Source organism: Nocardiopsis kunsanensis DSM 44524 (assembly GCF_000340965.1).
Classification (GTDB): domain Bacteria; phylum Actinomycetota; class Actinomycetes; order Streptosporangiales; family Streptosporangiaceae; genus Nocardiopsis; species Nocardiopsis kunsanensis.
In genome coordinates this window covers 1-57671 of sequence record NZ_ANAY01000018.1, presented here as the reverse complement: position 1 = coordinate 57671, position 57671 = coordinate 1, and the positions used below count along the sequence as shown (strand labels likewise).

Here is a 57671-nt window from a genome sequence, read left to right as displayed (position 1 = left end):
ATTGCGGGTGAGCGCCCGCCTCGATGGCGTCGGCCAGGTCCCGGCGGTGGAAGTCCGGGTCCACGCCACCGGTGATCTGGGCCTCTTCCCACACCTGGGAGTGCACACCGGCCTTGGGTTTCCAGTGGAACTTGGCCAGGGTGGTCTCGCCCTGCTCGTTGACGAGCCGCCAGGTGTGTACGCCGAAGCCCTCCATGGTCCGGAAGGAACGCGGGATGCCCCGGTCGGCCATGAACCAGATCGTGTGGTGGAACGCCTCGGTGTGCGTGGACACGAAGTCCCAGAAGGTGTCGTGCGCGCTCTGGGCCTGGGGGATCTCCCGGTCCGGGTGCGGCTTGGCCGCGTGGACGACGTCGGGGAACTTGATGGCGTCCTGGATGAAGAACACCGGGATGTTGTTGGCGACCAGGTCGTAGACGCCCTCGGACGTGTAGAACTTGGTGGCGAAACCGCGGGTGTCGCGGGCGGTGTCCATCGAGCCCCGTGAGCCGACCACCGTGGAGAAGCGCGTGAACACCGGGGTCTCCACGTCCTTGCCCAGGAAGGCCGCCTTCGTCACGCTCGCGGCCGTTCCGTAGCCCCGGAAGACGCCGTGGGCCGCGGCCCCCCGCGCATGCACCACGCGTTCGGGGATCCGCTCGTGGTCGAAGTGCATGATCTTCTCGCGCAGGTGGTGGTCCTGCATCAGGACCGGACCGCGGGGGCCCGCCTTGAGCGAGTGGTCGGAGTCGGGGAGCCGGATGCCCTGGGCGTTGGTCAGGTAGGCGCCGCCCTGCGAGAACTCCTCCGAGGACCCGCCGGTCGGTCGGCCCGTCGCCGTGTGCGGGGCCGGCTTCTCCTGGTCGGACTTGGGCGGGAGCGGCTCGTGCGGCTCGGTCGGTTCCTCCAGGGACGGTGTCCGGCTGGCCGGCTTGCCCGGGACAACTGCCTCCGGCTCGTCCCCGTCCTTGACGGTTTCGGCGAGTTTGTCGGCTGCGGCCTTGAGCGGATTGTTCTCTCTCACGAAGGTCCCTCCTGAAGGATGCGCATCCTGACACGGCGCACATGGCATGCCGCTGTGACCCTCCGTGCCCGGAGGGTCACATACGCGCGCTACCCGACAGAAGGAGAACGAACCGGAGGGATTTCGCTCGCCCGGGAACTTGTACCCAGTCTTTGCCGAGAGGATCCCTGAGCCGGGCCGTCCGCCCGGACACGACGCGGGGCCGCGCCCTTGACGGACACGGCCCCGCACGTTCGGGTGGAGGGGCCCCGGCGACCGGGGCCCCCGAGTCACTCTCCGCCGCTGGGCGACCACCGCAGCTCACCGGAGAGCTGGTTGCCCTCCTCGTTCGGGGTCACCGAGAGCCCGACGGCGCCCCACTGGGAGGGGTCGGCCACGTCCGAGCCCTGCTCCAGGACCTGGCGCAGGTCGAAGAACCCGGACACGACCGCCCCGTCCATCTCCTGCATGGTCTGCTCGAACACCGGGTCGTCGGCGAGGGCGCCCGTGGAACTGGAACCCTCCTGGACCACCACGGTGCCGTCCTCCTCGTCGATCGCGGGCGGCTGCCCGTAGGGGCCCACGACCAGGTCGTTGACGAAGTCTTCCAGCACCTGCTGGTCGGCGCCCTCGGCCCGGTACATGAAGGACTCCTGACCGCCGGTCCCCTCGAAGAAGCCGTCGGAGCCCTGGCCGGTGATGCCGAAGACCGTGGAGGTTCCCAGGAGCGCACCGAAGCCCTCCGGCAGGTGTGCTCCCACCGAGTTCAGCTGGCGCTCCATCTGCTGGAAGTCGCGGTTGTCGGTGAGGAAGTCGAGCTCACCGTCGTCGTAGGCATCGCTGAGGGCACTGTCCAGACCGGTGGCCCCGAAGGCCATCACGGTGTTCTCCGGGAGCCGGCCGACGGCTTCGACGCTGCCGGTCTCGGCCTCGGACAGCCACGTCATGTCGGCGCCGTCCACCGACCAGTCCGTGACCGAGGACTGCACCTCGAGGTAGGAACCGTCCACGTGCAGCGCCCCGGAGGCGCGGCCGGAGATCTCGGCCGGGCCGGTGGCCGTACCGGCCTGGAACTCCCCGGAGAGCCCCTCGACCTCGCTCAGTGCGCCCAGGTCGCCCCACGCGGTGGCGAGGCTGCCGGAGGGCAGGTCGGAGACGTCGGAGGAGAACTCGTCGGCGGAGTCGAGCGTGCCGTGCTCCTCCACCTGGCGCTCCATGTCGGCCAGGGAGGCGCCGTCAGGGGTCAGGAGCGCGAAACCGTCGGTGATCTCGTAGTAGAGGTCGTCGTACTCGCCGGAGAGGGAGGAGAGGTCCTCCTCGGCCAGGGACTCGTCCTCCACCGACAGCGCGATGACACTGCCCATGCCGGCGGTACCGGCCTCGGAACCGACCTCCTCGTCGTCGGAGGGCCACAGGCCCGCGCCGGCGCCGTCACCGATCCACTCGCTCACCGAGGCCTTGTCCGCCTCGGGGAAGGCATCGGTGAACACGTCGGCGAAGAGCTCGTTCATGTCGCCGTCCCCGGTGTCGATCTCCTCGGCCACCTCGTCCGGGAGCTGGTCGATGAACTCCATGAGTTCCACCGCCTGGCTGCCGTCGATGGACAGGTCGACCTCACCGAACGCGACGGTGTTGCCGGGGAGCACGGCCTCGGGTTGGTTGCCGCCGAAGTTCAGCAGGGACACCGAGGCCCACACTGCACCCGCCATCACGAGCACGGCCGTGGTGGCCGCGACGGGGATGAGCCACCGTTTACGGCCGCCGCCGCCACCGCCGGGTGGCACGGCACCGCCGGAAGGGTGGCCGTGGGGGCCGCCGGGAGGGAAGGGACCGCCCGGGCCGCCGGGAGGCATGGGTGCACCGTGACCGCCGGGGCCTGCGGGGCCGCCGGGGGGCATGGGCGCACCCGGACCACCGGGACCGCCGGGAGGGACGGGACCGCCCGGGCCGGTAGGGGCACCGGGGCCGCCGGGCTGACCCGGGGCGCCGGCCTGCGGGGATTGCCCCGGCCCAGGCTGCCCGGGCTGCTGCTGCCACTGGGGCTGCTGTGGGGGATCGGGGAAGGACATCGGACCTCCGGCGGGGAACTGAACGGGTGCGCGGATCGCGCGGTGAACCGGTGGGTCTGATGCCCACCACCCCCGGGATGGTTCGCGATCGTTGCCCGTCGTTTGTTGTCAGGGAGAAGGGTGGGGAATGTGTTGGCAGGAGAGAAGGCCCGGAGAAAGGCTCGGACTTCCTTGCGGGCCCATGGGGTGGTGGACGGACCCGGGCAGGGCGGGGCGAGCGCCCGCTCGCGGACACGCACCATCCACGAACGTGTCCTCATGTCCGGGTTCCGGCGGCACGCTCACCGTCCGCGCCCCGGGTGCGTGCCTCTGCGGGAACGAGGCCGGCCCCGGGGCCCGTACCGGCCCGAGCACGGCCGGTGAGCTGCTCTCATGTGCTCGGAACGAGGTTACTCCCCGCGCCGGGCGGCCTCGCAGCCGAGCCCCCCTTCAGGGGTCCGTGCCCTCGGCGTCCCGGCCGCGCGGGTGGTCCCGTTGCCCGTGGGTCCTGTGCACGTCCCGTCCTGTCCTCCCTGAGCGGACGGCCCCGCACGGCAGGGCACACGTGCCCCTTCGGGCGGCACGCGGGCGCCCCGGGGGACGCCCGCGTGCCCGGAACTCACGAAGCGGTGCTCAGGTCCACGCCGCTGTAGGAGGAGAGCTTGCTCAGACGGTGCTCGCTGTGCACCTGGCGCACGGTCCCGCTGCGCCCGCGCATGACCAGCGAGTCCGTGTGCACGCGGGTGGACTCGTAGCGCACCCCGTCCACGAGCTCTCCCTCGGTGATCCCCGTCGCGGCGAAGAACACGTCGTCGGAGGAGACCAGGTCGTCGGTGGTCAGGACCCGGTCCACGTCGTGCCCGGCGGCGATCACCTGCTGCCGTTCGGCGTCGTCCTTGGGCCACAGGCGTCCCTGGATGGCCCCGCCGAGGCACTTCATGGCGCAGGCGGTGATGATGCCCTCCGGGGTACCGCCGATCCCCAGCAGCAGGTCCACCCCGGTACCGGCGCGGGCGGACATGATCGCGCCCGCCACGTCGCCGTCGCTGATGAACTTGATGCGGGCCCCGGCCTCGCGCACCTCCTCCACGATCTGCTGGTGGCGCGGGCGGTCGAGGATGACGACCGTGACGTCCTGCGGCGTCTTGCCCTTCGCACGGGCCACCGCGCGCACGTTGTCGCCGACGGGCGCAGTGATGTCGACGACCTCGGCGGCCTCGGGGCCGGTCGCCAGCTTCTCCATGTAGAAGACCGCGGAGGGGTCGAACATGGTCCCGCGCGGGCTCAACGCGATCACCGCCACCGCGTTGGGCATACCGTTCGCGGTCAGGGTGGTGCCGTCGACCGGGTCGACGGCGACGTCCCAGTCGTGCCCGCCGCCGTCGCCGACGTTCTCCCCGTTGTAGAGCATGGGGGCGTTGTCCTTCTCGCCCTCGCCGATGACGACGGTGCCGTTCATCGACACGGTGCTGATCATGTGCCGCATGCCGCGGACCGCAGCGCCGTCCGCGCCGTTCTTGTCGCCTTTGCCCACCCAGCGGGCGGCCGCGAGCGCGGCCGTCTCGGTGACACGGACCAGTTCCAACGCGAGGTTGCGGTCGGGAACGGTGGAGTTACCGGGTTGCGACATGGACATGGCACCTTCCGTCGAGGAGCAGGGTGGGACCTACGTCTTAGGGTAGTCACCCGAGGTGTTCCGACAGGCCCGTGGGTGGGCCCGTGTTCCACGCGGGCCCACCGGCGACGGAGTTGAAGAGGGCGTGACTGTGGACAGGACGGACAAACCCACGAGGACCTCCCCGCGGGGGGCCGCCACGCGCAGCGCCCTGCTTCGGGCGGCGGCCCAGGTCTTCCGGACGGTGGGCTTCGCGAAGGCGGGTGTCAGCGAGGTCGTGTCCGTGGCCGGAGCCAGTGTCGGCAGCCTCTACCACCACTTCGGCGGCAAGGCGGATCTGTATCTGGCGTTGTACGAGGAGTTCCAGGCCCGTCAGCAGGAACGCACCCACGAGGCCGTGGTCGAGGCGCGCAGCGCGGGTGAGAAGGATCCCACACGCCTGATGAACATCGCCGCCCGCGCCTACCTGCTCGGCTGCGTGGAGGAGCGCGAGACCACCCGCCTGTTCTTCAGCGGCGACGGTCCGCCCGGGTTCGATTACCAGCTCCGCGAGCGCCTGACGAGGTGGACCGACCGGAACGTCGCACTGTTCCGCAAGGCCGAGGAGCCGGTCGACGAGGCCCTGTTGATCGTGGTCTCCGGCGCGATGCTCATCGCGGTCGCCGAGGTCGTGCGCCTCGACGACGCCGATGCCCGACGCCTCGCCGACGACATCACCGACCTGTTGGGGACGCTCCAGCCCCGGGCCCACGAGCGGGAGACCGCAGCGAACTGACCGGAGGCTCCGGGTACCCCGGGTCGGAGTCCTCTCCAGCCTGCGGCAAGCTGGAATGTGCCATGAGTGAGTACAGCCGGTCCAGCGCGACCTTCAAGAACTACGCCATCTCCCTCGGGATCATCGTCGGCATCCTGCTGTTGATGTACGTCGTCGTCGCGACCCGCTCGGAGGAGCGCATCCCGACGGTGGAGTACGGGCCGGACGCGGAGACCCTGCGGGCCGAGGCCGACTACCCGGTGACCCTGCCGGCCGAGGACCTCCCGGAAGGGTGGATCCCGACCAGCTCCCACCTGGACATCAACGAGCCGATGGAGTGGAGCCTGGGATTTGCCACCCCGCAGGACAGCCACGTCATGCTCACCCAGAGCGACGACGACCCCGAACACGTGATCGCAGAACGTGTGAAGGACGCGGAACAGGTCGGCGCGGTCAACGCCGGTGACCGCGAGTGGGAGCACTTCGACAACGAGGACGACTGGCGCGCCCTGGTCTCGCAGGAGGACGGCGTCACGCTGATCGTGTCCGGCCCCGCCGACCTCGACGAACTCGCGTACATGGCCGGAGGGCTGCGGACCATGCCCGAGGAGGACACCGGGGAGGGCGAAGGTACCGAGGACGCGGGGAGCACCGAGAGCCCCGACACCGAGGAGACCGCCGACGGGGAGACCGAGCCCTCCGAGCCCTGAACCGTCCCGGACCCGCTGGAGCCGGCCCCGAACACGAGCCGGGGGCCGCCGTGCACCACGGCGGCCCCCGGTCGTGCCGTGGCACCCACCGGTTCCGGGTCCTCGTCCCGGCCCCGGGGGTGCTCTGTCGGTCTCTACTTCTGGGCCTCGGCCTGCTCGGCACGCAGGTCGCGCCGCAGTTCCTTGGGCAGGGAGAAGGTCAGGTTCTCCTCGGCCGTGGTCACCGGGGTGACCGAGCCGTAGCCGAGCCCGGACAGCTTGTCGAGGAGCTCGCGCACGAGGATCTCCGGCACGGAGGCGCCACTGGTCACACCGACCGTGGTGACACCCTCCAGCCAGGACTCGTCCAGGAGCGTGGCGTTGTCGATGAGGTAAGAGGCGTCGGCGCCGGCCTCGAGGGCGACCTCGACCAGGCGCACCGAGTTCGAGGAGTTGTCCGACCCCACGACGATGACCAGCTCGCACTCGGGAGCCATGGCCTTCACGGAGTCCTGGCGGTTCGAGGTGGCGTAGCAGATGTCGTCGCTCGGCGGGTCGAGCAGGTTGGGGAACCGTTCGCGCAGAGCGTCCACGGTCTGGTTGGTCTCGTCCACCGACAGGGTGGTCTGGGAGAGCCAGGAGACGTTGTCCGGGTCGCGCACCTGGACCTTGTCGACCTCCTCGGGGCTCTCCACGATCTGGATGTGCTCGGGCGCCTGGCCGCTGGTGCCCTCGACCTCCTCATGGCCGATGTGGCCGATGAGGACGATGTCGCGGTCCCCCTTGGCGAACCGCTGCGCTTCCTTGTGGACCTTGGTGACGAGCGGGCAGGTCGCGTCGATGGTCTTCAACTGACGCTGGTCGGCCTGTTCGTGTACGGCGGGGGAGACACCGTGGGCGGAGAACACCACGATGGCGCCTTCGGGGACCTCGTCGGTCTCCTCGACGAAGACGGCACCCCGCTCCTCCAGCGTGCGCACCACATGGGTGTTGTGCACGATCTGCTTGCGGACGTAGACGGGAGCGCCGTACTGCTCAAGGGCCTTCTCGACGGTGATGACCGCCCGGTCGACACCGGCGCAGTAACCCCGCGGGTTGGCGAGCAGCACACGGCGTTGGTTCGTGGCAGTCGTCGCACTCATACTTCACATCCTAGGTGGGGTGCGGTGAGGTGGGGGGCTTTCGGGCCTTGTGTGGTATACGGCACCGCGACAGTGGTCGGCCCTTCCCCCACCGTAGGCGCCTTGTGAATGTGACGGGATCGCAACGGGACGTATCCGCTTCCGCAGTGAAGTGTGGGGATCATGCAGCTGTCCCCCCGCTCATGGTGTTCCACCCTCCTCTATCCTGGTTCACCACCACATCCGTCAGAAGGCGGTTCGCACTCAACTCGGCCTTGCCTGGTTTTCTGGAAGCGCGCCGCTGGCCCATCCGCCGAGACCCTCAGGAGCCCCCGCCCTATGTCGAACACGTCGATCGTCACGAAGTTGCTGTCCCTGGTCAAGGGCGCCTTCGGCCGCAAGGACACCGCATCCGACGCGGTCCGGGAGTCGCAGGCCGAGAACAAGGGACCGGCCGCGGAGAACGGCGGCGGGGAGCACAGGACCTCCACCGCGACCATGGAGCAGGCCGCCCCGGCCGAGCAGGCCGAGGAGGCCGCCACCTCCGCCCCTGAGGAGACCGCGGAGGCTGCGGAGGCCCCGAAGGCTGAGAAGCCGGCCCCGGCCGGGACGGCGGGGGAGAAGGCCCCGGCCGAGAAGTCCGCCCCGGCCGAGAAGTCCGCCCCGGCCGAGAAGACCGGGCAGGCCGAGGAGCCGGCTCCGGAGACCGGGACGCCGGCCCCGGCCACCGACGACGTCCCCGAGAAGGCCGCCGCCATCGCCGAGGAACTCGGCGCCAACGACAACCACACCGAGGTCGCCAGCGACGAGGTCCTCGAACGCGTACGCAAGGGGGCCGCCCCCTCCGCCGAGGAACTCGCCGTGCCCACCTACGACGAGCTCACCCTCCCCTCGATCCGCGCGCGCCTGCGCAAGCTCACCGTCGACCAGGTCCGTGACCTGCGCTCCTACGAGGTCGCCCACCAGTCGCGCCCGGAGTTCGTCAAGATGTACGACAACCGCATCGCCAAGCTCCAGGCCGAGGAGAACTAGCGGTTCGAGCGGGCGCCCTCTCCTCCGGCGCCCGCTCCGAAGGCCTTCCCAACCACGAGAGACCCAGACGCTCCACCACACGAAGGGCTGGGCCCCCGCGCAGGTGCACGGTGCATGGTCTGCCGGGCCACAAGAGCCCCAGAGGCCCAACCATGTGAGGGGCCGAGCCCCAGCGCAGGTGCACGGTGCAAGGGCTCCCCTCACCACAAGAAACCCAGAAGCTCAACCACATAAAGGGTTCAGACCCAGCGCAGGTGCACCCACCCCGATCCCGCTCCGAAGGCCTTCCCACCTCCACCTGCGGGCGCGCCTGCGGGCAGAACTGTCGCAGCCTTGTCCTAGGCTGCCGAGACATGGGAATGGAGAGCTCAGCCGAGGCGCCGCAGCCGGTCCGCGTCGTTCTGAACGCCGTCGGCCAGTGGATCGGCCGCCTGGGCCGGATCTGGGTCGAGGGGCAGATCGCCGAACTGAACCGGCGCGGCCGCATGGCCTACATCACCTTGCGCGACCCGGTCGCCAACGTCTCCGCCAACGTCGTGTGCCCCACGGCCGTGCTCGACGCGCAGAGCCCGCCCCCCGAACCGGGCGCACGCGTGGTCGTGCACGCCAAACCCGACTTCTACGAACCCCGCGGCCGTTTCTCCCTGCGGGCCCTGGAGATCCGCCACGTGGGGCTGGGTGAACTCCTGGCCCGCCTGGAACAGCTGCGCCGTACCCTCACCGCCGAGGGCGTCTTCGACCAGGCCCGCAAACGCCCGCTGCCGTTCCTGCCCAACACCGTCGGGCTCGTGTGCGGGCGCGACTCGGCCGCCGAACGTGACGTTCTCGAGAACGGCCGCCGCCGCTGGCCCGCCGTGCGCTTCGAGGTGCGTCCGGCCACTGTCCAGGGCGAACGTGCCGTCCGAGAGGTCGTGGCGGCCCTCCAGGACCTCGACGCCCACCCCGAGGTCGACGTCATCGTCATCGCCCGCGGCGGGGGTTCGCTCGAGGACCTGCTGCCCTTCTCCGACGAGGCCCTGGTGCGTGCGGTGGCCGCTTCCACCACCCCCGTCGTCAGCGCCATCGGCCACGAACAGGACGCACCCCTGCTCGACCACGTCGCCGACGTGCGCGCCTCCACCCCCACGGACGCCGCCAAACGCACCGTGCCCGACGTGGGCGAACAGCTCGAGATCGTGCGCCAGCTCCGCGACCGGGGCCGTCGGGTCGTCCAGGGCGGTCTGGAGCGCGAGTTCTCCTGGCTGCGCAGTGTGCGTTCCCGCCCGGCGCTGGCCGATCCGGTCCGTGAGGTCGACCGGCTCACCGAACAGGTCGTGGAGCTGCGCGACCGCGCCCGGCGCAGCCTCACCGTCTCCTTGGACCGCTCCGCCGACGGCCTCGGCCACACCCGGGCCCGCCTGCACGCGCTCTCGCCCGCCACGACCCTGGCCCGCGGCTACGCGATCGTGCAGCGGGAGGACGGCTCCGTGGTGCGTTCCGCCACCGACCTGCAGGAGGGTGAGGAACTGCGGGTGCGTCTGACCGAGGACAGCCTGCGCGCGAGGGTCACGCAGATCGAGGCCGACGGGGGCGAGGACCCCGCGCCGGCCGGCACAGGGACCACCGGGAGCGGGGACCCCGCACCCGCCGAGACGACCGAGGGGGAGAACCCGTGAGTGAGAGCGCCGAGACGGGCAACGGCACCGCCGCCGAACCGGAGATGAGCTACGAGGAGAGCCGGGAGGAGCTCAACAACGTGGTGCGCCAGTTGGAGTCCGGCGGTCTGAGCCTGAAGGACTCGCTGGCTCTGTGGGAGCGCGGTGAGGAGCTCGCGCGGGTGTGTGAGCAGTGGCTCGAGGGGGCCCGTGCCAAACTGGCCGCCGCGATGGACGAACGTGCGGAGAACGGGGCAGGGGCCGGGGGAGAGGACACCGGTACACCGTTCTGAGCCCGGGCGCTGCGGCCCGGGTCAGCGGCGGCCGTTGAGTTCGTCGCCCAGTTCGCGCAGGTTCCCGGGGAGCCCGCGGAAGACCGCGATGACCAGTACCAGCGCGGTGCCCAGGAACAGCCACGGGGCGACCTCCGCCAGGCGGGAGGCCAGACCGAGCATCAGGACCCGGGTGAAGCCGTCGTTGCCGAGTGCGAGCACGGATTCGGCGCTCACCACGGACACGAAGAACGCGATGGGCGGGCTCACCGACAGCGACAGCAGGTCGGGTGGGCGCACCGTGGCCGCGGTCAGCAGGCAGGCCGCCGTGAAGGCGATGCCCGGGGCCGCGGGCCAGGAGGCCGCGTGCGCGATCATCGTGCCCGCGACGCTGAACAGGACGATGAGGAGTACCCCGCCGCGGCCGGTCAGCCGGAGTGGGCCCGCCGGTGCGCTCGAGGGGCGGGCGGGTCGGGGCGCGGCGCGGCCGGAGCGTTGCTGTGCCTTCTGGGCCACGGCCGTGTGCGTGCCCCGGTCCTCGGAACGTACGAAGTAAGGAGCGTGGCCGGGCTCCGGGTCTTCGTGCCTGCGCGGGGGCATGGCCGTGCGCCTCCCAAATGTGTTACTCACGGCGTTCAGTGTGTCACTTCTCGTGAGAGTTCGGTGTCTTTTCCGGGGATCGTGTTGTCCTTTTGTCCCCTTGTCCCTTCCGGGGCGAACGCGCCTTCTGAACCTTGGACCGCAGCTTCGTCCCTCCGGGTTCTGGAAGTTTTCCGGCGAGTTCCGGTGAACTGGGGAGAGAGATGCTGAGAGCGGGAAAAAGGTGCATTCAGGTCATGCCGGTGTTCCCATTGTGAGCGTGCTGAATACTCTCCGCGGAGAACCTTTCCGACGGCCCCCGGCCTGAGCCGCCGCTCTCCGTGTTCTCACGGAACGCGCCACCACCCGCCCCTGAGTCGGATCGCTCCTGGTCAGCGAGGTCGGCGTCCCCGGCCAGCTCCGGGGACGACAGCGCCCGCGGGCTCTCCCGAACCCCCGAGGGGCGTTCCAGATCACCCTCGACCAGACCCAGCTCCTCGAACCGCCGCGCCGTCACCAGCACCCGGTTCTCCAACGATCCCACCGTCCGGTTGTAGGCCGCCACCGTCCGGTCCAACGCCCGGCCCAGACCGTCCACGTGCCCGCCCAGGATCGACAACCGCTGGTGCAACTGCTTGCCCAGGTCGAAGATCTCACGGGCGTTCTCGCTCAACGCCTCCTGCTGCCACGCGTACTGGGCGGTGCGCAGCAACGAGATCAGCGTCGTGGGGGTGGCGATGTGGACCCGGCGCGCCATCGCGTGCTCCAACAACCCCGGGTCCTGCTCCAACGCCGGGGCCAGGAACGCCTCACCCGGGATGAAGAGCACCACGAACTCCGGGGCAGGGGTGAACGAGGCCCAGTACGACTTGCCCGCGAGCTGGTCCACATGGGTGCGCAGCTGCTTGGCGTGCGCACGCAACTGCGTGTCCCGGTCGGTCTCCTGCCCCGACTCGACCGCGTCCAGGTAGGCCGACAGCGGGACCTTGGCGTCCACGACGATGTTCTTGCCCCCGACCAGGCGCACCACCATGTCCGGCCGCTGCGACCCGTCCGGGGTGCTCGCCTGCTCGTCGAAGTCGCAGTGCGAGGCCATGCCGGCCAGCTCCGCGACCCGGCGCAGCTGCACCTCGCCCCACCGGCCGCGGGCTTCCGGGCGGCGCAGAGCCGTCACCAGCGAGCGGGTCTGATCGCGCAGCCGGTCCGATCCCTCGCGCACCAGTTCCACCTGTTTGGCCAGTTCCGCGTGGGCCGCCGCCCGACCCGAGTCGGCCTCCCGCATCCGGCGCTCGACCCGCAACAGGGTCTCGGTGATCGGCTCGACCATCCGCTCCACCGCACGGCGCCGCTCGTCCAGGTCCCCGCCGGCCTCGGCGTTGACCGCACGCAACCGGCCCTCCGCCAGCTCCAGGAACTGTTGGTTGTTCTGGTCCAGGGCCTGTACCGACATGGCCCTGAACCGTTCGGCCAGCTGTTCCTCCATGTATTCGGCACGTCCCCGGGCCGCTTCCGCATCGGCGCGTGACCCGGCGTCGCGCGAGCGCGCGAGCGCCCACCCCAGGGCAGTACCGACGGCCAGACCGATCAGGAGCGTGAGCAAGAGTGCGAGACCGTCCATGGCGTCCCATGGTCGCAGCCCCGGCCCCGATCCCGTCGGCGGACGCGGGTACCGCTCCGGTGGCCCGACGCGCACCTCCGGGGCCGGTCCGCGGTCAGTTCTGGGAACCGGGCCGCATCGCCGGCAGGCAGCGGCCCAGCGCGGACCGCCAGGCCAGAACCGAGGCCCAGTACGCCGGGGAAGCCTCGTGCGGGGCGAGCAGCCACATACGCTCCCAGGAGGGCGACTCCGGGGCGTCGATACGGCTACGCGGGGACGGGGGCACTTCTTCGCATACCGGGTACCACCAGTACCCGAGGGGCTCCAGCAGTGCCATGAGCCGTTCCTCCAACCCCCGGTCCGGACGCACCTTGACCAGCACCCACGGCCGGTGGCGGCGCAGCACCTCCAACGCCCCTGCGACCACGTCCGGCTCGGTGCCCGCCGTGTCGACCGTGATCACACGCGGGTGTACGGCGGCCCCCTCGGCCCACCGGGACAGGGACACGACCGGGACCCGGACGTGGGCGAGGCCTGCCCGGCCCGCCCCCGGGACCGTCGCGTTGCACATGTCGTTGTACGGGGAACGGCGCAGGAGGGCCGTCCCGTTGTAGTTGCCGACGGCCGTGCCCACCACCGTGAACCCCAGGCCGCAGGTGCCGGAGACCGTACGGGCCGCGGAGGCCGCCTCCGGGGTCGGCTCGAACGCGAAGACCGCCCGGCGGGACCGGGCCGCCGCCAACGCCGCGTAGACACCCACGCCCGCCCCGACGTCGAGTACCGCACCCGGTTCCGCGTGCTCGACCGCCGCCAGGAAACACGACAGGCTCGCCGGTTCGTGCTGGGCCAGCCCGAACCTCTCCAGCCGGCGCGGCACCGTGAGGTCGCCCGGCAGCTCCAGCTCCGTCCGGTCCGGGCCCGCCGCCGACCCCTCCTCCGTGCGCGGCAGCTCCAGGGGGAAGCGGCGTATCCACGGCGAGAGCCGCTCCGGGGCCAGCCCGCCCAACCTCCGCGGCAGACGGGTCCGCAGACGCTGCGTGGCAAAACGCACGATCGGATAGCGGCGCACGAGCGCACGCAGTTGGTCGGTGACCACAGGTGTTCCCCCCAGAAACGGTGCCGCGGTCGGGGAACCGGGCCCGCACCGGCGACCGTGTCTCCCCTCCACGGCCCGGGAGCGGCGGCACACGGCCCACCGCCCCGTCGGTGTCGCACCCCTCACGGACCCGGACTGCGGCCCGCGAGCCCCTCCCCCCGTTCGCGGCTGTGCCTCGACAACACGTACCGAACCTACTGTGCGGGGTCGCCGGTGCGCATGCGATCAGGGGGATCGTGCACGCTTTCCGACCACGACGGATCGGTGGCCCCCTACGGCCGCATAGACTCGGGTCCTGTGAGTCTGACAATCGGGATCGTCGGCCTGCCCAACGTCGGCAAGTCCACCCTCTTCAACGCATTGACCAAGAACGACGCTCTGGCCGCGAACTACCCGTTCGCCACCATCGAGCCCAACGTCGGGGTCGTGGGTGTGCCCGATGCCCGGCTCGGCACACTGGCGGGGATCTTCGGCTCGGCCAAGCTCATCCCCGCCACGGTCGACTTCGTCGACATCGCCGGCATCGTGCGCGGCGCCTCCACGGGTGAGGGGCTCGGCAACAAGTTCCTCGCCAACATCCGCGAGAGCGACGCCATCTGCCAGGTCATCCGGGCTTTCGACGACCCGGACGTCACCCACGTCGACGGTGACATCGAGCCGTCCCGCGACATCGAGACCATCAACACCGAGCTGATCCTGGCCGACCTGCAGACCCTGGAGAAGGCCGTCCCGCGCCTGGAGAAGGAAGCCAAGCGCAACGCCAAGGACAAGGCCGCCCAGGAGACGCTGCAGGCCGCCCGCGACGCGCAGGAGGCCCTCGACCGGGGCACCTCGCTCTCCGTTGCCGAGGGGGTGGACACCGACCGGCTGCGTGAGCTCAACCTGCTCACCGTCAAGCCGTTCATCTACGTGTTCAACCTCGACAGCGAGGAGCTCGCCGACGAGAAGCTGCGCACCCGCCTGCAGGAACTCGTGGCGCCCTCCGAGGCGATCTTCCTCGACGCCAAGATCGAGGCCGAGCTCGCCGAACTCGAGGAGGACGAGGCCCAGGAGCTGTTGGAGTCGCTCGGCCAGACCGAGTCCGGCCTCGCCCAGCTCGCCCGTGTCGGGTTCAACACCCTGGGCCTGCAGACCTACCTGACCGCCGGGCCCAAGGAGGCCCGCGCCTGGACGATCAAGCAGGGCGCCACCGCCCCCGAGGCCGCCGGGGTCATCCACAGCGACTTCCAGCGCGGCTTCATCAAGGCCGAGGTGGTCTCCTTCGACGATCTCGTGTCGGGCGGCGACATGCAGACCGCGCGCTCGGCGGGCAAGGTCCGCATCGAGGGCAAGGAGTACGTGATGTCCGACGGCGACGTCGTGGAGTTCCGCTTCAACGTGTGAGTGCCGAGGGCACGGGCCGGTGCCGCGTCACCTCTCGTGCGGCCCGTGGCCGTCCCTCCTGCAGGGAAGCCACGGGCGTGCGCACGGCACGGTAACGGGGCGGCTCCGCCATGCGTGGGATGGGGACGGACCGATCTCCCGCTCACCGGTTTTCAGGAGATTTTTTGAGAATCCCGTTGGTACAGGTGGACGCCTTCGCGGAGTCGCTCTTCGAAGGCAACCCGGCAGCCGTGATGCTCCTGGAGCACTGGTTCCCGGACGCGGTGCTGCAACAGCTCGCGCTCGAGAACAACCTCTCCGAGACTGCGTTCCTGGTCGTCCACGATGCTGACGGCGGTCCCGCACCAGGTCCCGGCCTGCCGGTGTATGAGCTGCGCTGGTTCACTCCGGCCACCGAGGTCGACCTCTGCGGCCACGCAACGCTGGGGGCCTCGTCCTACTTGTTCGACGACGTCCACCCCGATGCCGACACCCTCCAGTTCTCGACCCGCAGCGGCCGGCTGACCGTGAAGCGATCCGCGGAGGGCCTGCTCACCATGGACTTCCCGGCCGAGACCCCGACCCCGGTCGAGGTGGATCCGCTGATCGCGGACGCACTCGGCGCCGAAGTGCTGGAGGCACATCGGGCAACCGATCTGATCTACACGGTCGAGAACGCCGAGACCGTTCGGGGGCTTGCTCCCGACCTGGCAGTCCTGGCTTCGCTACCTGTACGCGGTGTCGCCGTCACCGCGCCGGGTGACAGTGCAGGGTTCGATTTCGTCTCTCGCTGGTTCGGCGCACAGGCCGGCGTCCCCGAGGACCCGGTCACCGGTTCCGCCCACTGCCAGCTGGCTCCCTTGTGGGCAGCGCGCTCGGGGAAGAGCGAGATGACGGCCCGCCAGATGTCGGCCCGTGGAGGGACAGTCGTGATTCGCCTGCGGGAGGAGCGTGCATTGCTGTCCGGGCGGTGCGTTCGGTACCTCGAAGGAACGGTCCTGTTGTCCGAGTGACGTCTGACCAGTCGGCCGTTGCCGTCCACGTGTCGTTCGGCACACCGGAGCCGCTCTCGGGCCGGGGATCGGCACGGCGAGCAGTTGGCGCTGGAAGTCGGCGGAGTCCGGACTGTCCCGGCCATCGTCGTGAGGTCCACGCTCTGAGGGAGCCAGAGCCTGTAGCCCTCTGGCCACGATGAGCACGGCGACGGCATCGTCGATGCCGGTGATGTCCCTTCAACAGCCTGAAAGGGGTGGAGTTCCGCCTCGGCGTGTAGCGCTGCCGGTGAGACCGCTCCCGTGCCACCGGCCCGAAGCGTGCGCCCGGGACCGGCCCCCGGGGTAGCGCCGGGGGCTGTGATATCCAGCAGGAAACAGGTGGCCGGTGCGGCGAGGAGAGCTGAGCGGGGTGGCCGACCTCCCCGCCCGGGAACCGTAGCGCCGGACCACACGGGGGCCGGCGCAGCTCCCGAACCGGATGCTGCGCCGGAACTTTCCCGGGAACATTGACCTCTCTGCCGTATCTCCGCGGGTGAAGCGGGACGCGAGCAGGAAAAGGGAGCCGTCCGGGCAGAGGCACACAGATGCGGACCCGGCCTCCCCTGTGCAAAGAAAACGGTGCAGCATGTCCGTCCCACTGAGTGTTCTCGACCTCGTCTCCATCCCCGAGGGCTCGACGGCCCGTGAAGCCATCGCTTCGTCGATGTCGGCGGCGAAGACGGCCGACCGGCTCGGCTACACGCGACTGTGGTTCGCGGAGCACCACAACACGGCGAACCTGGCCGCCAGTGCCACGGGGCAGCTCATCGGCCATGCCGCATCGGCCACCGAACGGATCCGTGTGGGGTCGGGCGGGGTCATGCTGCCCAACCACGCCCCGCTCATGGTGGCCGAGGAGTACGGCACGCTGGCCAACATCCACGGTGACCGGATCGATCTCGGTCTGGGCCGCGCACCGGGCACCGACATGATGACCGCCCGCGCACTGAGCCGTTCCTCGGCCGAGCCGCAGGAGTTCGCGCAGAACATCTACGACCTGCAGGGCTGGTTCAGCGAGGGGACCGCCCGGAGCATGCAGATCGCCTCGGCGGTCTCCGCGGGCACGGAGGTCCCCATCTGGGTGCTCGGGTCGACCGTCAACGGCGCCTCGATCGCCGGTCAGCTCGGACTGCCGTTCTCCGTCGCCTCGCACTTCGCGCCCGACCAGCTCGACGACGCGATCAGGATCTACCGGAGCAGCTTCACCGCCGACGCGCCGACGGCGCAGATCGACGAGCCCTACGTCCTGGCCGGCATCAACGTCATGGTGGCCGACAGCGACGCCGAGGCCGAGCGCGAATTCACCTCGGTGGGCCAGATGTTCGCGGACGTCTCACGCGGCCGGTCCCGCAGGATCCAGCCGCCGGTCGACCCGGCCGAGGCACGGGGCCTCGACAACCCGATGCTCAGCATCAAGGCGGTCGGTTCTCCGCAGACCGCCGTGCGGCAGTTGGCGGAGTTCGTCGAGCGCACGGGTGCCGATGAGCTCATCACCACCACCTACGCCTACGACCCGGCCGTCCGGGAACGCTCGCTCCGGCTGCTGGCCGAGAACTGGTTCTGAGCGTGCAGCGCACGGGTTGAACGCCGTCCCGGCGGCCGTGGCCGGTCCCGGCTCGGGGCCGGCCGCCGCGGGGCCGGCATCCGGTGCGGCTTCCTCAGGGCCGAGCGGTCTCCTCCGGTGACGCCGTGGAGCTCCGGCAACCCTGATTCGGAAGCGGATCTCTCGCCCCGGCAGACCCATATTGCTATCATGGTTGATATCAACGTGGGGAGGTGGTCGACATGGCATCCATCGTCGTCAGAGGTCTCGACGAGTCGGTGAAGCAGCGCTTGGCGGCGCAGGCCCGGGAGCACGGCCGCTCGATGGAGGCCGAAGTGCGTGACATCCTCACGCAGGCGTCAGCGCGCCCGCACATCGGTCTCGCGCTCCTGGAGGCCGCTCGTGCGTCCGGCGGCACCGGGGAGTTGCCGGTCCCGGAGCGTTCGGACGAGGCCCGATCGGTGGACTTCGGATGATCGTGCTCGACACGAACGTCGTCTCCGAGCTCTTCCGCCCTCACCCTGAGCCGCGCGTCGTCGCATGGTTGGAAGCGCTCACGGATGACGTCGCCATCACCACGATCACGTTGGCGGAGCTGCTTGCCGGCGTTCGCAGACTGCCCGGCGGGCGGCGCAGGGAGGACCTGGAGGCGGCGATCGACGGCGCGGTCCGGCCCTACCGGGACACCCGTTCCCTGCTCGCCTTCGACGAGGAAGCGGCCGCGGAGTACGCCGAGGTTCTCCTCGCGCGCGAGCGCGCGGGGCTGCCCATCGCCACGGCTGATGCGCAGATCGCGTCGATCTGCAGACTCCATCGTGCTGTGTGCGCGACCCGGAACACGAAGGACTTCACCCGGACCGGCGTCGAGCTGGTCGACCCCTGGCTCGCTCCGTGAGGAGAGGCGACTCGGAACTTCCGCGGTGACAGTGCACGGGCTGAACGCCGTCCCGGCGGCCGTGGCCGGTCCCGGCTCGGGACCGGCCGCCGCGGGGCGGCTTCATCAGGGCCGAGTGCTCTCCTCCGGCGACGCCGTGTCGGCCGAGGGCATGCAGGCCGCGCGTTCGTCGGGCAGGGGCCCACCGGGGGCAAGGGGTACGTGTTCTCCGACGGCGGCGTCGTGGGGTTCCGCTTCGACGTGTGGGATCACGTCGAGAGCCCCGCAGCAGTGGAGTGGCCTGTGGCTTCCGACCGGAAGGTCGATGCCGGCCAGGTGAACTCCCCGTCCTTGCCGTAGGAGTCACGGCGGGCCGCGTACGCCAGGGCGGCATGTTCCCGGGCGTCGTCACCGATCAGCACCCGCAGCGGGTGGTCGGGGTCGGACAGGTGTGCGATCAGTGCCTCGGCCGCCAGGCTCGGATCGGCGTCCGTCGGCGACGCGTCGGGGTCGGCGTCCGGCCACGGGACCTCCGGGGTGCCGAACATGCTTGAGCGGAGCTCGTCGTATTCGGTCTTCGGGGCGGCGAACGGCATGCTCTTCCCGGCCCAGTCGGTCGCGAATCCGCCGAGTTGGGCGATGGTCAGCCGGATCCCGAACTGCGCGACCTCGGCGGCCAGCGCCTCGCTGAACCCTTCGAGTGCCCACTTGCTCGCGTTGTACAGTCCGAACGTCGGCATGGCACCGATGGCGCCGACCGTCGAGATCTGCACGATCTCGCCGCCGCCGTTCGCGCGCAAGTGCGGGACCGCTGCGCGGGAGACCCACATCGCGCCGAACAGGTTCAGGTCGAAGTGGTCGCGGGCCTGCTGCTCGCCGACCTCCTCGAGGGCGCCGACGAAGCCGGCGCCCGCGTTGTTGACGACGATGTCGAGGCCGCCGAAAGTTTGCGCTGCGTCCTCGACGGCGGCGGTGACCGCCGTGGCGTCACGGACGTCGAGCAGGAGCTCGTGGGCCGAGTCCGGGTGTGCCTCCTGCAGTTCCTTCATCGCTCCGGGACTGCGGACCGTTCCGACGACGCGGTCGCCCTGCGCAAGGGCGGCCCCGGCGAACGCACGACCGAGGCCACGGCCCACTCCGGTGACGAGCCAGGTGCGAGGCGGGCGTGATGTCTCAGCCATGCGCTGAACCTTTCCGACGAGACGATGTGTCTCGCAAGCGTGGCGTACGGCCTGTGCATTGTCAAGACGGGCCGTCTCGCCTCGCTCTGTTGCGGCCCGAACGCACGGCCCTGCGCCTGAGAGATCCGCATCTTCCGGGGCCGGACCCGGGAACCTCCCGCCGTAGCGGGCGGGCCCGTCGGGGCCACACCCCGGCCCCGCCCCGTCCTCGACGGCAGCAGGTACGGCAGTACGCGAATTCTCCGGACGATTTCCGCGCGGGATGTCGAGAACGTGTCCGGGGCTCCGTCTCCACGGTGAATGCGGTCACAATGGTCCGCAACGAGGGGAAGGAAGAACCGATGCCCAAGTACCTGCTGCTCAAGCACTACCGCGGCGGCAAGGCGCCGCTCAACGACGTTCCCGGCGACCGGTGGACGGAATCCGAGTGGGAGGCGCACGTCGCGTACATGGACGACTTCGCTGACCGCCTGCGGGACTCGGGGGAGTTCGTGGCCAGCGCCGCCCTCTCGATGGACGGGGAATGGGTCCGCTACGACGGGGAGGGACGGCCACCGGTGACGGACGGGCCGTTCGCCGAGACGAAGGACCTCGTCGCCGGGTGGATGCTCATCGACGTCGACTCCTACGAGCGCGCCCTCGCCCTCGCCTCCGACCTGTCGGCGGCACCGGGGGCCGGCGGGAACCCGTTGGGCGAATGGCTCGAGGTCCGACCCGTGATGGAGCCGGCGCCCACCGTGACCGAGTGAGGGACGGGAGCGGGAAGTGTGGCGGGAGGGAGAACCGATGGACGGTACCGGCCTCCGTGAACGGATCCCCCACGTGGTGAACACGCTGGTCAGAAGGGGGCTGTCGTTCGCTGCGGCCGAGGACGCCGTCCAGTCCGCGCTGGTGCGGGCCGTGGAGGTGTGGCCCCACGACCCGCCCCGCAACCCGACGGGGTGGCTGATCACCACTGCGTGGCGCGCCTTCCTCGACCAGGTACGCAGCGACGAGTCGCGTGCCCTGCGGGAGGAACGCAATGCCATGGAACCGCGGCCGGGGGCCGCCCCTTCCCGGGACGACACCCTGTGGCTGTACTTCCTCTGCGCACACCCGGCCCTCACACCCGGTTCGGCGATCGCCCTGACGCTGCGTGCCGTGGGCGGGCTCACCACACGGCAGATCGCGGAGGCCTACCTGGTGCCGGAGGCGACGATGGCCCAGCGGATCAGCCGCGCCAAGCAGCGGATCGCCGACCGCGGACTGGACCGGCCCGGGTCCGTGACTACCGTGCTGCGGGTGCTCTACCTCCTCTTCAACGAGGGGTACTCCGGCGACATCGACCTGGCGGCGGAGGCGGTCCGGCTCACCCGGCAGCTCGCTTCACGGATCGACGAGCCCGAGGTGAGCGGACTGCTCGCCCTCATGCTGCTGCACCACGCACGCCGCGAGGCGCGCACGGGCGCCGGGGGCCGCCTGGTGCCGCTCTCCGAGCAGGACCGCAGGCTGTGGGACACGGCCCTCATCAGGGAAGGGATCGACATCCTGCAGGAGGCACTGGCCCGCGACCGACGGGGCGAGTACCAGGTCCAGGCGGCGATCGCCGCGTTGCACGCGGACGCACCGAGTACGGAGGAGACGGACTGGCCGCAGATCGTGGAGTGGTACGACGAGCTCGTGGAACTGACCGGGTCCGACGTCGTGCGGCTCAACCGTGCCGTCGCGCTGGGCGAGGCCGAGGGTCCCCGAACGGGGGCGGCAGCTCTGATCGGGATCGACACGGCCACGCCGCGGTACGCCGCGGTGTCGGCGCACCTGCACGAGCGCGCGGGGGACCTGGACCTCGCCGCACTCGCGTACACCGAGGCGGCGCGGCGCGCCACGTCCGAGGCCGAACGGGTCCACCTGGAGCGCCGGGCCGTGCGACTGCGCGGCGCCGACGGGTGAGGGGTTCGAAGGGAGGGACAGCTGCCATGGGGCCTGCGAAAACGCACACCGCCGTACCGGACACCGTGCAGAACGGCCGTCCGATCGGCCGTCGAGCTCACTTTCCACGCCGTGTCGGTGAGGGGGAGAACCCGGAGGAGTCCTCCGCCGTCTCATTTTCCGAGCCGCAACTCCATGCAGTGACGATGAGTGAGGTGTTCGTACTCATGCGAACGACATCCGAATCGGCGACCACTGTGCCGTTACCGCCTCTGTGCACGGGCACGCCCGTGCTCCTGCGCACGCGCCGCGAGAGTGCCCTTCCGGCCGACGGCCCCGGAACAGTCCGATGACGGCCGCACCGGGCCCGTCGACACGGGCGACACCGGACGGAACGGTCCGTGCTGTGCGAACCGCGTGTGTGGCCGCGTGCGCGGCCACCGCGGTGGCCTTCGCACTGCTCGGGATGTCGGGCGGGCAGGACCCGGTCGCCATGCCGACCGCGCCACGCCTGGTGGCCGCCGTTGCCGCGGCAGCCACGGCCGTACTCGTGCTCCTGCCCCCGGGTGAGCGGGGAGGCCTCCGGGCCGGGGCGGTCCTGGGGGCCGCCGCGGTGATGCTCTCCGGCAGTCTCCTGGCGATCCCCCACACCGTCCTGATGGTCATCGTCCGGGTGAGCCAACAGTTCACGGGAGGCAGCGGCCCCTTCGCCGTGGAACCGTCGTGGTCGGCCACGCTCGTTCACGGGCTGAACGTCGTCGCCACGGCCCTGGTCGCACTGTGGCTCGTGGTCGACCACCGCAGACGCAACGACCGCTGTCTGCGCTGCGGGAGAATCTCCGCGACGCCGCCGCCCGCAGGGTCCCGCGGGCGCCTGTGGTGGCCCGCTCTCGTCGCGGTCGCCGGCGCTCTGCCGTACGGGCTGCTCAAACTGGCCTGGAGCCTGGGGTCGGGTGTCGGCCTCACCGGGGACGGGTTCGCGCAGGTCACCGCGGCTTCCCCGGGGTTCGGGGACACGGTCGTCCTCACCGGGTTCTCGATCGTGGTCTGCCTGGTGATGGGTGCGGGGCTCGGGAAGGGCGTGGTGCGTTGGGCGCTCACGGCGGTCGGCGCCGGCGGGGCCCTCATGCTCCTGCCCGTGGGGCTCACGGCCGCGGCGCAGTTCGTCACGGTCCTGTGGGGCGGTGCGTCGATCGACGACTCGGAGATCGCCCCCTGGGCCTTCGGGCTGGTGTACGGAAGCTTCCTCGTCTGGGGCGTGGCGTTCGCGTGGCTCACGGTCGCCTACTGGCGTGCGACGAGGCCGTACTGCCGGGCACATTCGACGGAGAGCGCCGTGTGGTGAACGCCCGTTCCCGAGTCGGCCGGACCGTTCCCGCGCCGGAGGGTCGACCAGTCGGACCGGGAAAAGAGAAGAGGGAAGAGATGACAGAAGCACCCACCCCGTTCGAGGTGTTCGAGCCGGGAACCTACCTGCACGGGACGAAGGCCGTCCTGGAGCCGGGGGAGCTGCTCGTGCCCGGCCGTACGTCGAACTACGACGCGGACAGGAGGCTGCGCCACGTCTACGTCACCCAGACGCTGGACGCAGCTGCCTATGGCGCGGAGCTGGCCCAGGGGGAGGGACCGGGGCACGTCTACGTCGTGGAACCGACCGGTGAACTCGAGGACGACCCCAACGTCACCGACATGAGGTTCCCGGGCAACCCGACCCGGTCCTACCGCACTCGCGAACCCGTGCGGGTGGTCAGGGAACTGGAGGGGTGGACCGGACACAGTCCAGAGACCGTGCAGGCCATGCGTGAGGGCCTGGCCGAACTCCGCCGGAAAGGGGAAGCCGTGATCCTGGACTGAGGTGACCGGGCCCACCCGTCGGCCCGTGACGCCCGCCCCGATCCCCGGGGCATCGGGCGTCACGGGCCGACGCGCATCAGGTCCGGTCGCTGCCTGAGTTCGCCTGTACCGAGGAAGCGGTGGACTCGTCGGCCTCGGCCTGCCTGTTCTCCTTGATGAAGAACGCCCCCACGAGGCCCAGGGCCGCGATGATGCCGGCGACGAGGAAGGCGACGTTCACGCCGTGGACGAGTCCTTGCATGCCGTACTCCGCCGGGTCCTTGGCGGCCCCGGTCATGACGGTGACCAGGATCGCCGTCCCGACGGAAGCGGCGATCTGGCGCATGGTGTTGTTCAGCGCCGTGCCGTGGGGGATCAACCGCTGCGGGAGCTGGTTGAGTGCCGCCGTGGTCACCGGCATGATGATCATCGCCGTGCCCAGCATGCGCACGGTGTTGACCGCCGCAATGTAGACGAAGGACGTCTCCGTGGTCAGGACCGCGAGCATGAAGGTCATCGCGCTGAGCAGGGTGAACCCGACGACGGCGAGCCACCTGGCCCCGAACTTGTCGTAGATGATCCCGGTCACCGGGGACATCAGACCCATGAGCGCGGCACCGGGCAGGAGCGCCAGGCCCGCTTCCATCGCCGAATAATCACTCATGTTCTGCATGAACAGCGGAATCATGATCATCCCGCCGATCATCGAGATGAACACGCACATGCCCAGCGTGGTGTTGAGCGCGAACATCGGGTTCTTGAGGACCCGGAACTCGAGGATCGGGTCGTCCAGCTTCAACTGCCGCCAGACGAACAGCACGAGCACGACGGCGCCGATACCCAACGACAGGCTCACCTGCGGGCTGGACCAACCGGTGTTCCCCCCGGAGCTGAAACCGTAGAGGAGGCCGCCGAAGGCGAACGAGGACATGATGATCGAGAGGACGTCCAGACGTGGGAAGGTCCGCTCGGTGACGTTCGTGAGAATGAAATAGCCGATGACCATGGCGGTCACGGAGATCGGCAGCATCATCAGGAACAGGGTCTGCCACGGGTAGTTGTCCACGATCCAGCCGGACAGGCTCGGGCCGATCGCGGGAGCGAAAGCGATGACGAGGCCGAACGTCCCCATCGCGGTACCGCGCTTGTGGCGCGGGAAGATCGCGAACAGGATGGTCTGCATGAGGGGAATGATGATCCCACCACCGGAGGCCTGAACGACCCGTCCGGTGAGCAGCACGGCGAACGTGGGAGCCACCGCACACAGGACCGTACCGACGGAGAACAACCCCAACGCGGTCAGGAACAGCGTGCGTGTGGTGAATTTCTGGATGAGGAACGCCGTGGTCGGGATCATGATCCCATTGACCAGCATGAAGATCGTCGTCACCCATTGCGCCGAGTTCGCGGTGATCCCGAAGTCCCGCATGAATGCGGGCAGGGCCGTGTTCAGAAGCGTCTGGTTGAGGATGATGACGAAGGCGCCCAGGACCAGAACTGATAATACGATGTTGCGGTTGGCTGGTGCTTGCTTCGGGGTTTCCTCGGCCGCTCTCTCCGGGGTCTCCGGTTCCTGAGCGGCGGAGGAGGTCCCCGTGGTTCTCTTCGCCAAACGAATCGCCTTTCCAAGCATGGACCCCGGGCGGCTCGCACCACCAGAGGCTCTTCCGGTCTTTCGGTGACCCCGAGGTCTTCCGACGGCCCTGTCGGGCCCCAGGTCGTGGGTCGATCGGGGTCGCGCGATCTCCCCGTGCGCCTCAGGCCCCCAGAGGCCCGCAGTAGCGCTGTGTTCAGCTCCCGGGCGGGACGGGATCGTGTTGTCCGGTGAGCGGTCCTGCTCGGGCCCGCCCCGCCGACCGGCCCCGCACCTGCCGCCGCGGCGACAGCGGGCGCTTCCGTGTCGGGTTCCGCCGTGCCGGGTCGCACCACACCCGGGGCGCGGTGGCAACTCGTCCATCGACGGACAGCGAGTGATCGGTGCGGTTCAGTCCTGGCTCCGGACCCTCGACGGCCCGTGAGTCATCCCGGGTAAGCATTGTTTACCCCCAGAGTATCGCCTTTGGGCCACCGTGTTCGAAACGGCCGGAGCGTCCGTTCCGAACAGGGCCCGGTCCCTGGTGGGAGAGGTTCTGCCCCTGTGGCGCCGGCTCCCGGAGGCTCTTCGTCCCCTCCAACAGGGCCTACCCCGGAGTGACCGGCACCGATCCTGTGGCAGTGGGGTTCCTCTCCTCGCGGCCGCCGGCCGTGACCGGCGGTACGCCACGGGAACGGCCGGGGCCGGGGGCGCAGGGGCAGGGGCGGTGCCGGGCGCGCTGGGGCGGTCCGGAGTTTCTCTGTTTCCGGGGCACGTCTGTGTGCGCAGCGGTACGATCACCCTGTGCAGCGTCGCGGACACGATGGTCGTCGGCCTCTCCCCGCGTGCCTGCGTCCCGGGACCGGGCCGTGTCCCTCACCCCTCCGACGGGCACGGACCCCTCGCGGATCGTCCCGCGGGGCCTCGACCCCGGGGCCGGGCACTCTTTTCGGGGGCGGGGACGCCGGTGGCCACCGCGCACGCCGCACCGCGCCCGCCTGCGTGTGTCGCTCACGCAGGCGGGCGCCGACAGCCCACTCGGGCTCCCTGCCCGGGGCGGGCAACCAGGGCTCCGGCAAAGTCGGGTGAGGCAGGTCCTGACCAGGAACCACGGGCAACAACACGGGCATGCCCTGCAGCCAGGGAAGATGGAGGTTCCTACGCCTTGCATCGCCCGAACCGGAGCACGCCCGCTTGTCCTCATCATTCCAGGTCCCCGCCGCCAGGACCAACGCCGCATCGGACCACGCCCACCTGCTGAACCTGTTGGACCATCTTCCGGACCCGCGCTCGCGGCGTGGTGTGCGCCAGGGGGCCGCGGCCCTGGTCGCCGTTGCGGTCGCTGCCATGGCCGCGGGGATGCGGGGCTTCACCGCGATCGGCCAATGGGTCGCCGGAGCCGATGCACACGTGCTCACTGAGCTGGGCCTGGACCGGCCGGCCGGCCGAGGAATCGACCTTCCGTCGGCTCTTCGCCGGTCTGGACGCGGGCCGGCCCGACCAGATCCTGGGCCTGTGGGCCACCACCAGAGCAGGAACGGTCCAGGGCCGCCGGGTGATCGCTGTGGACGGCAAAAGTGTGCGCGGGGCCCGCGAACCGGGCGGCCGGGTGGCTCCCCACCTGGTCGCTGCGCTGGACGCGGCTACCGGTCTGGTCCTGGGCCAGGAGCAGGCCCACAGTCAGGGCGGCGAGACCGGTGCGGCCTGCGACCTGTTGGCTGTGCTCGATGTGTCCGGTGCGGTGGTCACGATGGATGCCCTGCACGCCCAGCACACCACCGCCGAACAGGTCCTGGAGCAGGGCGGTGACTACGTGTTGACCATCAAGGCCAACCAGCCCACCCTGTTCGGTCAGTTGAAGAAGCTGCCCTGGAAGGATGTGGCTGCCACGCGGCGCACCGAGCGGTCCCACGGGCGCAGGATCAAGGTCGTGGACGTGCCTGGATGGATCGAGTTCCCCGGTGCGGCGCAGGTCGCCCAGCTGCGCCGCACCACGACCCGCAACGGGAAGAAGACCGTCGAGGTCGTGTACCTGCTCACCAGCGCGGATGCTCGCGCAGCCCGGCCACAGGTCCTGGCCGCGTGGGTCCAGTCGCATGGGCACATCGAGAACCGTTTGCACTGGGTACGCGATGTCACCTTCGGTGAGGACGCCTGCCGGATCAGGCGTGGGGCAGCGCCCCGGGTGATGGCATCGCTGCGGGGGTTGGTGATCGGTCTGCTGCGCTTGGCCGGATGGGACAACATCGCTGCGGGTCTACGGCACCATGCCAGAAGAGATCACCAGGTCATAGGCCTCTTGGACGGGTAACCAACAGACTTTGCCGGAGCCCTGTACCTGGGGCTCCGTTCTTTTGTCAGTCGATCGGAGAATAATGCCTTTATGTCTCATCTGTGTCCAGGTGTCCGGATAGGCCATTCATAGTCTGAGATCACCTCGCTCCAGCGGATTTGTCTCACATCATGGGTCGCAAGTGTGACCTACTTGACATTATTCAGATAGGGTGATTAGTTGTCACAAGACGTTCCCAAGCGGAACCTTCCAGGGTAAAATGATGGATTCCCTCACGAACTCGCACAACGCCCTCGACGAATTGCGCCAGCTTTCTCAACAGGGGAACCTCTCCTCCGAAGAGAAGCAGGGACTCGATGCATTCATCGCGTGTGTAGCCCCTCATCTGATGGAGGGGGCTACTGAGACGTTTCTCGGTAAGATTGCCATGGTGGCATTCGATGAGAGTGACATTGACCCGTCGGCCTCTGCTGACGAGCTTCTTGACAAGCTGAGCGATCAGTTCGACGTTGAGATTGAGCCGGCTGTCTGATCAGTCGTCGAGAATAACAACTGCTTGCGGGCGGGAGGGTGGTTAGTAACCCACACCCTCCCGCCCGTCTCGCTTGAAGGAGATCCAGGTGAATTTACCACAGGATTCCAGACGGATCATTATCAGTGAGCCTTTCCGGGTAACGGTTGGTGACCGTGGGTGAGAATTGGTCAGGTGGTGCGGCCGTGTTCGAGCTGGAGCAGGACCAGTGCGGCCTGGGTGATCGCGCCGATACGCCACGGGTCGAGACTGATCCGGCGTAGGGCCTTGAAGGTGGTCTTGAGCAGGGAGTTGGCACGCTCGGCGATGCCGTGCACTCCCCGGATGAGCTGGTTGTAGGCCTTCTGGTCACCGGTCAGCTCTTGGCCCGCGGGTTTCTTGGCGGGGTGGCGCAGGGCGGGGCTGAGGTTGAGGTAGCCCAGGTCGGTGAGGGTGAGCAGGTCCTGCTCGGTCGCGGCTCTCTCCAACGCGGGCAGCAGGTCGGCCTCGGCTTTTGCGCAGGTGGTGTCGTGCTCACGCCCGGGACGTACGCCGGAGGTCCACAGCGGCCACCCGTCCGGGGCCGAGAGCACTTGGATGTTGCCGCCGTGGTGTCTGTGCTTGCCCGACCACCAAAGGTCGGCTCTGCCTGGTCCGGGGGTGCTCACCCGGTCGGTGCGCAGCACTGTGCCGTCCAGATTCAGGTGGCCGGCTCCGGACTGGTGGGCCCGGGCCAGGGCCTGTTCCAGGTCCGGGGCCCGGGCGGCCAGGAGGTCGATGCCCTCGTGCAGGTAGGTGTAGACGGTGCTTTGACTGATGGCGTTGTCGGTGGCCAGTTGGGCGGGGCGGGTGGCGTTGAGGAACCAGCGGATGACGAGGACGGCCTGGTTGAAGGGGCCCAGCGCACGGGTGCCGGTGCGGGTACCAAGGGCGTGTCGGTGGGCGGCCAGCAGGCGCGAGAGGAACTCCACGGTCTCGCGGTCGGCGTCGAGCACGCAGGTGTAGGTAACATCGGTAGACAAGCGAAGCCTCTGGTGATCGGTGTTTCTGTGGTAAGACCACCTTTACCAGGGGCTTTGCTGCTGTCCGGGGCCGGGTTGGGCTCGGCCGCCGCGGACTCTTGCCACCCGTGTTGTCACCGTGCGTGAGCGATGCTTGCCCGAAAAGGCTCAGTGGTGTGATGCATCGATTTGCTGAGTCATTCTATGATTTGGCTCTTCCGCTGATTATCCTGTCTGTCACTGGATCGCCGGTCGCAATGGCGGCCACATTCATCGCTGGCTATTTAGCTGAAATGGTGGCTAGCCCGGTCGCCGGAAAAGTTGTTGGACGAGTAGGCAGAAAACACTTATTGCTTACTTTGGTCTCTGTGGAGATCCTTGCAACGCTCTCACTGTCAGGGCAGGCTTATCTGGGGCTGTTGAGTACCCTATCTATTGTTGCGCATGCTGCAATAATAGATTTTGCGCTCAGGATCTATCTAATCGCTGACATCGAGTATATCCCCATAGCTACTCCTAAGAAACTTCTACCTCGAGCCAACAGCTGGATTCAGGCGGGCACGTCTCTGAGTCAAGTGCTGGGGCCGGCAGCTGCGGGAGGAGCTCTAGCTCTCATGTCTCCGCCCGCCGTTCTCCTGGGGTCTGCTGGAGTGTTTCTGGTCCTATGCGTTGTACTCTCGCGGATAAAAGAGCGGAGGGGGTGCGATGAGATACCTTCCGTTTCTAACGGTTCACTCAAAAATAATACGTTTCGCGATGCATGGGAATACCTGTCACTCACTCATCCGACTGCAAAGCTGTTGTTCATATGGAAGGGTGTAAACGACGCTCTTCTTGCAGGGCCCATGCTCTTTTTGGTGTATCTATTTACCGAGTTGAATGGTGTCTCCTCAGGTATTTATGGATGGGTCGCTGCATTTATGGCCCTCGGAGGGCTGATTGCAGGAGTGGTAGTAAGCCTTGCCATGCGCACGATGAATGTTGTTAGTATTTTCTTCACGTCAAGCATGGGGATTGGTGTTGCGATTGCGATTCTGGCGTGGTATCCAGGACTTATAGCGGCAGCATCAGCGAGTGTTCTGCTTATGGCCTCAGTGGTATTTGGGGGGCGCGCCTGGATTGTGCATTTTCAATCATTTGTAGACTCCAGCTACCTTGGGAGAATTATCGCGCTGTCACAACTCGCGGCATCCATCACCGGGGTAATGGGGTGCGTCCTGTTTGCCTCTGCTCGTTCGGAGTACATGTTTTCGTTGCTTCTTCTGATTGTGGCGGTGTCGTGTTTGTCTGCAGCTATTATTGGCCTGTTCATTTCGGTGCGCTGGGCTCGTCGCGAGAAAATAATAGGATTGTCGTGAAATAAAATAATCGAACAAGACTGTGAAAAGCGGGTCTTCCCGCATTTGAAGCAACGTCTGGTGCCTTTGTCAGGTTCTGTATTGAGGTGAACCCAGTGACTTTGATCCGAACTGAGAGCGATAAACTAGGCAAATCAGAACCATGGGCAGGAATGCCCGTTCCGCATACATAGGCGTGGAGCCCCAGGTAGAACGCGAGGTGTCTAATCTCCGCCGGGCTACCGTGAAAGGCTCCACGTGGTTACCTATACTGCCACCCTCGACGTTCCCAGGGAAGTCGTCTACTTCCTCTCCCAGCTCCTGGCCACCGAGCGCAAGCTCCGCGGTACCCGCAAGAAGACCCGCGCCCTGACCTGCTTCAAGCAGGCTCTGATGGCCCTGCGCCACTTCCGCGACGGGACCGACCCCCAGTCCCTGGCCCGCGACCACGGCATCGGCCGCTCCACCGCCTACCGCTACATCGACGCGGCCATCGACGTCCTCGTCCTCTGGGCCCCCGACCTGCAGCACACGCTGGCCGACGCCCGCGAGCACAGCCTGCCCCACCTGGTACTCGACGGCATCGTGATCAACACCGACCGCTGCTCGGAAAAGACCACCAGCGCCCAAGGGGAGTCGATCGACCTCTGGTACTCGGGCAAGGCCCACCAGGACGGCGGCAACCTCCAAGCCCTCATGGACCCGACCGGGTTCCCGCTCTTTGTCAGCGAGGTCGAGCCCGGCTCCGTGCACGATCTGACTGCGGCCCGCACCCATGTGCTCGGTGCGCTTTACGCTGTGGCCTCCCTCGGGTTGCCCACACTGGCCGACCTGGGCTATCAGGGTGCGGGGATCGGCGTGGTCACCCCGTTCAAGCGACCCGAGGCCGGCTTCTGCCCGGCCCCGGACAACCGGGTGTTCAACCGGGCCCAGCGTGCCCTTCGCTGTCTGGGCGAACGCGGGTTCGCGCTTCTCACGCGGCGTTGGCGGCTCCCGCAGCATGTCACTGCCGGCCCCAGCAAGATCGGAGACATCGCCAAGGCCGCTCTCGTTCTCACACACTTCGAGCACGGACACCTGAAATGAAACTCGCTGGGATCACCTCAATGTCGGTCGCGGTTCCTGCATCGAGCTGGTCACCCTCTGCTAATTGGTTCCGAACGGGCCAATCATGTAAGGTGCCCTGATGGCCCCGATGAATATTCGTTGCAATAGGGCTTTGGCCATCTTCATTCTCGTGGCCGGCGCTCTGGTTCTCTTCACCGCGCTCATCACCGGAGAGTCGGTCAACGTATTCGGGGGAGTGGTGCTGCTGGTCCTCGGCATCCTGCTCCTGGTGAACCCGATGTTGCGGATCGAGCCGACCGAGATCCAGGTCCGCAGCCCGGTCGGCATGACGGTGAAGCGTTTTCCCATCTCCTCTCCGGGTGACTTGAAGATCGAGGGAAATAAGTTGCGCCACCTGCCCCGGGGTAAGAAGATCGCCGGTCTCGGATTCGGGGCCGACAGTGGCGACGTCGCCGCGCTCCGTTCTCAGCTGCCGGGCTGAGCGGCCCGAGACCCGCCGAAACAACCCTCCGCCCCCAGCGCTGCTTCATCGAATCTTGAACCATTCGAGAAAGAAGCCCGCTTCAATGCGTAGGAGTGTCGAGCGCTGCTGTACCGAGATGGGTACGAGTCGTCGGCTGCGGCGGGAATGGCGGCCGGTGAGGCACGCGCGATGTACGAAGCACCCGGCCTCGTCCGGATCGTTGCCGACCCCGGGATCATCGTTCCCGCGGTCGGCCACCACTCATGAGCGTTGCCGGCGGGGCCGGCTCAGTTCGAACCGGCCCCCCGGGGTGATGCGCATGTGTGCGGTCGAGGGGTTGTGCGCGAACTCCCACAGGTGCCCGTCCGGGTCGGCGGCGTAACCCGAATAGCCGCCCCACCCTTTCTCCACGGGTTCACGCACCACTCTCGCCCCGGCCTGGGTCCAGCGCGCGAGCATCGCGTCGACCTCGCCGGGGGAGTCGAGGTTGACCGCCATGGTCACACCCCGGAACCCCGTTCCGTCGGCGGGGAGCCCGGTGTCGGCAGCTAGGTCGTCCCAGTTGTAGAGCGCCAGTGCGGGGCCGGTGGTGGGCAGGAAGACGATCGTGCCGAGGTCGTGTCGGCGCTCGAACCCGACCGCCTCGTAGAAGTCCGCAGCACGGGCCACATCCCGAACGCCCAACGTCAGTAGTGAAAATCGGTGATCCATGGCGGGGACCCTAATCCGCGCTTGTGACGTTCAGCGGCTCTTTCGCGGGACCAGTGCCCCCAGATCGATCCCGACCTCGAACGGCACCACCCGTTCGAGGGTCCCCCGCACGATCGCCGCGGGCGCGTACACACCCGTGGGCCGGTCGAGTTCGTACACGTGCACCACCGGGACCGAGCTCTCCTCCTCCACGCACCAGTAGTGCGGGATCCCGGCCTCGGCGTACTTGCGCAGTTTCACCGTGCGGTCGCGGTGCTCGGATTCGGGGGAGACGACCTCGACCACGAGCGCCACGTGCTCCGGGGCGTGCCAGGTGCGGTCCGGGTCGAACGTGCTGCGGGTGACGAGGACGTCGGGTTCGGGGCGGTTGCGTCGGTCGAGGCGCACGGTCATCTCGCGTTCGACCTCGAAACCCTCCGGGGCCTGCTGCATGAGTGTGCTCGTCAGGGTGGTGACCACCCGCGCGTGCCACGAGCGTTGGGGGGACATCATGAAAACGAGGGCTCCGTCGATGAGCTCGGTGTGTCGGGGCGCCTCGGGCAAGTGGTCGAGGTCGTCGGCGAACCAGCCCTCTTCCCGTGGCGGGCGCATCCACTCGGGCAGGCTTGTCATGTCCCCCAGCGTAGCGGCAAAGGCCTGTGTCGGTAGGGGAACGAGGTGCCTCAGGGGCGGGGAACCTCCTCCCGGGGGTCACACCTTCCTGGCCGACAGGCGATTAATGCCTTTACGGACGAACCATAATTGGGTCGTCCTCCCCACCACGCGAGGGAGATTCCTGGCCCTGAAGTGCACGTCGTTCCTTTTGGGGCGATTGTTCGGTGCGTGCAATGCACTGAAGTAGGGGAAACGCGGAGTCCACACGGGCGATCGCAACCCTCACAATGCCTCACTATAGGGATGGGGTAGACAAGACCTTGGCGAAGTCCCGACGGAACGTTCAGTGAGGAGACGGGATGGCGAAGGGCGCACGGCGCGGCACCGCCGTGCAGGACCGGGCGGAGGAGACCGGGGTCGACGGACCGCCCGCGAAACCACCGGGCCGGTGGGCCGGCGGGCGATGGCTCGTCGGCTTGGGCCGCGTGGTCCTGTGGGTGTTCATCGCCGTGGTCATCGTCAACGGCATCATGATCCCCCTCCGCGGCGGCTTCGCCCTGCCCGCAGGGGACGAGGAGCCTGAGCAGGCCGAGTCGATCGACTACCCCGAGACCGCTGCGGCCGCCTTCGGCCAACGCTTTGCTGAGGTCTACCTCAACACCGAAGGGGCCGGTGAGGGACGCCTGGAGGCCCTGGCCGCCTACGTGCCCGAGGGACAGGCCCCCGACCTCGAACTGCCCTCGGAGGGACTGACCGCCGAGAACCTCACCGTCTTCGCCGTCGACGTCGAGAACGAGAACAACGCGATCGTCGTCGTCCGCGCGGAGGTCAACGGCGAGGCCATGAGCCTGGAGGTGCCCGTCTACTCCGACGGCGGCTCCCTCGTGGTCTCGGGCCGTCCCGCGCTGATGGGGCCGCCCACCCGGGCCGAGCTCCCGTCCGGCAGCTCCTTCGAGACCGACGACGCCGCCGCCCAGGAGCTCCAGGAAGTATTGCCCGGGTTCTTCGAGGCCTACGCGCAGGAGCCCGGCCACCTCGACCGTTATGTGGAGGCGCAGGCCTCGATCACGCCGCTTCCGGCCAATAGCCTGGAATTTGCCGAGCTGTCCGAGATCATGGTGCCGTCCCGGTCCGCGTCGGGGGAGGAGGACGTGCGTCGGGTCGCCGCCACGGTCCGGTGGGCCCTCCCGGACACCGACGGGGACGACACCGGACAATTGATCCAGGATTACCTGGTGACCGTCGTCGACTCCGGCGGCGAGTGGCACGTGCGCGACATCCAGGGTTCCCCGCGTTCGTACGGACCATGACGGGGACCGTAGGCAAGGAGACGAGAACGACATGACGACACCAGAGGCGACACCGGGAGGCGGCGACTGACATGCTCCCCCTGCTGTCTTCCACAACGGACGCCCTGAGTTCCGGGGGTACCGAGTTCCTCAACCTGGCGGTGGAGACCACCACCAACGAGAACGCCCCCGACACCGGCGGTCTGGCTGACTTCCTGCGCGGGTTCTTCGGTCCCCTCTTCCTCGTCATCGTCTCCATCGTGGCGGTGTTCTTCCTGTTCACGAGGGAGATCACGCGGTTCGCGCAGTTCATCATCCTGGCGATCTTCATCGGGATCGTCTTCTACGTCCCCGGCATCATCGAGGTCATCGCGGTCGCGCTCGCTCGAGCGATGGGCGTGTCGACGGAATAAGGCGAGGGAGGCCGGCAAGCGTGGACCTGCCCACGTACACCAACATCTGGCGTATCGAGAAGCGGCTCTACAAGCTCTACGACTTCCGGCTTCCCATGCCGCTCCCGGTGGGGACCTTCGGGGTCGCCATGGGGATCTTCCTCATCTGGGTCGTGCTGCTGAGCGTCCTCAACGCCCCGTTCGATTTCGGCAACGGCTGGCACCTGGTGCTGTGGGTCGTGCCGCCCGGGGTGATCACGGTGCTGGCCACCCGGCCCGTGATCGAGGGCAAGCGGCTCACCGAACTGCTCATCTCCCAGGCCCGGTTCTTCACCGAGCCGCGTGTCATGACCCGCTTGGCCCCCGAGTACGAACCCGGCGAGGCGCGGGTCTCCGCACGTGTGTGGCACCGGAGCGCGAACGCCGGGTCGTTGCCGCTGCCGCGCCGCCACCACGCGGAGACCGAGCACGGGACGGAGGGGACGCACGGGGCACAGGAGACCGAGGAGGCCGAGGCCGCAACACCCGACCCCCCGCCCCTGTGGGGGGTCGCCGGCCCCGCGAAGGCGGAGCCGGTGCGCGCCGAGCCGATCGAGGAGCTCTACACCCCCGCCGAGCCCGCCGGGGCCAGGGGCAGTACGAGCGCTGCCGACGGGACCGGGCCCCGAGAACCTTCCGGTCCTGGGGACCGGGACGAGCAGGACCCCGGCACACGGCCCGGCCCCGAGGGGCCGCGCGAACCCGCCCGGCCGCGTGCCCGCGAGCGGGTGCCGGTGTTCGCCGCCGCAGCCCCGGCCCACGGCACCGCCCACGACGAACCCTCGGCTGCGGCCGGGACCGCCTCGTCCGCAGCGATGCACGACGAGGAGGAGGCCGGGCCGCACCCCTCCAGCCACGCCGACGCGGCCCCCGGGCCCGGCCGGGCCCGCCGGAGCGTGGGACGCAAGGTGCTCAACTACTTCGGGTTCGCCCTGGAACCCGGCACCGAAGAGCCCTCCGCCGGCGACGGCGGACACGGCCGCGGTGACGGCACCGGTGACGCAGGACCCCTCGGCCGCTCCGAGGGAACCGGTACAGAAGGCGAGTACGGCGGAGACGGCGATGAGGGCCTCGACGGGTTCGAGGAGCCGGTCTTCGTCACCGAGGAGGACGAGGACCGCGACCGTGACGCCTGGGTCGCGTCCCTGCGCGCCTCCTCGGGGCACACGCCCGTGGGGTTGACCTCCAAGGCCGCCTACACGGGCAGCGACACCGGGCCGATGTCCAGTGAGGAACTGGCGGAGGCCACCCGGGACGGCGGCCGGCAGGAGACGGGGACGGGCCAGGAGTCCGCCCCCGCCCGTCGGCTGCGCGGACGGACCCAGAGCATCCGTGTGACCAGGGAGCTGGACGAGCACCGGAGCGGGGCCGAGCGCCTGGAGGTGTCCGAGGCACCCGAGCAGGCCCCTGAGCGGAGCGGGGCGCCCGGAAGCTCTACCGACCGGGAACGCGCCCGCGGTGCCGGTGGCGACCGCGCAGGGGAGCGGGCCTCCGGTACCGCGGCCGAGCACGCACCCGAACGTGCCTCCGAACCGGCACCCGAACGCCGCCGTGCGCGGGGTCGGGGTCAGGCCCTGCCGGCCGAGGCCGCGCCCTCCGAGGCGAGCGGAACCGGTGCCTCCGGTGACACCGGGCAGCCGGAGAGACCGAAGCGCCGCCCGCACGCGGCCCCGTGGGAACTGGACCGGGACCGCGAACGCGGCACGCCCGCGAAGGAGCACGAGGGCTCGCAGGCACGCAGGGACCAGCAGGGCACGAGCGGGAACGTCGAGAGGTCCGACCTGTCGGACCTCTCGGACTACGCGGCCCAGTACGCCGCGGCCACCGGCCGTCCGACCGTCGACACCCCCCGGACGCCGTGGCTGCCGCCCGCGTCCGGGGCACCGGACAAGGAGGGGGCGGGGCAGAGCCCTGCTCCCCGGGGCGAGGGCTCGGACCGGACCCTCGGAGACACCGGTGACGCCCGCGGCGCCGAGCACACCGGCAACGCGGAGCACACGGACCCGGACACGCACACGGAGCGCACCGCTCGGACCACCGGTGTCCGCACCGGCACCGAGGACCGCGGCGACGCCTCCGCGGACCGGACCCACCCGGTCGAGGACGAGCAGCACGTGTCCCGGGAGGCCTCCGGGGCGCAGCAGGACCGGGCCGAGGACCGGGCCCCGCAGGCGGGTCCTGCCTCCGACCGGGAGACGGCCTCGGACCGGGAGACGGCCCCGGACCGGGAGTCCGGCACGGACCGGAGCGCCGGACCGGACCGGGAGCCCGCCCCGGCAGGAGGCGGAGCCGGGGCCGCGCTCGAACTCGACCACGGCACCGGTGAACACGACGCCATGCCGTTCCGCCGGCACGAGGACCCCGACGCCCACGGCCCCGAGTGGAACGAGCACATGTCCGTGCTCGACAGGCACCTCAGCAAGGCCGACACCCCGCCCCCTCCGCGCCCGAGGTTCGCCGACGCCGTCCCGGACAACGAGCGCGGACCGGAACAGTCCGGGAGCGCCTGGTTCGACGACGGCGGGCACAACGACCCCGACCGGCCCCGGTCCGGGGACCGGGGCAACCCCGTCATCTCCGCGCGCGAACTGCGCGCGCGGGACCGTCGTGGGCAGGGCACCGAAGGAGCTGCTGGGACCGACGGGACCGGCGGGGTCGAGGACTCCGGCCGGGACGCTCGGGCCGCCGACACCGCCGACACCGCCGACACCGCCGAGGCAGCAGAGGCCGCCGATGCCGCCGGGAACACCGAGGGGAAGGCCACCGCCGTCGACCCCGACGGCTCGACCGGGGACGAGGACTCCCGGAGCACCGACCGTCCCGGGCCGACCGGTACGGCCGCCTCGGCCGACGATCCGGCCGCGGCCGGGCCGCGACCGCCCATCCAGCTCGACCATGGGACCGGCGAGCTCGCGAGCTTCTCCGACGTCAGGGGGGACAGGGCCGACCCCGCCCCCTCCGCCGAGCCGGAGACGCCGCGCCGCCGCACCGCCGACGAACTCGCGCGCGCGGAGGCCCGGGCCCTGGAGGAGCGCCGTCGCCGTGCCGCCTCCGCGCGGCCCGGCGCCGGCCAGGGGGCCGGGATCCTCCAGGCCCCCCGGGGCGAGGACGAGACCCCTGCCTCCGAGGCACCCCGCCCGTCCACGGAAGCCGGCTCCGCCACCGAGGACCGTGCGGCTGCGGGCGAGCGTTCCTCCGCCGTGCCCGAGGGGGCGCGGGCGGCGGACCACCGGCCCGACGACGCCTCCCGCGCGGAGAACCGTGATGTGTCTGCGGCACATCCGCGCGCCAACCCGAGCCTGGCGGCCCTGGCCCGCGACCGGCCCGCCACCGAGGACGGGGACAGCGACCGCACCGGCGCCACCGGAACCTCCATCCCCGACCACGGTGGCCGGGAGCACGAGTCCGCCGACCCCGCCGACCGCACCGGCGGTACCGCCGGGGAGGCAGGCCCCGCCGAGGACCCGCACGAGGGGGTCTTCCACCGGGTCGCACAGAACGCCCGCCGCCTGGGCTTGCTCTTCGGCCATCCCTCCCCGGACGAGGACCCCGACTCGCCCGAGCGCGAGGCCAGGCCCGAACTCGAACTCGACCACGGCACGGGCGAACAGGAACGCCTCGGCGACACCCCCAACGGTGTGCCTGCCCAGCGCTCCGACCGCACCGACCGTTCCGGGCCCCGTCCGGAGTCCGGCGGTACCCGCGGGTGGCGGCGTCTGGCCCGCGTGGTCACCGGCGGCAACGCCTCCACGGTCCGCTCCGACCTCCCGGACAGCGACATCGAGCGGTTGCGTACCCCGTTGCCCGGACCCCGGAACCTGGTCGTGCTCGGCTGTACCGGTGGTGCCGGACAGACCGTGACCGGCTTGATGATCGGCCACACCCTCGCCGCCCACCGCGACGACCGGGTCGTGGCCGTGGACGTCAACCCCGGACCCAACGGTCTCTCCCGCCGCGTGGGCGTCCAGACCCCCGAGACGCTCACCGCGCTCCTGGCCAACGCCGACGGGGTCCGGGACTACGAGCAGATGCGCTCCTACGTGAGCCGTGCACCCACCGGCCTCGAGGTCGTGCAGACCCTCGACGACCCGTACGTGCAGACCCTGGACGACCGTGACTACGGCCAGATCGCCGGCCTGCTGGGCGGCTTCTACGGGGTCACGCTCATGGACCCGGCCGCCACGGGGGTCTCCCGCGCTCTGCCGGGCGCGGACGGCCTGGTTCTGGTCGCTCCGGCCAGCGCCGACGCCGAGCGGGCGGTGTCGATGACCTTCGAGTGGCTGGACGGCAACGGGTACAGCTCCCTGCGTGCCAACTCGGTGCTCGTCGTCAACGGTGTGAGCAAGCGCAGCCTGCCGGACGTGGACGCCGCGGAACGTGTGGCGCGGGGCCGGTGCAGGGCGATCGTCCGGGTCCCGTGGGACGACCACCTGGGCGCCTCGTACACGCGGATCGACGTGGGCGCGCTGCGGTCGGCCACCAAGCGTGCCCACGGTGCGCTCGGCGGGGTGTTGGTGCGCAGCCTCACCGACTGACCTGCGGCCCCGGGCCGCCGCTCCGCTCCGGTGCCGGCCCGCCGCTCTGTTCGGTCCCCGGCCCGGTCCCGGGGACCGAACGCGGACACCGCCTGCACGAAGCGGACGGGCCGCGCGACCCGGCTCGGGTCACGCGGCCCGTCCTTGTCCTGTGGTCGGGGCGTATGTCGTGGGCACTCGCCCTGTTGCGGCACGGACAGCACCCACCAGACACGCCCGGTGGCACCGGGGACCGGTGTCCGCTCCGGCGTCCTCCTCAGCGGCCGACCGGTGTGGTATCGGTCGATCCGAGGAACTCGGGACGCGGGTTGTTCGCTGCGAAGGGCTCGGTGGGTGCGTTCTCCACGCTGTTGAACACGACGAAGAGGTTCGAGCGCGGGAACGGCGTGATGTTGCCACCGGAGCCGTGCATGCAGTTGCAGTCGAAGATGATCGCCCCGCCGGCCGGGCCGGTGAGCACGTCGATGCCGTGCTGGTCGGCCAGGTACTCCAGGGACTTCTGGTCGGGTGTACCGATCTCCTGGCTCTTCAGGGAAGCCTTGTAGTGATCGTCGGGTGTCTCGCCGACGCACGACACGAAGCTCTTGTGAGAGCCGGGCATGATCATGAGCGCGCCGTTGTGGCTGTAGTTCTCCGTCAGAGCGATGGAGAAGCTGCAGGCGCGCATCCGAGGCATGCCGTCCTCGGCGTGCCAGGTCTCGAAGTCGGAGTGCCAGTAGAAGGACCCGCCCCCGAAACCGGGCTTGTAGTTGATGCGGCTCTGGTGCACGTAGACGTCCGAGCCGAGGATCTGGCGGGCCCGCTCCACCAGGCGCGGGTCGTTGACCAGGTCCGAGAAGCGCTTGCTGATGTTGTGCGCCTCGAAGACCGAGCGGACCTCGTTGGAGGTCGGCTCGACGACGACCCGTTCGTCCTTGCGGAGCTCGGGATCGGAACCCAGGCGCTGCAGCTCTTCGTGGAAGGCCTGCACCTCCTGGCCGCTGATGATCGACTCGACCTGGGTGTAACCGCGCTCCCGGTACCCCGTGAGGTCGTGCTCACTGAAGGGTCCGTTGTCGGCGGAGCCCCAGACCGTGGGGTCCTTGCGATGAAGCAGAGCCGGCTCGTCGGCCTTGCGGGTCGGGTACTCGTCCGCGGTCGGAACATCCATCTGCAGAGTCATGATCGTTCCCCCGTGAGGGGCCATCCTTTCCCTGGTCGACGGTTTTCCTTACAACTCGTGAACGTAACAGACTCTTCTTCGCGCCCGCAGGGCCAATTTTATCGATCTATGTTTATGAGTGGGATTCCTGGGTATTATTGTCATACTATATGGGAGAAATCGATGGCAAATAAAAGATTGAATTTTTGGTGATCGGCAGTTTGCGGGAGAACTTTCCGCGTTCACCTGCGTGAAGTCACCCAGCGTGTTCGCTCGCCCGGGGGTGGGTGCATTGTCCCAGGTCGTTCAGGTGCAACCCACTGGTGGAAGCTCCACGGTCACAGTGTGCAATTTCCTTGTGAATTAGCTCACCGAAAATTCATACATGCCCCGGTACACATCCCTGCGGGGCCGACACGGATTTCTTGCGAACTTCACCCGCGGGGGCTGGCGTGAGAAGCGCCGCTACAGCACAGTAGTGGGGTCCATTGTTCTCACCCCGCTCCAGGAGAACGCGTGAAGCAGCATCCCCGTACCCCCCGTGTGTTCGCGACCATCGCCACAGCCGGCACCGCGGCCCTGGTGGCCACGCTCGGCTGGTCCTCACCGGCCGCCGCGGACACCCTCCCGCCCGGCATCCCCAGCGAATCGGTCGCCCAGGAAAAGCTCGACGCCCTCGACGTCCAGCCCAAGGGCCCCCAGGACGGATACGACCGAAGCCTCTTCCCGCACTGGAACGTCATCGACAGCCCCTGCACCGCCCGCCAGGTGGTACTGGAGAGGGACGGCCAGGACGTGGTCAGCGACGACGACTGCCAGCCCACCCAGGGGAGCTGGTGGAGCGCCTTCGACGACGAGTGGGTCGATGACGAACCCTCCGACATCAGCGTCGACCACATGGTCCCGCTGAGCGAGGCATGGAAGACCGGGGCCGCCGACTGGACCACCGACGAGCGCGCCGACTTCGCCAACGACGTCGAGAGCTCCCAGCTGTGGCTGGCCACGCCGTCCAGCAACAGTGAGAAGAGCGACCAGGACCCGTCGGAGTGGATGCCCTCCAACACCGACGTCCACTGCGACTACGCCAAGTCCTGGATCGACGTGAAGGACCGCTACGACCTGACGGTCACCCCCGACGAACAGTCGTCCCTGCAGGACACACTCGACAGCTCCTGCTGACCCCGCGAGCGCACCCGTGAAATGCGCGGCGCTGCCCCGAGGCCCGGGACAGCGCCGCGCACCGGGTTCTGGCGCGCCGAAACGGCCTCGACTTCCCACCCCAGGCGGGATGCAGCACTATGGGTGGAACCCGAACGAACCGGAGGAGCCCCACGGGCGCCCTCCGCGGGCGGGCGCGGGCGTGTGCCGGGGGCGCGCACGGGCCTCCACCGCAACCGCCTCCGCCCTGCGACCAGGACACGAGGAAAGGCTTGCAGATGACCGGCACCAGGGGCACCCGGAGCGCGACCCGCCTCGCGGTGCGTTACTTCGACGACCGTGTGCTGCTCAGCGACGCCGAGGCGTGGGCCTACTTCCGGCTGCCGACCGTCTCCTACGAATTCACCACCCCCGAGGAACGCCAGGGCCTGGCCACCAACATCACCATCGCGCTCGCCGCCATCCGGATGAACGACGCCGAGGTGCACCTGCGCGTCGCCCACCGCACCTACCCGGCAGCCGAGTGGGCCACCACCCTCGACGAAACCTCCGACGCCGGACCCGGCTGGTACGAGTACCTCGAGGAGATGTACCGGCACGTGTGGGCCAAGGACTTCTGGACCAAGGAGGTCTACCTCGGCGTCCGGCTCGGCCCCCGCAACAGCGGCCCCGGCCTCGGCTTCTTCTCCCAGATCATGTCCGGCTACCAGCGCACCGAACAGATGCTGGGCCTGACCGACGACGCCGTCGACGACCGCGAACTCGCACGCTGGACCGACCAGGCAGAACGCCTCGGCCGCGCCCTGGCCGCCAGCTCCCTGCACGCCCGCCACGCCACCGCCGACGAGATCGCCTGGCTCGTACGCCACGCCGTCACCGGATCCGCCGAGGAACCCCGTCCCTCCGCCACCCGCAAACGCACCTGGGGGCGCGGCGAGATCGAGGCCCTGGTCGACGGCACCCTCGTCAACGGCCGCTCCGCCCTGCGCCTGGAACAACCCTCCGGCCCCACACACGTCGCCTACCTGTCGTTCGCGCGCTTTCCCGACCTGATGCCCTTCCCCGACGGTGAACCCTGGATCCACCACGCCGACGCGCTCCCGTTCCCCGTGGAGATGTCGCTGCGGATGAAGCTCATCCCGCCGGCGAAGGCCTCCAAGGACGTCGGCCGCAAGCTCGCCCACGCCCGCGACATGGACGCCCACATCCGTGAGGCCGGCGTGGAGGCACCCATCGCACTGGCCGAGCAGATCGACGCCGCACGCATGCTCGAGCACGGCATCACGAAGGAACGGCTGCCGTTCGTCTACGGCTGGCACCGGCTCATGGTCTCCGCGCCCACCGAGAAGCTCCTCACCCAGCAGGTCGAGGCGGTGGTGGAGCACTACCGCGACATCGGCATCGACGTCATCAACTCCACCGGCGACCAGCTGTCCCTGTTCAACGAGTCGCTGCCCGGGGACCGGATCCGCCTCAACGCCTACGCCCAGCGCCAGCCGCTGCGCACCATCGCCGGCGGCATGCCCACCGCGACCGTGGACGTCGGCGACCGTGTCGACAACACACAGTCCGGCGGCGGCTGGGTGGGCCCCTACATCGGCGAGACCGTCGGGCGTGCGCGCTCCATCGTGCACTTCGACCCGCTGGTCGCCGCCGCCCGCAACCGGCCCACCGCCATCGCCATCACCGGCGAGCCCGGCGGCGGCAAGACCACGCTCGCGCTGCTGATGATCTACCAGTTGGCCCTGCGCGGGGTCACCGTCGCCGCCATCGACCCCAAGGGCGACGCGGAGTCCCTCGTGGAGCTCCTGCAGCGCCGCGGGCGCAAGGCCCGCATCATGTCCCTCGGATCGGCCCAGCCCGGCCTGTTGGACCCGTTCGCGTTCGGCGACGACCTCGCCGCGAAGAAGACCATGGCTACCGAGACCCTGCGGCTGCTGCTGCCCCGCATGAGCGAGGAACGCGAGTCGGCGATGATCCAGGCCGTGGCCGCGGTCGCCAACCAGCCCCAGCCGTCCCTGGCCAAGGTCGTGGACTACCTGGTCTCCGCCGACGACCCGGCGTCCCGGAACCTGGGCGCGGTACTGCAGTCGATGTCGGAGATGCGCCTGGCGTCGCTGTGCTTCGACCCGCAGGGCGATGCCCGCATCGACACCGAGGGGTGGACGACCGTGTTCACGCTCGGCGGGCTGACCCTGCCCGACTCCGGGCTGGGCCGCGACGACTACTCCTACGAGCAGCGGCTGTCGGTGGCGCTGCTGTACTTGGTGTCGCAGTTCGCGCGGCGGCTCATGAACGGGCTCGACCGGCGCCTGCCGAAAGCGATCTTCCTGGACGAGGCCTGGGCGGTGACCTCCACACCGGAGGGGGCCAAGCTCGTGCCGGAGGTCTCCCGGATGGGACGTTCGCGGAACACGGCGCTGATCCTGGTGTCGCAGAACGCCGGGGACATGCTCAACGAACAGGTCACCAACTGCCTGTCGTCGGTCTTCGCGTTCCGCTCGAGCGAACGCCACGAGGTCGAGAGCGTCATGTCCCTGGTCGGTGTGGACCCGACCGAGGACCACCAGTCGGTGCTGCGCCACCTCGGCAACGGCGAGTGCCTGTACCGGGACCTGGACGGGCGGACCGGACGCATCGGGGTCGACCTCGTCTCGGAGAACCTGCTGCGCTGGCTCGACACCAACCCCACCCGCCGTCCCCCGGTCGTGGACGAGGACGGCCTGGTCCCCTCCGGCCACCCGGAGCCCTGAGGCCGCGCCCCGACCGGTCCCCGGGCCGCCCGGGGGGCACACGGTGGCCCCCGGACTTGAGATATGATGAATTCATCATGCCATTCAGTCATAGTCAACGGCCGCTCTACGAGATGAAGGCCGGGTTGTTCAAGGGGTTGTCCCACCCGTTCCGGGTGCGGGTCCTGGAAGTCCTCGCCGACGGAGAGGACCACACCGTGGCGGAGCTGTTGGCGGACACCGGCCTGGAGGCCTCCCACCTGTCGCAGCACCTCGCGGTACTGCGCCGGCACCGGCTGGTGGTCTCCGAACGGCGCGGGAGCCACGTCCACTACCGGCTCGCCTGGCCCGAGGTCGCCGATTTCCTGGTGGCGGCCCGCAGACTGCTCGCGCAGATGGTCACGAGCGACGAGAAACGCAGCACCGACCTGGCCGACCTGCCGGAACTCACCTGATGGCCGCCTCCTCCACGCACGTTCTCGCTCTGCTGCCCCGACGCCGGGACTACCGGGGGCTACGGCACTCCTGGCGGTCCGACCTCCTGGCCGGACTGACCGTGGGCATCGTCGCCCTGCCCCTGGCCCTGGGGTTCGGGATCTCCTCCGGAGCCGGGGCCGAAGCAGGCCTGATCACCGCCATCGTCGCCGGGCTCGTGGCCGCGGTGTTCGGCGGCTCCAACACCCAGGTGTCCGGCCCCACCGGCGCCATGGTCGTGGTGCTGGCACCGATCGTGGCCTCCCACGGCGTCGCCGCGGTCGCCCTGGTCTCGGTCCTGGCGGGGCTCCTGCTGCTCGGCGCCGGGCTCCTGCGGCTCGGCCGCGCGGTCTCCTTCATCCCCTGGCCCGTGATCGAGGGCTTCACCGTCGGCATCGGTGTGATCATCTTCCTCCAACAGGTGCCGGCCCTGACCAGGTCCGAGGAACACGGCGCGGGCCACACGAACGTGGCGGTACGGGCCGTGGGCTCGGTGCTCTCGGCCGACCCCGTGTACCTGGCCTGGGCCGTGGGCTCGGTCGCTGTCGTGGCCGCGTGCATGGTGCTCCTGCCCCGCATCCACCCGGCCGTTCCCGGTTCGCTCGTCGGCATCACCGTCGTCACGGTGGCGGCGCTGTCCGTCCCCACACCGCTTGCGGTGATCGGGGAACTGCCCGACGCGCTGCCGGCACCGAGCCTGCCGGCCCTGGACCGCGAGGTCGTGGCGGGCCTGTTGCTGCCCGCGGTGACGGTGGCGGCCCTGGCCGGGATCGAGTCGCTGCTCTCGGCCCGGGTCGCGGCATCCATGTCCGGCACCGGGACCTACGAGCCGGACCGGGAACTGACGGGACAGGGGCTGGCCTCCGTGGCCGCCGGGATGTTCGGCGGTATGCCGGCCACGGGCGCGATCGCACGGACGGCGGTGGCGGTCCGCTCCGGGGCCAGGACCCGTTTGGCCGCCGCGAGCCACGCCGCGGTCCTGCTCCTGGTGGTGGTCGCGGTCGCCGACCCCGTGGGGCACATCCCGCTGGCAGCCCTCTCCGGGGTGCTCATGGTGACCGCCCTGCGCATGATCGACCTGCGCACCAGCTGGTCCGTCCTGCGTTCCACACGTGCCGATGCCACCGCCTTCGTGGTCACCGCCGTGGTGACGGTCTCGGTGGACCTCATCGTCGCGGTGCTGATCGGTCTGGCCGTCGCGGGCGTCTTCGCGCTCCGGGGGCTGGCCCGGGCGAGCACGGTCCAGCGCGAAGAACTCCCCGGCCCCCCGCAGCCGGACGACCACCGCATCGCCCTGCTGCGCCTGGACGGGCCGCTGTTCTTCGCCCCCGCCGACCGTGTCCTGGAGGACATCACCGCTCTGCGGAGTGTTTCGGTCGTCATCCTGCGGCTCTCCCGGGTCCAGCTGCTCGACGCGACCGGGGCGCGGGCGCTCGCCGAGACGATCCAGCGGCTCGAAGCACAAGACGTCACCGTCCTGGTCAAGGGGGTGAGGGAGGACCACGCACCCTTGCTGCGGCGCGTGGGCACTCTGGGGGCGCTGCGGCACCGCAACCACTTGTTCACCGACCTCACCGAGGCCCTCGCCCACGCCCGCTCCCACACCACCCGCGAACGGGCGGGAACTGCGGCGGGGACGGTCCCGCAGGTGCCCCACACCTGAGCCCGGTGCAGGGTGTTCCGATCAGGTGAGCCTGCATGGTGTGGATGAACACGCCGAGACCCGTGCGTGGGCGGCCCCACCACTCGTGCGGCGACAGACCGCACGGGGCCCGTGCGGTGCCAGGGCCGGTGAACGGCGAGGCGGGTTGCTTGCCCGTGGTGTGTTCTCTTGCCCTCACACACGGCGTGGCGTGGGGCCTTCGGCGGCGGGCCGCGCCGTGCGGTCCTGCGCGGGTGACTCCCGTAGCGAGGACCGCCCTGTGCTATAGATGGTGGCTCCCGCGGATCTCATGGCTCTTCCTTATGGCCGCACCTCGTCCCGTTGCCGGGAACCAGCCCCTGACGTCAGGGTCCGCGCTACATACCCCTCGAAGAACGGAACGCTGACGTGAAAGAGGAAACGAGCCTCCCGACCGAGGCGGGGAAGAGCCTTGGGACGAGATTCGCGTTCTTGCAGAGCTCGTTGCTCTTCTCCGGGCTCTCCGACGGTGTCTACCGTGTTGCGGTACCCCTCCTGACCCTCACCCTGACCAGGGACCCTGTGGTCATCGGGCTGGTGTCGGCCTCGGCTTGGCTGCCGTGGCTCGTGGTCGCCCTTCCCGCCGGGGTGCTGGCCGACCGCAAGGCACCGCTCGGGATCATGCGGTGGAGCCAGGCCGCCCGCCTGGTGTTGCTCTTCGTGTTGGGCGCGATCGCGGCGCTGGGGGATCTGCCGGTCTGGCTCTTCGCACTCTGTGTGTTCCTGGTGAGCGCTTCTGGCGTGGTCAACGACGTCTCGGCTCAGGGGTTGGTGCCGCGGATCGTCGCCGAACCGATGTTGCCGAAGGCCAACGGCCGGGTCCAGGTCATCCAGATCGGAACCCAACAGTTGAGCGGGCCCGCTCTGGCCGGCTATTGCGTGCTCCTGGGCACAGCTGGGGCCTTCGGTTCCATGGGCCTGGTGTACGCCGTCGCGCTGGTATTGATCGTGCTGCTCCCGATGCGGCAGGAAGAGGTGGCGACCGCTCCGGCGGATGCGTCCGTACGCCCGTCCTCGGTTTTCGGGGACCTGAAATACGGTCTCGCCTACTTCTTCCGGCGCCGGGACCTTCTCACCATCGCCTGTATGGCCGCGGTGATGAACTTCGCGTTCATCTCCATGATGACCATTCTTCCGCTCTGGGTGACCGAACCGGGCCCGCTCGGAGCATCGACAGAAGTCTATGGCGGGGTGGTCGCCCTGGGCGCTCTGGGCGGCTTGTCCTCCGGAGTGGTGGTGCATCGCTTCGTCGCGCGCTACGGCGAGAGGGTGGTCTTCCGTTTCTGCCTGTTCGGGGTCGCCCTCTCGGTACTCTTGTTGTGCATCACGAGCGTGCTGGCGGTGATTGCCGCCCTGATCTCCTACAGCGCGATCGTCATCTTCTTCAACGTGGCGAACATGACCTACCGTCAACGCACGGTCCCACTGGAAGTCTTCTCCCGGGTCAACGCCGCGTACCGGTGGATCTCCTGGGGCGTCATGCCGCTGTCTGCGGCTGCCTCGGGCCTCATCACCGACGCGGTCGGGGTCCGCGGGCTCTTCCTGGGGACGGCGACAGCCTTGTTCGCCGCCGGCCTTCTGCTCCAGGTCCCGGCACTGAACCGCATCTACCGGCACGGTGAGGTCGGCGAGGCAGCGAGGGAGTGAGGCGGGCCCGTCCCGAACAACCAGGTTTCGAGGCGGGCCCTTGGCGTGGGCCGACTCGTCTCAGACCGGTTCGATATCGACTCGGACTTTTTCGGCCACCTTGCTCAACAGCGATTCCACCTGGTCGTGGTCGTCGGCACCGACCACGACCAACCCGTGCCGGGAAGCCGACGAGTCCACAGCCACGATCTCCTGGCCGACGTCCACGGAGAGCTGGGCCGCGAGCACCGATGGCATGCTCGCGGCCTCGTCCCACCCGGAGACGGCCCCCACCCTGCCGGGAGGAAGGACCAGATAGTCTGTGCCCGCAGCCCGGGTCGGCGTAAGGGTTGGGCTCACCGTTGCACGGCCGAGAAGGTCGTCCATGAGCATCCCGTACAGTTCCGCTCCCGGACGTACGTGTTCGACCATCGCGTGAATGAAATCCCCACCGGGGCGCGCGTGGATCTCCCCGAGCACACACCGGCCCCGGGAGAGCCAGAACTCGACGTGGAACACACCGTGGGTGATCCCCACCGCTTCCAGTGCCCGGCCGACCTCCGCACGGGCCGTCTCCTCCTCCTTCACACGCGCGGGCATGCGGTGCCCGATCTCGACGAAGGAGGAGCCGACCTTCTTCTCGGTGATGGCCAGCACCCAGGGGTGCCCTTCCAACATCACGCCCTCCGCCGAGAACTCGGGCCCCTCGACGAACTCTTCCACCAGGAACGGGCGCTGCTCGGTCAGGCGGGCCAAGGCTCCGGGAAGATCGTCGGCCGAGCGCACCAGCGAGACACCCTCGCTGCCCATCCCGTCACGGGGTTTGACGACCCAGGGCCCCGGTCCGGTCCCGTTGATGAAGGCCGAAGCCTCTTCGGGACGCTCGACCAGACGGACCCGGGGTTGGGGCAACCCCGCCTTCCGCAGGGCCTCGCGGCACAGATCCTTGTTGCGGATGACTCGGACGGCCTCCGGGGCGTTTCCGGCCAACCCCAACTCGTCGCTGACCGCCGCGACGGAGGCGACGCACTTCTCCCGGAACGTGAGGACCGCGTCCACCGGGGGTGCGGTCCGCGCCCAGTTCCTGCAGGAGTGGGCATCTCCGACTTCGAGTTCCAGGCGCTCGATGCCGAGGGGGCCTTGGGAGGCCTCCAGGTTCGCCCGCGTGTCGGTACCGACGACGGTGATGCCGCGCCGGCTCGCCTGTTCGGTGAGGCGCCTCATCTGGTCCTGGCCGTGAGGGGTAGGCGAGGCACAACCGAGGACTAGTAGACGGGCGGGCCTCATCCTTCCTCCCGAGGGGTGAACCGGGGCCTGAGCAGGTCTGTGGCCCGCTGCAGACGCTCCTGCAAATATGCGTCGGAGTCACCGGTTGCGATCACGGCGCCCAGAGTGCTGGATGCGTAATCGGTCGGGGGCATGCGCACGGCGGCCCCTTGCGCGCGCTCCACGATGATGTGGCGGACGCCGGGGACGTTCCCTGCTTCCTCAAGGCCTTCCAACCCTTCGAAGGTGCCTTCTTCGGCCGCCATCACCTTGCGCACGCCGGCGTGCAGATGGGCTTGTTCCACCGGGATCGGCCGGTGCCCTGTCGCGACCCGCAGGACGTTCTCGTGGAAGGACACCCCGGTCGCCGCAGTGACCAGGTGCGAGGCGATGAAGTCTCCTGCGGGGCGTGCTGCGATCTCCACGAGCCGAGCAGTTCCGGTCCCGTCCACGATGCATTCGAGGTGGAAGGTGCAGTCGTCCAACCCCATCTCGGCGACCACGGTCTCCGTGAGCCGCTGCACGGAGGTGAGGGGGCCCTCGGGCAAGGCACTCGGATGGGTCTGGGCGGTCTCCAGACAGAATTCCTTGGTGGACTCCTTGTCGGTGACCCCCGCGATCAGCACTTCTCCGCGGTGGACGAACCCCTCGACGCTGTGCTCGGTGCCGACCAGCAACCCCTCCAGGACGAGTTCGTTCGGGTTGTCGGTGAAGACCGAGTCCACCTCGGGCCGCGTGTAGGTCATGAGCTGTGTGCAGGCCTGATCCAGCTCCTCCTCGTCGTGAACGACGAAAATCCCCTTGCTCCCCGAAGCGGAGGTGGGTTTGAGGACGGCCGGGAACCCCACGGCCTCACGGGCCTGGTCCAACTCGGACACATCGGTCACCCGCGCGTAGCGCGGAATGAGCTCGGGCCGGGCGGCCATCGCCTCGCGCATCAGGTACTTGTTGCGTGCGGTCTCGGCGCTGTCCACGGAGGGTGCGGGAAGACCGAGCCGGGCACAGATGCGGGATACCGAGGTGACGTCGCGGTCCGACCAGGTCACCACACCTGCGACAGAGAAACGTCCGGCGATCCGGTCCGCTGCGGCGTCGACCTTTTCGTGGTCGTAGGTATCCACGACCACGACTTCGCGGACGATCGTGTCCGGCAGGTCGACCGGTGTCTTGTCGGTGATCAGGGCCACCCCGTGACCGAGGCGGCGGGCCGCCTCGAAGGTGGGCATGTACTCGAGCTGTGTGCGCCTGAGGTTGATGAAGACCACGACGGATTCGCTGGTCATCGGGGTGCCTTTCTTCTACTCGTCACTGGTGTCGAAGGTGATCAGGCGAACCGCAGCACGCGCCCTCTCCAGCGCCTCCGTACCGTCGGATCCTGTGGCGATGACCGATCCGCCCCGGTGCCAGGACGAGGTGATCGCCCCCACGGCGGTTTCTGCGGCCACGGTCACATCGACCTGTTCGATGCCCTCGGCAGCCTCCGCCCGGGAGACCCCTTCGACCTCGCGTACCACCCCCGGCGGTGGTAGCAGGAACCGGATGGCTGCGCCTTGCGAGGGCTCGCTCACGGGGTCCATGTCCTCCCCGGCGAGGAGCCGTATCCACCGTTCGGTCAGGTCGGTTCCGTGCGCGAGGTCGATCAGATCGATGATCCGGTCCCCTGGGGGGCGTCCGGCCGACTCGACGATGTGGGGGACACCGTCGACCACGATCCACTCGGTGTGCAGGATTCCCGTACCGAACCCGAGGCACTTGACGACCGCATCGACCGCCTGTCGCCACCAGTGCTGGTCCTCTCCGGGGGCGGGCACCACGTGTGCGACCTCCACAGGGTGGGGGCCGGGGAGGGTTTCCTTCTCAGTGATGTTGAGGAAGAGGATCTCCCCGTCACGTACCAGGCATTCGGTGGAGTGTTCCGGTCCGGTCATGCGTTCTTCGGCGAGGTACTGCCAATGCATGTCCCGGTCGGCGATCTGCACCCCTTCGTCGGCACCGATACATTCGGCCCACGCTTCTTCAGCGCTGTCCCCAGGGTCCAGGAGAACCACCCCCAGGCTTGCCTGCCGATTGGCGGGCTTGAGTACGCAGGCGTGGCCATCGGCGAATTCGGCGAGTTCGGCAGCGGAGGACACCTCGGCGAAACGAGGTCCTGGGACACCGTGCTGTGAGGTACGTTCTCTCATCTTCAGCTTGTCGCGCAACACTTCGGCGGAATCGATCCCGGTTCCGGGGAGGCCGAGCCGCTCGGCCGCCATGGCAGCGGCCTCAAGCGCATACTCGAGGCCAGGAGCGACCGCAGTGAAAGGTCCCCGGCCTTCGAGCGAGTCGAGGAACCCAGTGCTCTGTTGATAATGGCCGAGGATCACTTCACCGATGCAGGAAAACCGTTCCGCCTTCGTGGTGAGGTTTTTGTTCTCCCAGAGGTCGGGTTCTTCCAGAACGGTGACCTGTCCGTTCGGCCACACTTTTTCTAAGGCCCCAAGGACCCCGGAGTTGAATCCGATCAGAAGCAGCTGCACTGAAGATTCCTGTCGACGAGAGGGATGCGGGTCGGTCGGTGGAGGTTACTAAGGTTTCCCGGATACGAGGTTTGTCTCGATCCACGACCGGTGCCATGTGTGGTCGAAGGCCTCGACCCGTGGTGGTTCGATCTCCTGGGCCATGGTTGCCAGGGTCTGCTTGACGGACGCCAGGAAAGAGGAAACACGGTCGGTGACGATCATGTCTTCTTCGGTGAAGGGGAGGTCGTCGTAACGCAACAGTCGCACATCGGTGAACCCGTTGAACTGTAGACCTGCGACCGTGACGGCTTGGGGGGTCCGGATGGTGAACCTGACCTGGTTGGTCGTGTGCCCTCGGTGGTGATGGTCGGAGAAATAGGCGATGTCGGGCATCGTCGGTGGGGAGAACCGGTCCCGTTCGAGTACTGCGGGAACTTTGGGCAGGTTCCCCGCCATGTGGTGCCAGCAGTTGAACTGCATGCGGGCGGAGATCGCCCAGACGGAGTCGGCCAGGGCCGCACGCGAACCCCCGAACCGGTCGAGGGCGGAGGGGGCGGGGAGCACGCAGCAGTAGAACTCCGGCAGTTCCCAGCCGCAGATCCTCTCCCAGTCCTCTCGGGTCAGGGCGTCGACCAGTGAACCCATCGAACGCTTGCCCCGGCTCATCGCCATGTCGGCCGCGCAGTGGTCCCGTACGGCACGGACGGTGTCGTGGACGAGGTGTTCGAAGCCCAGCTCGAAGCCCTTGCTGGGTTCCACCAGCCACAGGGGGTCGCGGGAGATCCCTTCCACTGCTTCGGTCAGGGAAGTTCCCTCGAGAGGGAAGGTGGATGCGAGCCTCTCCAGGATCCGGCCTTCCCGCTCCCGACTGTGGCGGGTGGGCGTCGCGATCTTCTCCGTCTTGTGCAGCAACGGCCCGTGGATTTCGCGGTAGTGTAGGTGACGGTCGAGGGAGCGCAGGCGTTGCTCGGCGATACGGGCACCTGTGGACTCCAGGGCCCACGGGTCAGGGGCGATCTCCCGCGGGGCGGTGTGACCGTACAACCTCTGTTTCTCTTCGAGCAGGTCCGCGACACGGTGGAGGGATAACTGGCCCCCGTTCAGCTCTTCGATACGGAAATGCCCTCCGGATTTGAGGAGGAGCCAGTAGCAAGAGATGAATGCCACATCGTCTTCAGTCCAGTAGCGGATGGGGAGTCCATTGATGTGATTGAACAGGGACTCGTTACTGAATTCCCACAGGGTTTTACCGGGAAGATTGTTTTGTTCCCTGTGGTTTGTGTAGAAGGAAAGGTCCCTGTAGAGCACCATTGGGGCGGTGACAGCGTTGCTCTCCGCGATCTCTGCGAGGATTTCTTCGACTTTTTCGGGTGTTTTTTCGGAGAGTCAGCGCCGACAGGTCTCGGCCTCGTACGCCTCTGCAGCCCGGACGGGCTCGAACGCCTTTGTGTACTCTTCCAGCTGCGCCACGGTCCAAGGGATCCTCTTGGCGACACCGAGGAGACGGTCGTGGTGTTCGGTCCTGGGCCGTTGCGGCGTGGCCACGACTGTCCTGCCTGTCTCAGTGATCCCCAGAAAACCGGTGAAAGCAGGTTCGTCCCGGCCGTCCACTTCCTTGGACAGGACCTCCAGTGCCGTACGCTCCTGCCCGGTCAGTGCCGACCGAGAGATGGCCCCCGAGACATGACCGCTCAACGTGAACAACTGTTCCAGGGCCCCGGTGAGGCTGTCGGCCGTCCGTGCCCGGCGTAACGTCTCGGTGAGCAGTCGTGGGAACCCGGAACCGTCCAGCGACCGATCTGCGGTGCTGGTGCCGGCACGCAGACCGTGCCGACTGGGCCTCTTGCTCTCCCTAGCCTTGAGCAGTGCAGCCCTTCGGGCGCTGAGTGCGGGCTGTCTGTCCTCAGAGGGTGTTCTCGGCAAGGTTCCACACTCCTTCAGCGGTCGGATGCCAATCTTCGTCCACATAGATGCAGTCGACCGGGCACGCAGCAACGCACTTCGGGCATCCGGAACAGAGTTCGGGGACGATGACCACGTCGAGGCCGTTGTTGAAGATCGCACTGAACTCTTCAGGACAGGATCGTAGGCATGAATCGCATCCGATGCACTCGGACGGCTCGATTTTGCGGGGCGGCTTCTTCCAGTCTGACTCTCTGGAGCGCTCTACGATTCTACCGGCACGCTCCGCCCTGGATATGAGGAGTTTCTCCTCTCGGTCCAGCATGGTCTTTCCTACCTGGTGAAAATGACAAGGGTGGGGCAGCTGCACTTTGGCAAGAGAATGGTGCGCCCGGGCAGCCGGGGTGCCTTCGTGATGATGGCCGTCCGTTCTCCGTTCGGAGTGCGGTCCGATTACTGTTCCAGGGGTGGGGAACGGAGTTTCCGCAGGCGAGATCTTCACCGGTAGCGGCTCGGCACGTCGAAGGTGTACCTGTCGGAACGGTTCGTTTTTAGCAGGTGACAAACCGGGTCTGCAAGCGAAGGGTGTGAGGGTGGTGTTGTGGCTGTTGAAGATGTTGGATCGCAGGTGATTGGGAACGGAAGGGGTTTGTGCTGCTCAGGGGGATATCCTTCGCTCGAGGTCGGTGGGAGGCTTGTTCGTGAGGTGCTCTGGCCGCATGTGGCCAGTTTCGGGACCTTGTTCGCCCCGAACCCCGAATGTCGGCCGCCACATTCCGGAAAACCATGTGTATTCGAAGGGCGCTGGAACCCTCGTGGGCCCCGCACCTTCGAGCCAAGGGCCCCACGAAGTCGACCTTCGCCCCCGGAGCCACCCCGACTGACACAGCACTTTTCCGGGCCGACGCGCTTTCACCATGAGTTTTGTGCCCTCTGGCTGACCGCGGACGGCCCGCGGCTGCGCCGCATCGGCGGGGAGTGACGGGGGAGTTTTCACGTGCGGATCGGGCCCATGGCCGCACGGTGACGCTACGACGCTCCTGACTGTGTGGCCCGCGAACCTTCGGCGTGCCTGAGAGCCTGGGCCGTATGACGATCCCACCGGACAGCGACCGCATCCGCCGCACGGCCATGGAGCTGGCGGCGTTGTCTGAGTCGGCGCTGGCTTACTGCACCGACGCTTTCGACATCGAGCGTTTCCACCGCATCGGGGCCCTGGCTCAGCACCTCATGCAGGTGGCCGCCTCGGAGGACCTGCCCGACTACCGGCCCCACGTGGCCGCGGCGGCCGGGTACGCGACCCCGAAGCTCGACGTGCGCGGCGGCGTCTTCGACCCGCAGGGCCGGGTGCTGCTGGTCCGTGAGCGCTCCGACGGCGACCGCTGGACCCTGCCCGGCGGATGGTGCGACGTGCTGGAGAGCCCCCGGAGCGCGGTCGAGCGGGAGGTGCTGGAGGAGGCCGGGCTGCGTGTACGTGCGGACCATCTCGCCGGGGTGCTCGACCGCCACCACTGGCCGCACGTGCCCGTCTACGACCGGCACATCTACAAGCTCTTCCTCGTGTGCGAGCCCTTGGACGAGCTGGACACCGGGTTCAGCAGTGACGAGACCAGCGCGGTCGGATGGTTCGACGTTGTCGGCCTGCCGGAGCTCTCTGTGGCCCGGGTCCTGCCCGAGCAGATCGCCCTGCTCCACGCGCACTGGAAGAACCCGGGGCCCGCGCACGTGGACTGAGTGGTGACCGGGGCCGGAGGAATCAGCCGGAAGGGTTCGGGCGTTTCACGTAGGAGCCCATGCCGGTTTGAGTCCGGAGCAGGCCTTCCGAGCGCAGGGCCCGGTGCACTTTCTGCCCGGTGGAGGTGCTGAGCCCGTAGGTCTCCTGCAATCTGACCACGGACGGGATCTTGTCCCCGGGGCTGAGCTCTCCGCTCTCGATCTGGCGGCGAATGAGCCTTTCCGAGCAAGCACTGCTCACACTGGGTGACTCTCCTTGGTGGTGTGGTGCCCCTGCGCCCGCCCCGACCTGCGCACATGCGTAGAGCCCCTGGTACAGGTGGTCTTTCCACAGAAACACCGATCACCAGAGGCTTCGCTTGTCTACCGATGTTACCTACACCTGCGTGCTCGATGCCGACCGCGGGACCGTGGAGTTCCTCTCGCGCCTGCTGGCCTGCCACCGACACGCCCTCGGCACCCGCGCCGGCCCCCGGGCACTGGGCCCCTTCAAGCAGGCCGTGCCCATCCTGCGCTGGTTCCTGGAGGCGACCCGTCCCGCCCCACTGGCCACCGACGACGCCATCGGCAAAAGCACCGTCTACACCTCTCTGCACGAGGGCATCGACGTCCTGGCCGCCCGGGCCCCGGACCCGGAACAGGCCCTGGACCGGGACCAACAGGCCGGGGCCGGCCACCTGAACCTGGACGGCACCGTGGTGCGCACCGGCCGGGTGGCCACCCCGGGCCCCAACAGGGCCGGCCTTTGGTGCTCGGGCAAGCACAAGCACCACGGCGGCAATATCCAGGTACTCTCGGCCCCGGACGGGTGGCCGCTGTGGACCTGCGGCGTGCGTCCCGGGCGCGAACACGACACCACCTGCGCCAGGGCCGAGGCCGACCTGCTTCCCGCGTTGGACAAGGCCGCCGCCGAAAACGACCGGCCAACGCTCACCGACCTGGGATATGTCAACCTCAGCCCCGCCCTGCGCCACCCGATCAAGAAACCCGCGGGCCAAGAACTGACCGATGAGCACAAGGCCTACAACCAGCTCCTCCGCGGGGTACACGGGGCAGCTGAACGCGCCCACTCCCTGCTCAAGACCGCCTTCAAGGCCCTACGCCGGGTCAGCCTCGACCCGTGGCGTATCGGCGCGATCACCCGGGCCGCGCTGGTCCTGCTCCAGTTCGAACACGGCCGTACCACCTGACCAAGCCTCACCCGCGGTCACCAACCATGGCCCGGAAAGGCTCATTCATGCGGGGACTCCGTCCCTTGGCGGGCGGCTTCGGCGACCGTTCGGCGGATGAGGGTGTAGCGGCCCACGCGTCGGGCGGGCAGGGTCCCGGCTTCCACCTGAGCCGCCACGCCTTGTTTCGTCATGCCCATGATGTCGGCGGCTTCGCCTGTGGTGACCAGGTCGGGGATGTGCAGGTCTTCGGTCATGGCCATGGTGGTTGCTCCTGTCCGGTTGGGGTCCCGGACGGCCTGCGGGTTTACCGGGGCCGGCTGGGGGGTGTTGAGAGAGTTCCGTTTTACAAGCAGTGCCGCTCGGTGCGGTAGATCAGGGCCACACTGTGGTCTTCAGAGTTGGCCGTGTTTGCGGGCGACCAGGTAGACACAGACGCCACCGATCGCAGTAACGACCCACAGAACCCACAGAACCCACAGGGCCCACAGGACCCACATAAGGGGTCCCGCCGGTCCGCTGACCGTAGCTACAACCAGTGCTACCGCTGTCAGAACCAGGCTTACCGAGAACACCGTAAAAGAGACCCGGATCATGTCGTCTCCGTTCTTCTGGCTTGGCTACTTGCCTGTCATGCATCGTGGTGAAACCCTTAGAGGGTCAGGGCCAGGTATATCTCCCTTGTCCCCGGCCCTTTCACTTGGCTCTAGTTACCGCTTGCGCGGCTTCCTCCGGCGGACGCGGGGCTGTGGTGTCGCCCGACTCCGTGCTTGCCACGGGGCCGCATCGTCGGCACGATGACCAGGGCGATCAGGCTGACGGAGAGTTCTGGGTGTGGCCGTGCTGTGCGACATCGCGGGGAGCTGCACGGCATGACTACGCACCACACCTGCGCCCACGCCCGCACCTGCCCCTGCGCCCTCCCCAACTCCCTCGTGCACCGGGAACCGGCCAACACCGGGGCTCTGGCGCGCGCCCTCGGGCGCATGCTGGCCCGCCCCGGCCCTCCCGCGCACACGGTCGCCCGGATCACCCACGTCGACATCGCCCTCGGGATCCTCGACGCTCTGCTGCGCTCGGGTGCTCCCGTGCCCGCGTATTGGATTGTGGACGACGAATCCGCTGCTCACACGCTCGACTCGGTAACACGTGCCTACGATGCGGTCTCCGAAGCCCTGCGGGAGGTCGGAGACGCAGCGGCCCGTGCCTCCGCCCTGCGCGTGGCGGGCAGGCAGTGGGAGTGCCTGGACTCGGCACTGTGCGAGGGGGCGCCGCTGCCCGAACCGTGGGCCTGCCCGAGGCCGGTGGTCCGGATCCGCTGACCCCT

General features: G+C 68.8%; 51 protein-coding genes (1 of these 51 running past the window's edge). 30 read left to right on the top strand and 21 right to left on the bottom strand.

What is annotated here, in order from left to right; all coding sequences use genetic code 11:
* The 3 genes from D456_RS0113340 to glpX form a co-directional block, all read right to left on the bottom strand.
* Positions 1-1003: the 5' portion of a catalase gene (locus tag D456_RS0113340; RefSeq protein ID WP_017576684.1), read on the bottom strand. The gene continues 1274 nt to the left of window position 1, outside the view; 1003 of the gene's 2277 nt are visible here — the first part of the coding sequence; it begins with the start codon at positions 1001-1003; its stop codon lies beyond the left edge, outside the window.
* 269 nt (positions 1004-1272) lie between these two features.
* Positions 1273-2835: a hypothetical protein gene (locus tag D456_RS0113335; RefSeq protein WP_017576683.1), complete on the bottom strand. Its 1563-nt coding sequence runs from the start codon at positions 2833-2835 to the stop codon at positions 1273-1275.
* Positions 2836-3649: 814 nt separating this feature from the next.
* Entirely contained in the window at positions 3650-4666 is a 1017-nt protein-coding gene (gene glpX, locus D456_RS0113330; protein ID WP_017576682.1) for a class II fructose-bisphosphatase, read from the bottom strand.
* A gap of 130 nt (positions 4667-4796) precedes the next feature.
* Between glpX and D456_RS0113325 the strand changes: the two genes are divergently transcribed.
* Both D456_RS0113325 and D456_RS0113320 read left to right on the top strand, forming a co-directional pair.
* Entirely contained in the window at positions 4797-5420 is a 624-nt protein-coding gene (locus D456_RS0113325) for a TetR/AcrR family transcriptional regulator (RefSeq protein ID WP_017576681.1), read from the top strand.
* Positions 5421-5482: 62 nt separating this feature from the next.
* Positions 5483-6109: a DUF4245 domain-containing protein gene (locus D456_RS0113320; protein WP_017576680.1), complete on the top strand. Its 627-nt coding sequence runs from the start codon at positions 5483-5485 to the stop codon at positions 6107-6109.
* A 134-nt stretch (positions 6110-6243) separates the two neighbouring features.
* Here D456_RS0113320 and D456_RS0113315 read toward each other — a convergent pair whose 3' ends face one another.
* The gene (locus D456_RS0113315) at positions 6244-7230 is read right to left on the bottom strand and encodes a 4-hydroxy-3-methylbut-2-enyl diphosphate reductase (RefSeq protein WP_083904582.1); all 987 of its coding nucleotides are present in this window, start codon (positions 7228-7230) and stop codon (positions 6244-6246) included.
* Positions 7231-7548: 318 nt separating this feature from the next.
* Here D456_RS0113315 and D456_RS0113310 point away from each other — a divergent pair, with 318 nt between their 5' ends.
* The 3 genes from D456_RS0113310 (at position 7549) to D456_RS0113300 (ending at position 10168) form a co-directional block, all read left to right on the top strand.
* Entirely contained in the window at positions 7549-8241 is a 693-nt protein-coding gene (locus tag D456_RS0113310; protein ID WP_017576678.1) for a hypothetical protein, read from the top strand.
* Between the two features lie 353 nt (positions 8242-8594).
* Positions 8595-9896, top strand: a complete 1302-nt coding sequence (gene xseA / locus D456_RS0113305) for an exodeoxyribonuclease VII large subunit (RefSeq protein WP_230480153.1) — start codon at positions 8595-8597, stop codon at positions 9894-9896.
* A complete protein-coding gene (locus D456_RS0113300) occupies positions 9893-10168 on the top strand; it encodes an exodeoxyribonuclease VII small subunit (protein WP_017576676.1) in 276 nt (91 codons plus the stop codon). Before xseA ends, D456_RS0113300 begins: the two co-directional genes overlap by 4 nt.
* Positions 10169-10189: 21 nt before the next feature.
* Here the strand turns inward: D456_RS0113300 and D456_RS0113295 are convergent, their stop codons facing one another.
* The 3 genes from D456_RS0113295 to D456_RS0113285 all read right to left on the bottom strand — a co-directional run bounded on the left by D456_RS0113295 (position 10190) and on the right by D456_RS0113285 (position 13419).
* Entirely contained in the window at positions 10190-10747 is a 558-nt protein-coding gene (locus D456_RS0113295; protein ID WP_017576675.1) for a DUF6542 domain-containing protein, read from the bottom strand.
* A 229-nt stretch (positions 10748-10976) separates the two neighbouring features.
* A complete protein-coding gene (locus D456_RS0113290; RefSeq protein ID WP_017576674.1) occupies positions 10977-12344 on the bottom strand; it encodes a DNA recombination protein RmuC in 1368 nt (455 codons plus the stop codon).
* 94 nt (positions 12345-12438) lie between these two features.
* On the bottom strand, positions 12439-13419 hold the full coding sequence (locus tag D456_RS0113285) for an FkbM family methyltransferase (RefSeq protein ID WP_017576673.1): 981 nt from the start codon (positions 13417-13419) through the stop codon (positions 12439-12441).
* A gap of 297 nt (positions 13420-13716) precedes the next feature.
* Between D456_RS0113285 and ychF the strand changes: the two genes are divergently transcribed.
* The 5 genes from ychF (at position 13717) to D456_RS0113260 (ending at position 18253) form a co-directional block, all read left to right on the top strand.
* Positions 13717-14802, top strand: coding sequence for a redox-regulated ATPase YchF (gene ychF / locus D456_RS0113280; RefSeq protein WP_017576672.1), 1086 nt, complete (start codon positions 13717-13719; stop codon positions 14800-14802).
* Positions 14803-14966: 164 nt separating this feature from the next.
* Positions 14967-15794, top strand: coding sequence for a PhzF family phenazine biosynthesis protein (locus D456_RS0113275; protein WP_026115833.1), 828 nt, complete (start codon positions 14967-14969; stop codon positions 15792-15794).
* A gap of 607 nt (positions 15795-16401) precedes the next feature.
* Entirely contained in the window at positions 16402-17379 is a 978-nt protein-coding gene (locus D456_RS0113270; protein ID WP_017576670.1) for an LLM class flavin-dependent oxidoreductase, read from the top strand.
* A gap of 221 nt (positions 17380-17600) precedes the next feature.
* Positions 17601-17834: a FitA-like ribbon-helix-helix domain-containing protein gene (locus tag D456_RS0113265; RefSeq protein ID WP_026115832.1), complete on the top strand. Its 234-nt coding sequence runs from the start codon at positions 17601-17603 to the stop codon at positions 17832-17834.
* A complete protein-coding gene (locus tag D456_RS0113260; protein ID WP_017576668.1) occupies positions 17831-18253 on the top strand; it encodes a type II toxin-antitoxin system VapC family toxin in 423 nt (140 codons plus the stop codon). The genes D456_RS0113265 and D456_RS0113260 overlap by 4 nt, the downstream gene beginning before the upstream one ends.
* A gap of 248 nt (positions 18254-18501) precedes the next feature.
* Here the strand turns inward: D456_RS0113260 and D456_RS24170 are convergent, their stop codons facing one another.
* Positions 18502-19413 (bottom strand): SDR family NAD(P)-dependent oxidoreductase, encoded by a 912-nt coding sequence (locus D456_RS24170; protein ID WP_083904581.1) that lies wholly within the window; start codon positions 19411-19413, stop codon positions 18502-18504.
* Between the two features lie 341 nt (positions 19414-19754).
* Between D456_RS24170 and D456_RS0113250 the strand changes: the two genes are divergently transcribed.
* From D456_RS0113250 to arr, 4 genes are all read left to right on the top strand, one after another.
* Positions 19755-20162: a YciI family protein gene (locus tag D456_RS0113250; RefSeq protein WP_026115831.1), complete on the top strand. Its 408-nt coding sequence runs from the start codon at positions 19755-19757 to the stop codon at positions 20160-20162.
* Between the two features lie 37 nt (positions 20163-20199).
* Positions 20200-21342, top strand: a complete 1143-nt coding sequence (locus D456_RS0113245; RefSeq protein WP_017576665.1) for an RNA polymerase sigma factor — start codon at positions 20200-20202, stop codon at positions 21340-21342.
* A 385-nt stretch (positions 21343-21727) separates the two neighbouring features.
* Complete coding sequence (locus D456_RS0113240) at positions 21728-22666, top strand: hypothetical protein (protein WP_152442569.1); 939 nt, start codon at positions 21728-21730, stop codon at positions 22664-22666.
* A gap of 80 nt (positions 22667-22746) precedes the next feature.
* On the top strand, positions 22747-23175 hold the full coding sequence (gene arr, locus D456_RS0113235; protein ID WP_017576663.1) for an NAD(+)--rifampin ADP-ribosyltransferase: 429 nt from the start codon (positions 22747-22749) through the stop codon (positions 23173-23175).
* Between the two features lie 76 nt (positions 23176-23251).
* Here arr and D456_RS0113230 read toward each other — a convergent pair whose 3' ends face one another.
* On the bottom strand, positions 23252-24766 hold the full coding sequence (locus tag D456_RS0113230) for an MDR family MFS transporter (protein WP_017576662.1): 1515 nt from the start codon (positions 24764-24766) through the stop codon (positions 23252-23254).
* A 1363-nt stretch (positions 24767-26129) separates the two neighbouring features.
* Here D456_RS0113230 and D456_RS24165 point away from each other — a divergent pair.
* On the top strand, positions 26130-27038 hold the full coding sequence (locus D456_RS24165; protein ID WP_017576661.1) for an ISAs1 family transposase: 909 nt from the start codon (positions 26130-26132) through the stop codon (positions 27036-27038).
* Between the two features lie 244 nt (positions 27039-27282).
* Positions 27283-27552: a hypothetical protein gene (locus D456_RS0113220; protein WP_152442568.1), complete on the top strand. Its 270-nt coding sequence runs from the start codon at positions 27283-27285 to the stop codon at positions 27550-27552.
* A 170-nt stretch (positions 27553-27722) separates the two neighbouring features.
* Here the strand turns inward: D456_RS0113220 and D456_RS0113215 are convergent, their stop codons facing one another.
* Positions 27723-28553 (bottom strand): HARBI1 family protein, encoded by an 831-nt coding sequence (locus D456_RS0113215; RefSeq protein WP_040699272.1) that lies wholly within the window; start codon positions 28551-28553, stop codon positions 27723-27725.
* A 122-nt stretch (positions 28554-28675) separates the two neighbouring features.
* On the opposite strand from D456_RS0113215, the gene D456_RS25655 reads away from it, so the two are divergent.
* The 3 genes from D456_RS25655 (at position 28676) to D456_RS0113205 (ending at position 31418) form a co-directional block, all read left to right on the top strand.
* Entirely contained in the window at positions 28676-29890 is a 1215-nt protein-coding gene (locus D456_RS25655) for an MFS transporter (protein WP_152442567.1), read from the top strand.
* 237 nt (positions 29891-30127) lie between these two features.
* Positions 30128-30955 (top strand): IS5/IS1182 family transposase, encoded by an 828-nt coding sequence (locus tag D456_RS0113210; protein ID WP_017576658.1) that lies wholly within the window; start codon positions 30128-30130, stop codon positions 30953-30955.
* 100 nt (positions 30956-31055) lie between these two features.
* The gene (locus D456_RS0113205) at positions 31056-31418 is read left to right on the top strand and encodes a hypothetical protein (protein ID WP_152442566.1); all 363 of its coding nucleotides are present in this window, start codon (positions 31056-31058) and stop codon (positions 31416-31418) included.
* A gap of 243 nt (positions 31419-31661) precedes the next feature.
* Here D456_RS0113205 and D456_RS0113195 read toward each other — a convergent pair whose 3' ends face one another.
* Positions 31662-32111 carry a VOC family protein gene (locus tag D456_RS0113195; protein ID WP_026115830.1) on the bottom strand — a complete coding sequence of 150 codons (450 nt, stop codon included), beginning with the start codon at positions 32109-32111 and terminating at the stop codon, positions 31662-31664.
* Positions 32112-32141: 30 nt separating this feature from the next.
* A complete protein-coding gene (locus D456_RS0113190) occupies positions 32142-32723 on the bottom strand; it encodes a Uma2 family endonuclease (protein ID WP_017576654.1) in 582 nt (193 codons plus the stop codon).
* A 341-nt stretch (positions 32724-33064) separates the two neighbouring features.
* Here D456_RS0113190 and D456_RS0113185 point away from each other — a divergent pair, with 341 nt between their 5' ends.
* From D456_RS0113185 to D456_RS25065, 3 genes are all read left to right on the top strand, one after another.
* Positions 33065-34015, top strand: coding sequence for a conjugal transfer protein (locus D456_RS0113185; RefSeq protein WP_017576653.1), 951 nt, complete (start codon positions 33065-33067; stop codon positions 34013-34015).
* A 71-nt stretch (positions 34016-34086) separates the two neighbouring features.
* Positions 34087-34407: a hypothetical protein gene (locus tag D456_RS0113180; RefSeq protein ID WP_017576652.1), complete on the top strand. Its 321-nt coding sequence runs from the start codon at positions 34087-34089 to the stop codon at positions 34405-34407.
* A gap of 20 nt (positions 34408-34427) precedes the next feature.
* The gene (locus D456_RS25065; RefSeq protein WP_026115829.1) at positions 34428-38960 is read left to right on the top strand and encodes a TcpE family conjugal transfer membrane protein; all 4533 of its coding nucleotides are present in this window, start codon (positions 34428-34430) and stop codon (positions 38958-38960) included.
* 256 nt (positions 38961-39216) lie between these two features.
* Here D456_RS25065 and thpD read toward each other — a convergent pair whose 3' ends face one another.
* Complete coding sequence (gene thpD / locus D456_RS0113170; protein WP_026115828.1) at positions 39217-40122, bottom strand: ectoine hydroxylase; 906 nt, start codon at positions 40120-40122, stop codon at positions 39217-39219.
* 495 nt (positions 40123-40617) lie between these two features.
* Here thpD and D456_RS0113165 point away from each other — a divergent pair, with 495 nt between their 5' ends.
* The 5 genes from D456_RS0113165 to D456_RS0113145 all read left to right on the top strand — a co-directional run bounded on the left by D456_RS0113165 (position 40618) and on the right by D456_RS0113145 (position 47793).
* Entirely contained in the window at positions 40618-41280 is a 663-nt protein-coding gene (locus D456_RS0113165; protein ID WP_017576650.1) for an HNH endonuclease family protein, read from the top strand.
* Positions 41281-41537: 257 nt separating this feature from the next.
* Entirely contained in the window at positions 41538-44012 is a 2475-nt protein-coding gene (locus D456_RS0113160; RefSeq protein WP_017576649.1) for an ATP-binding protein, read from the top strand.
* A 77-nt stretch (positions 44013-44089) separates the two neighbouring features.
* Positions 44090-44446, top strand: coding sequence for an ArsR/SmtB family transcription factor (locus D456_RS0113155; RefSeq protein ID WP_026115827.1), 357 nt, complete (start codon positions 44090-44092; stop codon positions 44444-44446).
* Positions 44446-46128, top strand: a complete 1683-nt coding sequence (locus tag D456_RS0113150; protein ID WP_017576647.1) for a SulP family inorganic anion transporter — start codon at positions 44446-44448, stop codon at positions 46126-46128. Before D456_RS0113155 ends, D456_RS0113150 begins: the two co-directional genes overlap by 1 nt.
* A gap of 450 nt (positions 46129-46578) precedes the next feature.
* The gene (locus D456_RS0113145) at positions 46579-47793 is read left to right on the top strand and encodes an MFS transporter (protein WP_017576646.1); all 1215 of its coding nucleotides are present in this window, start codon (positions 46579-46581) and stop codon (positions 47791-47793) included.
* Positions 47794-47853: 60 nt separating this feature from the next.
* Here D456_RS0113145 and D456_RS24155 read toward each other — a convergent pair whose 3' ends face one another.
* From D456_RS24155 to D456_RS25650, 6 genes are all read right to left on the bottom strand, one after another.
* Positions 47854-48996 carry an ATP-grasp domain-containing protein gene (locus D456_RS24155; protein ID WP_017576645.1) on the bottom strand — a complete coding sequence of 381 codons (1143 nt, stop codon included), beginning with the start codon at positions 48994-48996 and terminating at the stop codon, positions 47854-47856.
* Positions 48997-49055: 59 nt separating this feature from the next.
* Entirely contained in the window at positions 49056-50321 is a 1266-nt protein-coding gene (locus tag D456_RS0113135) for an ATP-grasp domain-containing protein (protein WP_017576644.1), read from the bottom strand.
* Positions 50322-50336: 15 nt separating this feature from the next.
* Positions 50337-51557, bottom strand: a complete 1221-nt coding sequence (locus D456_RS0113130) for an ATP-grasp domain-containing protein (RefSeq protein ID WP_040699265.1) — start codon at positions 51555-51557, stop codon at positions 50337-50339.
* A 48-nt stretch (positions 51558-51605) separates the two neighbouring features.
* On the bottom strand, positions 51606-52583 hold the full coding sequence (locus D456_RS24150; protein ID WP_152442563.1) for a hypothetical protein: 978 nt from the start codon (positions 52581-52583) through the stop codon (positions 51606-51608).
* 342 nt (positions 52584-52925) lie between these two features.
* Positions 52926-53462 (bottom strand): hypothetical protein, encoded by a 537-nt coding sequence (locus D456_RS26605; protein ID WP_152442562.1) that lies wholly within the window; start codon positions 53460-53462, stop codon positions 52926-52928.
* The gene (locus tag D456_RS25650) at positions 53443-53766 is read right to left on the bottom strand and encodes a 4Fe-4S dicluster domain-containing protein (RefSeq protein ID WP_083904578.1); all 324 of its coding nucleotides are present in this window, start codon (positions 53764-53766) and stop codon (positions 53443-53445) included. Before D456_RS25650 ends, D456_RS26605 begins: the two co-directional genes overlap by 20 nt.
* 764 nt (positions 53767-54530) lie before the next feature.
* Between D456_RS25650 and D456_RS0113120 the strand changes: the two genes are divergently transcribed.
* Positions 54531-55175: an NUDIX hydrolase N-terminal domain-containing protein gene (locus D456_RS0113120; RefSeq protein ID WP_017576640.1), complete on the top strand. Its 645-nt coding sequence runs from the start codon at positions 54531-54533 to the stop codon at positions 55173-55175.
* Between the two features lie 22 nt (positions 55176-55197).
* Here the strand turns inward: D456_RS0113120 and D456_RS0113115 are convergent, their stop codons facing one another.
* On the bottom strand, positions 55198-55416 hold the full coding sequence (locus tag D456_RS0113115; RefSeq protein WP_017576639.1) for a GntR family transcriptional regulator: 219 nt from the start codon (positions 55414-55416) through the stop codon (positions 55198-55200).
* 118 nt (positions 55417-55534) lie between these two features.
* On the opposite strand from D456_RS0113115, the gene D456_RS0113110 reads away from it, so the two are divergent.
* Positions 55535-56365 carry a transposase family protein gene (locus D456_RS0113110; RefSeq protein ID WP_040699264.1) on the top strand — a complete coding sequence of 277 codons (831 nt, stop codon included), beginning with the start codon at positions 55535-55537 and terminating at the stop codon, positions 56363-56365.
* 41 nt (positions 56366-56406) lie between these two features.
* Here D456_RS0113110 and D456_RS24145 read toward each other — a convergent pair whose 3' ends face one another.
* Complete coding sequence (locus tag D456_RS24145) at positions 56407-56607, bottom strand: helix-turn-helix domain-containing protein (protein WP_017576637.1); 201 nt, start codon at positions 56605-56607, stop codon at positions 56407-56409.
* Positions 56608-57216: 609 nt separating this feature from the next.
* On the opposite strand from D456_RS24145, the gene D456_RS24140 reads away from it, so the two are divergent.
* Positions 57217-57666: a Rossmann-fold NAD(P)-binding domain-containing protein gene (locus tag D456_RS24140; protein ID WP_017576635.1), complete on the top strand. Its 450-nt coding sequence runs from the start codon at positions 57217-57219 to the stop codon at positions 57664-57666.
* Positions 57667-57671: the final 5 nt, after the last annotated feature.

What these genes read in the sequence shown, in the direction of transcription:
- D456_RS0113295 (WP_017576675.1), bottom strand. Translation starts at nt 10,747, where the DNA reads ATGCCCCCGCGCAGGCACGAAGACCCGGAGCCCGGCCACGCTCCTTAC.
- D456_RS0113245 (WP_017576665.1), top strand. Translation starts at nt 20,200, where the DNA reads ATGGACGGTACCGGCCTCCGTGAACGGATCCCCCACGTGGTGAACACG.
- D456_RS0113120 (WP_017576640.1), top strand. Translation starts at nt 54,531, where the DNA reads ATGACGATCCCACCGGACAGCGACCGCATCCGCCGCACGGCCATGGAG.
- D456_RS0113260 (WP_017576668.1), top strand. Translation starts at nt 17,831, where the DNA reads ATGATCGTGCTCGACACGAACGTCGTCTCCGAGCTCTTCCGCCCTCAC.
- D456_RS0113155 (WP_026115827.1), top strand. Translation starts at nt 44,090, where the DNA reads ATGCCATTCAGTCATAGTCAACGGCCGCTCTACGAGATGAAGGCCGGG.
- D456_RS0113265 (WP_026115832.1), top strand. Translation starts at nt 17,601, where the DNA reads ATGGCATCCATCGTCGTCAGAGGTCTCGACGAGTCGGTGAAGCAGCGC.
- D456_RS0113150 (WP_017576647.1), top strand. Translation starts at nt 44,446, where the DNA reads ATGGCCGCCTCCTCCACGCACGTTCTCGCTCTGCTGCCCCGACGCCGG.
- D456_RS0113160 (WP_017576649.1), top strand. Translation starts at nt 41,538, where the DNA reads ATGACCGGCACCAGGGGCACCCGGAGCGCGACCCGCCTCGCGGTGCGT.
- D456_RS0113335 (WP_017576683.1), bottom strand. Translation starts at nt 2,835, where the DNA reads ATGCCTCCCGGCGGCCCGGGCGGTCCCTTCCCTCCCGGCGGCCCCCAC.
- thpD (WP_026115828.1), bottom strand. Translation starts at nt 40,122, where the DNA reads ATGACTCTGCAGATGGATGTTCCGACCGCGGACGAGTACCCGACCCGC.
- D456_RS24165 (WP_017576661.1), top strand. Translation starts at nt 26,130, where the DNA reads ATGCACACGTGCTCACTGAGCTGGGCCTGGACCGGCCGGCCGGCCGAG.
- D456_RS0113180 (WP_017576652.1), top strand. Translation starts at nt 34,087, where the DNA reads ATGCTCCCCCTGCTGTCTTCCACAACGGACGCCCTGAGTTCCGGGGGT.
- D456_RS24170 (WP_083904581.1), bottom strand. Translation starts at nt 19,413, where the DNA reads ATGGCTGAGACATCACGCCCGCCTCGCACCTGGCTCGTCACCGGAGTG.
- D456_RS0113195 (WP_026115830.1), bottom strand. Translation starts at nt 32,111, where the DNA reads ATGGATCACCGATTTTCACTACTGACGTTGGGCGTTCGGGATGTGGCC.
- D456_RS0113270 (WP_017576670.1), top strand. Translation starts at nt 16,402, where the DNA reads ATGTCCGTCCCACTGAGTGTTCTCGACCTCGTCTCCATCCCCGAGGGC.
- D456_RS0113315 (WP_083904582.1), bottom strand. Translation starts at nt 7,230, where the DNA reads ATGAGTGCGACGACTGCCACGAACCAACGCCGTGTGCTGCTCGCCAAC.
- D456_RS24145 (WP_017576637.1), bottom strand. Translation starts at nt 56,607, where the DNA reads ATGGCCATGACCGAAGACCTGCACATCCCCGACCTGGTCACCACAGGC.
- D456_RS25650 (WP_083904578.1), bottom strand. Translation starts at nt 53,766, where the DNA reads ATGCTGGACCGAGAGGAGAAACTCCTCATATCCAGGGCGGAGCGTGCC.
- D456_RS0113290 (WP_017576674.1), bottom strand. Translation starts at nt 12,344, where the DNA reads ATGGACGGTCTCGCACTCTTGCTCACGCTCCTGATCGGTCTGGCCGTC.
- D456_RS0113185 (WP_017576653.1), top strand. Translation starts at nt 33,065, where the DNA reads ATGGCGAAGGGCGCACGGCGCGGCACCGCCGTGCAGGACCGGGCGGAG.
- D456_RS0113250 (WP_026115831.1), top strand. Translation starts at nt 19,755, where the DNA reads ATGCCCAAGTACCTGCTGCTCAAGCACTACCGCGGCGGCAAGGCGCCG.
- D456_RS0113220 (WP_152442568.1), top strand. Translation starts at nt 27,283, where the DNA reads ATGGATTCCCTCACGAACTCGCACAACGCCCTCGACGAATTGCGCCAG.
- xseA (WP_230480153.1), top strand. Translation starts at nt 8,595, where the DNA reads ATGGGAATGGAGAGCTCAGCCGAGGCGCCGCAGCCGGTCCGCGTCGTT.
- arr (WP_017576663.1), top strand. Translation starts at nt 22,747, where the DNA reads ATGACAGAAGCACCCACCCCGTTCGAGGTGTTCGAGCCGGGAACCTAC.
- D456_RS0113190 (WP_017576654.1), bottom strand. Translation starts at nt 32,723, where the DNA reads ATGACAAGCCTGCCCGAGTGGATGCGCCCGCCACGGGAAGAGGGCTGG.
- glpX (WP_017576682.1), bottom strand. Translation starts at nt 4,666, where the DNA reads ATGTCCATGTCGCAACCCGGTAACTCCACCGTTCCCGACCGCAACCTC.
- D456_RS0113205 (WP_152442566.1), top strand. Translation starts at nt 31,056, where the DNA reads ATGGCCCCGATGAATATTCGTTGCAATAGGGCTTTGGCCATCTTCATT.
- D456_RS0113320 (WP_017576680.1), top strand. Translation starts at nt 5,483, where the DNA reads ATGAGTGAGTACAGCCGGTCCAGCGCGACCTTCAAGAACTACGCCATC.
- D456_RS24140 (WP_017576635.1), top strand. Translation starts at nt 57,217, where the DNA reads ATGACTACGCACCACACCTGCGCCCACGCCCGCACCTGCCCCTGCGCC.
- D456_RS0113135 (WP_017576644.1), bottom strand. Translation starts at nt 50,321, where the DNA reads ATGACCAGCGAATCCGTCGTGGTCTTCATCAACCTCAGGCGCACACAG.
- D456_RS24155 (WP_017576645.1), bottom strand. Translation starts at nt 48,996, where the DNA reads ATGAGGCGCCTCACCGAACAGGCGAGCCGGCGCGGCATCACCGTCGTC.
- D456_RS0113310 (WP_017576678.1), top strand. Translation starts at nt 7,549, where the DNA reads ATGTCGAACACGTCGATCGTCACGAAGTTGCTGTCCCTGGTCAAGGGC.